Annotated in this window: 55 protein-coding genes and 1 riboswitch (2 of these 56 cut by a window edge); of the genes, 34 read left to right on the top strand and 21 right to left on the bottom strand. The window is 73.0% G+C overall.

The genetic code is table 11. The features are described 5' to 3' along the window. The 9 genes from AB0O36_RS19755 to AB0O36_RS19715 form a co-directional block, all read left to right on the top strand. Positions 1-1,555, top strand: the 3' portion of a protein-coding gene (locus AB0O36_RS19755) for a mannose-1-phosphate guanyltransferase (protein WP_365111814.1). The gene continues 941 nt to the left of window position 1, outside the view; 1,555 of the gene's 2,496 nt are visible here — the last part of the coding sequence; its start codon lies off the left edge, out of view; its stop codon occupies positions 1,553-1,555. 71 nt (positions 1,556-1,626) lie between these two features. After that, entirely contained in the window at positions 1,627-2,541 is a 915-nt protein-coding gene (locus AB0O36_RS19750; protein WP_365111811.1) for a DUF881 domain-containing protein, read from the top strand. Beyond that, the gene (locus tag AB0O36_RS19745; RefSeq protein WP_281207173.1) at positions 2,538-2,870 is read left to right on the top strand and encodes a small basic family protein; all 333 of its coding nucleotides are present in this window, start codon (positions 2,538-2,540) and stop codon (positions 2,868-2,870) included. The genes AB0O36_RS19750 and AB0O36_RS19745 overlap by 4 nt, the downstream gene beginning before the upstream one ends. 10 nt (positions 2,871-2,880) lie before the next feature. Beyond that, positions 2,881-3,777, top strand: coding sequence for a DUF881 domain-containing protein (locus AB0O36_RS19740; protein WP_365111808.1), 897 nt, complete (start codon positions 2,881-2,883; stop codon positions 3,775-3,777). 189 nt (positions 3,778-3,966) lie between these two features. After that, entirely contained in the window at positions 3,967-4,779 is an 813-nt protein-coding gene (locus AB0O36_RS19735; protein WP_365111805.1) for an FHA domain-containing protein, read from the top strand. A gap of 47 nt (positions 4,780-4,826) precedes the next feature. Next, entirely contained in the window at positions 4,827-5,558 is a 732-nt protein-coding gene (locus AB0O36_RS19730) for a MerR family transcriptional regulator (protein ID WP_365111802.1), read from the top strand. 53 nt (positions 5,559-5,611) lie between these two features. Then, the gene (locus AB0O36_RS19725; RefSeq protein WP_365111800.1) at positions 5,612-6,085 is read left to right on the top strand and encodes a bifunctional nuclease family protein; all 474 of its coding nucleotides are present in this window, start codon (positions 5,612-5,614) and stop codon (positions 6,083-6,085) included. Positions 6,086-6,268: 183 nt separating this feature from the next. Next, the gene (locus tag AB0O36_RS19720) at positions 6,269-6,919 is read left to right on the top strand and encodes a MerR family transcriptional regulator (protein ID WP_365111797.1); all 651 of its coding nucleotides are present in this window, start codon (positions 6,269-6,271) and stop codon (positions 6,917-6,919) included. A 44-nt stretch (positions 6,920-6,963) separates the two neighbouring features. Beyond that, complete coding sequence (locus AB0O36_RS19715) at positions 6,964-8,427, top strand: DNA polymerase IV (RefSeq protein ID WP_365111795.1); 1,464 nt, start codon at positions 6,964-6,966, stop codon at positions 8,425-8,427. A gap of 108 nt (positions 8,428-8,535) precedes the next feature. Here AB0O36_RS19715 and AB0O36_RS19710 read toward each other — a convergent pair whose 3' ends face one another. Beyond that, positions 8,536-8,913, bottom strand: a complete 378-nt coding sequence (locus tag AB0O36_RS19710; protein ID WP_365111792.1) for a PRC-barrel domain-containing protein — start codon at positions 8,911-8,913, stop codon at positions 8,536-8,538. Positions 8,914-9,045: 132 nt separating this feature from the next. Continuing rightward, positions 9,046-9,145: riboswitch (glycine riboswitch) on the top strand. A gap of 199 nt (positions 9,146-9,344) precedes the next feature. Here AB0O36_RS19710 and gcvP point away from each other — a divergent pair. Next, entirely contained in the window at positions 9,345-12,230 is a 2,886-nt protein-coding gene (gene gcvP, locus AB0O36_RS19705) for an aminomethyl-transferring glycine dehydrogenase (protein ID WP_365111789.1), read from the top strand. A 161-nt stretch (positions 12,231-12,391) separates the two neighbouring features. Here gcvP and AB0O36_RS19700 read toward each other — a convergent pair whose 3' ends face one another. After that, the gene (locus AB0O36_RS19700) at positions 12,392-12,598 is read right to left on the bottom strand and encodes a DUF5999 family protein (protein ID WP_365111786.1); all 207 of its coding nucleotides are present in this window, start codon (positions 12,596-12,598) and stop codon (positions 12,392-12,394) included. A 253-nt stretch (positions 12,599-12,851) separates the two neighbouring features. Then, the gene (locus AB0O36_RS19695; protein ID WP_365111783.1) at positions 12,852-13,451 is read right to left on the bottom strand and encodes a hypothetical protein; all 600 of its coding nucleotides are present in this window, start codon (positions 13,449-13,451) and stop codon (positions 12,852-12,854) included. A 515-nt stretch (positions 13,452-13,966) separates the two neighbouring features. Here AB0O36_RS19695 and AB0O36_RS19690 point away from each other — a divergent pair. Continuing rightward, a complete protein-coding gene (locus AB0O36_RS19690) occupies positions 13,967-15,475 on the top strand; it encodes a glutamate-cysteine ligase family protein (RefSeq protein WP_365111780.1) in 1,509 nt (502 codons plus the stop codon). Positions 15,476-15,710: 235 nt separating this feature from the next. Beyond that, positions 15,711-16,448: a CPBP family intramembrane glutamic endopeptidase gene (locus AB0O36_RS19685; RefSeq protein WP_365111833.1), complete on the top strand. Its 738-nt coding sequence runs from the start codon at positions 15,711-15,713 to the stop codon at positions 16,446-16,448. A gap of 126 nt (positions 16,449-16,574) precedes the next feature. Here AB0O36_RS19685 and AB0O36_RS19680 read toward each other — a convergent pair whose 3' ends face one another. Beyond that, entirely contained in the window at positions 16,575-17,399 is an 825-nt protein-coding gene (locus AB0O36_RS19680) for a PhzF family phenazine biosynthesis protein (protein WP_365111777.1), read from the bottom strand. 158 nt (positions 17,400-17,557) lie between these two features. On the opposite strand from AB0O36_RS19680, the gene AB0O36_RS19675 reads away from it, so the two are divergent. Continuing rightward, a complete protein-coding gene (locus AB0O36_RS19675) occupies positions 17,558-18,211 on the top strand; it encodes a PadR family transcriptional regulator (RefSeq protein WP_365111774.1) in 654 nt (217 codons plus the stop codon). Between the two features lie 150 nt (positions 18,212-18,361). Here the strand turns inward: AB0O36_RS19675 and AB0O36_RS19670 are convergent, their stop codons facing one another. Then, positions 18,362-18,790: an SRPBCC family protein gene (locus AB0O36_RS19670; protein ID WP_365111771.1), complete on the bottom strand. Its 429-nt coding sequence runs from the start codon at positions 18,788-18,790 to the stop codon at positions 18,362-18,364. Positions 18,791-18,950: 160 nt separating this feature from the next. Between AB0O36_RS19670 and AB0O36_RS19665 the strand changes: the two genes are divergently transcribed. Continuing rightward, positions 18,951-20,024, top strand: a complete 1,074-nt coding sequence (locus AB0O36_RS19665) for an EamA family transporter (RefSeq protein ID WP_365111768.1) — start codon at positions 18,951-18,953, stop codon at positions 20,022-20,024. Positions 20,025-20,192: 168 nt separating this feature from the next. After that, positions 20,193-21,251: a DMT family transporter gene (locus AB0O36_RS19660; RefSeq protein ID WP_365111765.1), complete on the top strand. Its 1,059-nt coding sequence runs from the start codon at positions 20,193-20,195 to the stop codon at positions 21,249-21,251. Here the strand turns inward: AB0O36_RS19660 and AB0O36_RS19655 are convergent. Next, positions 21,233-21,931 carry a pyridoxamine 5'-phosphate oxidase family protein gene (locus tag AB0O36_RS19655; RefSeq protein WP_365111762.1) on the bottom strand — a complete coding sequence of 233 codons (699 nt, stop codon included), beginning with the start codon at positions 21,929-21,931 and terminating at the stop codon, positions 21,233-21,235. The two genes, AB0O36_RS19660 and AB0O36_RS19655, sit on opposite strands and share 19 nt — an antisense overlap. Before the next feature lie 37 nt (positions 21,932-21,968). On the opposite strand from AB0O36_RS19655, the gene AB0O36_RS19650 reads away from it, so the two are divergent. Next, positions 21,969-23,303 (top strand): aminotransferase class I/II-fold pyridoxal phosphate-dependent enzyme, encoded by a 1,335-nt coding sequence (locus tag AB0O36_RS19650; protein ID WP_365111759.1) that lies wholly within the window; start codon positions 21,969-21,971, stop codon positions 23,301-23,303. An 85-nt stretch (positions 23,304-23,388) separates the two neighbouring features. Here AB0O36_RS19650 and AB0O36_RS19645 read toward each other — a convergent pair whose 3' ends face one another. Beyond that, positions 23,389-23,652, bottom strand: coding sequence for a hypothetical protein (locus tag AB0O36_RS19645; RefSeq protein ID WP_365111756.1), 264 nt, complete (start codon positions 23,650-23,652; stop codon positions 23,389-23,391). A gap of 88 nt (positions 23,653-23,740) precedes the next feature. Beyond that, the gene (locus tag AB0O36_RS19640; RefSeq protein WP_365111753.1) at positions 23,741-24,730 is read right to left on the bottom strand and encodes a DMT family transporter; all 990 of its coding nucleotides are present in this window, start codon (positions 24,728-24,730) and stop codon (positions 23,741-23,743) included. A 74-nt stretch (positions 24,731-24,804) separates the two neighbouring features. On the opposite strand from AB0O36_RS19640, the gene AB0O36_RS19635 reads away from it, so the two are divergent. Then, positions 24,805-25,731: a LysR family transcriptional regulator gene (locus AB0O36_RS19635; RefSeq protein ID WP_365111750.1), complete on the top strand. Its 927-nt coding sequence runs from the start codon at positions 24,805-24,807 to the stop codon at positions 25,729-25,731. Between the two features lie 25 nt (positions 25,732-25,756). Here the strand turns inward: AB0O36_RS19635 and AB0O36_RS19630 are convergent, their stop codons facing one another. Then, entirely contained in the window at positions 25,757-26,215 is a 459-nt protein-coding gene (locus AB0O36_RS19630) for a pyridoxamine 5'-phosphate oxidase family protein (RefSeq protein WP_365111747.1), read from the bottom strand. 75 nt (positions 26,216-26,290) lie between these two features. On the opposite strand from AB0O36_RS19630, the gene AB0O36_RS19625 reads away from it, so the two are divergent. The 8 genes from AB0O36_RS19625 (at position 26,291) to AB0O36_RS19590 (ending at position 32,970) form a co-directional block, all read left to right on the top strand. Continuing rightward, a complete protein-coding gene (locus AB0O36_RS19625) occupies positions 26,291-26,896 on the top strand; it encodes a cysteine hydrolase (RefSeq protein ID WP_365111744.1) in 606 nt (201 codons plus the stop codon). A gap of 20 nt (positions 26,897-26,916) precedes the next feature. Continuing rightward, positions 26,917-27,771, top strand: coding sequence for a HipA family kinase (locus AB0O36_RS19620; protein ID WP_365111741.1), 855 nt, complete (start codon positions 26,917-26,919; stop codon positions 27,769-27,771). After that, positions 27,768-28,151, top strand: coding sequence for a DUF3037 domain-containing protein (locus tag AB0O36_RS19615; RefSeq protein WP_365111738.1), 384 nt, complete (start codon positions 27,768-27,770; stop codon positions 28,149-28,151). Before AB0O36_RS19620 ends, AB0O36_RS19615 begins: the two co-directional genes overlap by 4 nt. A gap of 141 nt (positions 28,152-28,292) precedes the next feature. Next, a complete protein-coding gene (gene fabG, locus AB0O36_RS19610; RefSeq protein ID WP_365111735.1) occupies positions 28,293-29,054 on the top strand; it encodes a 3-oxoacyl-ACP reductase FabG in 762 nt (253 codons plus the stop codon). Between the two features lie 19 nt (positions 29,055-29,073). Continuing rightward, positions 29,074-29,835 (top strand): SDR family oxidoreductase, encoded by a 762-nt coding sequence (locus AB0O36_RS19605; protein WP_365111732.1) that lies wholly within the window; start codon positions 29,074-29,076, stop codon positions 29,833-29,835. A gap of 153 nt (positions 29,836-29,988) precedes the next feature. Continuing rightward, complete coding sequence (locus tag AB0O36_RS19600; protein WP_365111729.1) at positions 29,989-31,572, top strand: ABC transporter substrate-binding protein; 1,584 nt, start codon at positions 29,989-29,991, stop codon at positions 31,570-31,572. Positions 31,573-31,684: 112 nt separating this feature from the next. Then, positions 31,685-32,353, top strand: a complete 669-nt coding sequence (locus AB0O36_RS19595) for a uracil-DNA glycosylase (RefSeq protein ID WP_365111830.1) — start codon at positions 31,685-31,687, stop codon at positions 32,351-32,353. Positions 32,354-32,451: 98 nt separating this feature from the next. Next, on the top strand, positions 32,452-32,970 hold the full coding sequence (locus AB0O36_RS19590; RefSeq protein ID WP_365111726.1) for a hypothetical protein: 519 nt from the start codon (positions 32,452-32,454) through the stop codon (positions 32,968-32,970). 91 nt (positions 32,971-33,061) lie between these two features. On the opposite strand, the gene AB0O36_RS19585 is transcribed toward AB0O36_RS19590, so the two are convergent. Next, positions 33,062-33,658: a hypothetical protein gene (locus tag AB0O36_RS19585; protein WP_365111723.1), complete on the bottom strand. Its 597-nt coding sequence runs from the start codon at positions 33,656-33,658 to the stop codon at positions 33,062-33,064. A 72-nt stretch (positions 33,659-33,730) separates the two neighbouring features. Then, positions 33,731-34,252 carry a DinB family protein gene (locus tag AB0O36_RS19580; protein ID WP_365111720.1) on the bottom strand — a complete coding sequence of 174 codons (522 nt, stop codon included), beginning with the start codon at positions 34,250-34,252 and terminating at the stop codon, positions 33,731-33,733. A gap of 172 nt (positions 34,253-34,424) precedes the next feature. Between AB0O36_RS19580 and AB0O36_RS19575 the strand changes: the two genes are divergently transcribed. Then, positions 34,425-35,330, top strand: coding sequence for a Gfo/Idh/MocA family oxidoreductase (locus AB0O36_RS19575; RefSeq protein WP_365111717.1), 906 nt, complete (start codon positions 34,425-34,427; stop codon positions 35,328-35,330). Here AB0O36_RS19575 and lnt read toward each other — a convergent pair. The 5 genes from lnt to AB0O36_RS19550 all read right to left on the bottom strand — a co-directional run bounded on the left by lnt (position 35,275) and on the right by AB0O36_RS19550 (position 39,462). Then, positions 35,275-36,816 (bottom strand): apolipoprotein N-acyltransferase, encoded by a 1,542-nt coding sequence (lnt, locus tag AB0O36_RS19570; RefSeq protein ID WP_365111715.1) that lies wholly within the window; start codon positions 36,814-36,816, stop codon positions 35,275-35,277. The two genes, AB0O36_RS19575 and lnt, sit on opposite strands and share 56 nt — an antisense overlap. 133 nt (positions 36,817-36,949) lie before the next feature. After that, positions 36,950-37,429 (bottom strand): nuclear transport factor 2 family protein, encoded by a 480-nt coding sequence (locus AB0O36_RS19565; RefSeq protein ID WP_365111712.1) that lies wholly within the window; start codon positions 37,427-37,429, stop codon positions 36,950-36,952. Positions 37,430-37,497: 68 nt separating this feature from the next. Then, positions 37,498-37,674 (bottom strand): hypothetical protein, encoded by a 177-nt coding sequence (locus tag AB0O36_RS19560; RefSeq protein ID WP_365111709.1) that lies wholly within the window; start codon positions 37,672-37,674, stop codon positions 37,498-37,500. Between the two features lie 139 nt (positions 37,675-37,813). After that, on the bottom strand, positions 37,814-38,689 hold the full coding sequence (locus tag AB0O36_RS19555; RefSeq protein ID WP_365111706.1) for an undecaprenyl-diphosphate phosphatase: 876 nt from the start codon (positions 38,687-38,689) through the stop codon (positions 37,814-37,816). A 47-nt stretch (positions 38,690-38,736) separates the two neighbouring features. After that, the gene (locus AB0O36_RS19550) at positions 38,737-39,462 is read right to left on the bottom strand and encodes a VTT domain-containing protein (protein WP_365111703.1); all 726 of its coding nucleotides are present in this window, start codon (positions 39,460-39,462) and stop codon (positions 38,737-38,739) included. Positions 39,463-39,676: 214 nt separating this feature from the next. Here AB0O36_RS19550 and AB0O36_RS19545 point away from each other — a divergent pair, with 214 nt between their 5' ends. Beyond that, positions 39,677-40,585: a patatin-like phospholipase family protein gene (locus AB0O36_RS19545; protein WP_365111700.1), complete on the top strand. Its 909-nt coding sequence runs from the start codon at positions 39,677-39,679 to the stop codon at positions 40,583-40,585. A gap of 90 nt (positions 40,586-40,675) precedes the next feature. Continuing rightward, on the top strand, positions 40,676-41,467 hold the full coding sequence (locus AB0O36_RS19540) for a fused MFS/spermidine synthase (protein ID WP_365111827.1): 792 nt from the start codon (positions 40,676-40,678) through the stop codon (positions 41,465-41,467). A 222-nt stretch (positions 41,468-41,689) separates the two neighbouring features. Here AB0O36_RS19540 and AB0O36_RS19535 read toward each other — a convergent pair whose 3' ends face one another. Both AB0O36_RS19535 and AB0O36_RS19530 read right to left on the bottom strand, forming a co-directional pair. Further along, entirely contained in the window at positions 41,690-43,009 is a 1,320-nt protein-coding gene (locus tag AB0O36_RS19535) for an MFS transporter (protein ID WP_365111697.1), read from the bottom strand. A gap of 85 nt (positions 43,010-43,094) precedes the next feature. Next, entirely contained in the window at positions 43,095-44,162 is a 1,068-nt protein-coding gene (locus tag AB0O36_RS19530; RefSeq protein ID WP_365111695.1) for a hypothetical protein, read from the bottom strand. A gap of 96 nt (positions 44,163-44,258) precedes the next feature. Between AB0O36_RS19530 and AB0O36_RS19525 the strand changes: the two genes are divergently transcribed. Together AB0O36_RS19525 and AB0O36_RS19520 are read left to right on the top strand one after the other, a co-directional pair. Beyond that, entirely contained in the window at positions 44,259-44,714 is a 456-nt protein-coding gene (locus AB0O36_RS19525) for a DUF4442 domain-containing protein (RefSeq protein ID WP_365111692.1), read from the top strand. Positions 44,715-44,817: 103 nt separating this feature from the next. Then, the gene (locus AB0O36_RS19520; RefSeq protein WP_365111690.1) at positions 44,818-45,522 is read left to right on the top strand and encodes a peptidylprolyl isomerase; all 705 of its coding nucleotides are present in this window, start codon (positions 44,818-44,820) and stop codon (positions 45,520-45,522) included. A gap of 63 nt (positions 45,523-45,585) precedes the next feature. Here the strand turns inward: AB0O36_RS19520 and AB0O36_RS19515 are convergent, their stop codons facing one another. Further along, entirely contained in the window at positions 45,586-47,094 is a 1,509-nt protein-coding gene (locus tag AB0O36_RS19515) for a DUF2079 domain-containing protein (RefSeq protein ID WP_365111687.1), read from the bottom strand. Positions 47,095-47,381: 287 nt separating this feature from the next. Here AB0O36_RS19515 and AB0O36_RS19510 point away from each other — a divergent pair, with 287 nt between their 5' ends. Both AB0O36_RS19510 and AB0O36_RS19505 read left to right on the top strand, forming a co-directional pair. Continuing rightward, complete coding sequence (locus AB0O36_RS19510; protein ID WP_365111685.1) at positions 47,382-50,000, top strand: glycoside hydrolase family 3 C-terminal domain-containing protein; 2,619 nt, start codon at positions 47,382-47,384, stop codon at positions 49,998-50,000. A 197-nt stretch (positions 50,001-50,197) separates the two neighbouring features. Further along, complete coding sequence (locus AB0O36_RS19505; protein ID WP_365111825.1) at positions 50,198-50,869, top strand: DedA family protein; 672 nt, start codon at positions 50,198-50,200, stop codon at positions 50,867-50,869. A gap of 260 nt (positions 50,870-51,129) precedes the next feature. On the opposite strand, the gene AB0O36_RS19500 is transcribed toward AB0O36_RS19505, so the two are convergent. After that, positions 51,130-51,684 carry a gamma carbonic anhydrase family protein gene (locus AB0O36_RS19500; protein WP_365111682.1) on the bottom strand — a complete coding sequence of 185 codons (555 nt, stop codon included), beginning with the start codon at positions 51,682-51,684 and terminating at the stop codon, positions 51,130-51,132. A 115-nt stretch (positions 51,685-51,799) separates the two neighbouring features. Between AB0O36_RS19500 and AB0O36_RS19495 the strand changes: the two genes are divergently transcribed. Beyond that, positions 51,800-52,621, top strand: coding sequence for a DapH/DapD/GlmU-related protein (locus AB0O36_RS19495; RefSeq protein ID WP_365111679.1), 822 nt, complete (start codon positions 51,800-51,802; stop codon positions 52,619-52,621). Between the two features lie 254 nt (positions 52,622-52,875). Continuing rightward, positions 52,876-54,753 carry a serine/threonine-protein kinase gene (locus tag AB0O36_RS19490; protein WP_365111676.1) on the top strand — a complete coding sequence of 626 codons (1,878 nt, stop codon included), beginning with the start codon at positions 52,876-52,878 and terminating at the stop codon, positions 54,751-54,753. A 43-nt stretch (positions 54,754-54,796) separates the two neighbouring features. On the opposite strand, the gene AB0O36_RS19485 is transcribed toward AB0O36_RS19490, so the two are convergent. Continuing rightward, positions 54,797-55,651, bottom strand: the 3' portion of a protein-coding gene (locus AB0O36_RS19485; protein ID WP_365111673.1) for a DMT family transporter. The gene runs 12 nt beyond the window's last position; 855 of the gene's 867 nt are visible here — the last part of the coding sequence; its start codon lies off the right edge, out of view — the gene reads right to left on this strand; it ends in the stop codon at positions 54,797-54,799.

Genomic DNA, 55,651 nt, shown 5'->3' with positions numbered 1-55,651 from the left:
CAGCAACCTGCGCGGCTGCGTCATCGGCAAGAACACCGACATCATGCGGGCCGCGCGGATCGAGGACGGCGCGGTCATCGGCGACGAGTGCCTGGTCGGTGAGGAATCGATCGTGCAGGGCAACGTGCGGGTCTACCCGTTCAAGACGATCGAGGCCGGCGCCTTCGTCAACACCTCGGTCATCTGGGAGTCCCGCGGCCAGGCGCACCTCTTCGGCGCGCGCGGCGTGACCGGGATCCTGAACGTGGAGATCACCCCCGAGCTCGCGGTCCGGCTCGCCGGCGCGTACGCCACCACCCTGAAGAAGGGCTCGACCGTCACCACCGCCCGTGACCACTCCCGCGGTGCGCGGGCGCTGAAACGGGCCGTGATCTCCGCGCTGCAGGCCAGCGCCATCGACGTACGGGACCTGGAGAACGTACCGCTGCCGGTGGCCCGGCAGCAGACCGCGCGGGGCAGCGCCGGCGGCATCATGATCCGGACCTCGCCCGGTGTGCCGGACTCCGTGGACATCATGTTCCTCGACGAGCGCGGGGCCGACCTCTCCCAGGCCCAGCAGCGCAAGCTGGACCGGGTGTACGCGCGCCAGGAGTACCGGCGGGCGTTCCCCGGTGAGATCGGCGACCTGCAGTTCCCGTCCAGCGTCTTCGACTCGTACACGGGGTCGCTGCTGCGGCGGGTCGACACCACCGGGATCGCCGAGTCCGGGCTGAAGGTGGTCGTGGACGCCACCAACGGAAGCGCCGGCCTGGTGCTGCCGAGCCTGCTCGGCCGGCTCGGGGTGGACGCGCTCACCATCAACCCGGGTCTGGACGAGACGCGGCCCACGGAGACGGCGGAGTCGCGGCGGTCCGGGCTGGTGCGGCTCGGCGAGATCGTCGCCTCGGCGCGGGCCGCTTTCGGCGTGCGCTTCGACCCGGTGGGCGAGCGGATCTCGCTGGTCGACGAGCGCGGGCGGATCATCGAGGACGACCGGGCACTGCTGGTGCTGCTGGACCTGGTCGCGGCCGAGCGGCGCAGCGGCCGGGTGGCGCTGCCGGTGACCACCACGCGGATCGCCGAGCAGGTCGCGGCGTACCACGGCACCCAGGTGGAGTGGACGACGACCTCGCCGGACGACCTGACCAGGGTCGGCCGGGCCGAGGACACGATCTTCGGCGGGGACGGCCGGGGCGGGTTCATCGTGCCGGAGTTCAGCAGCGTGTTCGACGGCTCGGCCGCCTTCGTCCGTCTCATCGGCCTGGTCGCGCGGACCCAGCTCACGCTGAGCCAGATCGATGCGCGGATACCGCGTGCGCACGTGCTCAAGCGGGACGTGCCGACGCCGTGGGCGGTCAAGGGCCTGGTCATGCGGCGGGTGGTCGAAGCGGCCGGGGACCGGCACGTGGACACCACCGACGGTGTGCGGGTGGTCGAGGCTGACGGGCGGTGGGCCCTGGTGCTGCCCGACCCGGCGGAGGCGGTGACCCACCTGTGGGCGGAGGGGCCGGACGACGCGTCCGCGCAGGCCCTGCTGGAGGAATGGGCCGGCGTGGTGGACGGCGCCGGACACTGACCCGCCAGGGCGCTCCCGGACAGCGGTCCGGGAGCGCCCTCATTCGGTGATGGGCCCGCCGACGTGCGACGATGTGCGGCATGTCGCAGCCGTCCCAGAACCGGAGCCCCAGGCCGCCCGCGCGTCCGGACGCCTCCATGTCGCTGCTGACGCACGTGATGGACAACAGCCTGGACGAGGGGTACGCGGAAGCCGCGGCCCGGCGTGAGGCGGCCGGAGCGGCCGGGCTGCCGCGGACGTTGAAGGCGAAGCTGGCCCTCGCCGCGGGTCTGGTCCTGGCAGCCGCGATCGTCACACTGGGTGCCGCCGAGACGCGGCTCAGTGCGCCGGTGCTGGCCAAGGAGCGCCAGGAGCTGATCCACCGCGTCGAGCGGGCCGACCGCAAGGCCGACGTCCTGGAGAAGGACGTCGACACCCTGCGCGAGGACGTCGCGGCACGGCAGCGGGCGGCCCTCAAGCAGCACGGCGGGGACCAGGCGGAACTCGTGGCCCTGCTCTCCGGCGCCACGGAAGTCCACGGCCCGGGGATCAAACTGGTCGTTGACGATGCCAAGGGTTCCTCGGCGGAGGGCGGCGGGCCGCGCGAGAACACGGGTTTCTCCGACACAGGCCGGCTGCGGGACCGGGACATGCAGCGGATCGTGAACGGGCTGTGGCAGTCGGGCGCCGAGGCGGTGTCCATCAACGGGCAGCGGCTGACCTCGCTCTCGGCGATCCGGGCCGCGGGTGACGCGATACTGGTCGACAACCGGCCGCTGGTGCCGCCGTACGAGGTGCTCGCGGTCGGGGACAAGGGGAAGCTGGGCCCCGCGTTCCAGGACAGCGCCGACGGCCAGTACCTGCACGTGCTGCAGGAGAACTACGGCATCCGCTACTCCCTGTCCGCCGAGGACGAGGTACGGCTGCCCGCCGCGTCGAGCCTGACCGTACGTACAGCCACAGCAGCAGAGCCGAAGGCAGCAGAGCCGAAGAAGGGTGCATCGTGATCGCGGTACTGGGCCTGGTGGCCGGAGTGGTGGTCGGGCTTCTGGTCCGGCCCGAAGTGCCGGCCGTCGTGGAGCCTTATCTGCCCATCGCCGTCGTCGCGGCGCTGGACGCGGTGTTCGGCGGTCTTCGCGCGATGCTGGACGGCATCTTCGTGGACAAGGTCTTCGTGGTGTCCTTCCTGTCCAACGTCGTGGTGGCGGCGCTGATCGTCTTCCTCGGCGACAAGCTGGGCGTCGGCGCGCAGCTGTCCACCGGTGTGGTCGTCGTCCTCGGCATCCGCATCTTCTCCAACGCCGCGGCCATCCGCAGGCACGTGTTCCGGGCGTGAGGGCGGTCCGATGAGTACGCATGACATTCCCCCGGAGGGCACTCACGAGCCGGAGCGGCACGAGCCGGAGCGGCACGAGCCGGAGCGGTCCGAGCCGAAGCGGCCCGAGCCGGAGCAGCGCGGACCGGAACCGGAACCGCAGGCGGAGGACGCGGCCCCGGCGGGTTCCGGGACGGACGGGCCCGAGGAGACCGGCCGGCAGCGGCTGAAGGCCGGCCTGTGGCCGCCGAAGTTCAGCCGGGCCCAACTGATCGTGGCGCTGCTGCTGTTCGTGCTCGGCCTCGGCCTGGCCATCCAGGTGCGCTCCCACACCGAGTCCAGCGCCCTGCGCGGAGCCCGCCAGGAGGACCTGGTCCGCATCCTCGACGAGCTCGACGGCCGGACCCAGCGCCTGGAGGACGAGAAGCAGCGGCTGGACGAGCAGCGCCGTGAACTGGAGAGCAGCTCGAACCAGGCCGAAGAGGCACGCAGGCAAACCGTGGAGAAGGAGCGCCAACTGGGCATCCTGGCGGGTACGGTGGCAGCCCAGGGTCCGGGTATCACGCTCAAGGTCTCCGATTCCCAGGGTCTGGTGCAGTCCGACATGCTGCTGGACGCCATCCAGGAGCTGCGGGCCGCCGGTGCCGAGGCCATCCAGGTCAACGGGGTGCGCGTGGTGGCTGACACGTACTTCTCGGACGAGGACGGCGGTGTCGGCATCGACGGCAGGAAGATCGCACAGCCTTACGAGTTCAAGGTCATCGGCAAGCCGCAGGATCTGGAACCGGCACTGAACATTCCCGGCGGTGTCATCCAGACGCTGGAGAAGGATCAGGCCACGGCCACTGTCGTACGCTCACCCAAGATCGTTGTGGACGCCTTGCGGCAGGTGAAGCAGCCTGACTACGCTCGGTCGTCATCGTCATGAGGCGGGACGGATGGCGCGGGGTTCGACGTGGGCGGAAGCCTGCGGGGGGTCGACGCACGGAAGTCGCGTTGTGTGGTGGAAACTGTCTGGTGGTTACGGACGTTGTGAGAATGTCCGGGTCGGCAGGTGTGTCATTCGGAGTTCGTCCTGCCCCACGGGCGGGTCTGTTTCGGTCAAGGGGAATCGCCCGTGAAGTTGTTTGAGAAGTTGTTCGGCAAGAAGAAGCGTGAGGAAAGCGGTGCGGCCCAGCACCGCGGGGGCCAGGGGGATGGGCAGGGCGACCGGCCCCTCTTCCGGGACGAGGTCGCCGGCCAGGGTGACGTTCCCGGAGGCCACGGCGCGTCGGCAGCCGGCCCCGCCGGTACCGCACGCATAGGTTTCGGTGACCCGGCGGCCCCGGGTGCGGGTGGCGGGCCGGAATCCGACCCGTACGCCACCCATGTGGGACAGCCGGGCGCGGCCGCTTCCTCCGAGCAGGTGTGCGGCCGGTGCGGTCACCAGGCCCGGGCGAGCAGCCGTTTCTGCTCGAACTGCGGTGCGCCGCTGCGGGCGGGGCTGACCCCGGAGCGGGCCTCGGAGACCACGTCCACCATCTCGATCTCGGGCCTGGAGGCCTACGAGGCCGAGGTGACCGGGCAGCACCCGTCGCCCTCGCTGTCCCCCGAGGCCCAGGCCGCGGTGGAGGCGCTCCCGCCGGGCTCCGCGCTGCTCATCGTGCGCCGCGGTCCCAACTCGGGCAGCCGTTTCCTGCTGGACGGCGAGCTGACCACGGCGGGCCGGCACCCGCAGAGCGACATCTTCCTGGACGACGTCACCGTCTCCCGGCGGCATGTCGAGTTCCGCAGGAGCCAGGACGGCGGCTTCACCGTCGCCGACGTCGGCAGCCTCAACGGCACGTACGTCAACCGGAACCCGATCGAATCCGTCGCCCTGAACAGCGGCGACGAGGTGCAGATCGGCAAGTACCGGCTGGTGTTCTACGTGAGCCAGCGAGGCATCTGACTCTGATTCCCCCCGGGCTTCCGCCCGGGGCATCCCAGGGAAGGTCCATGCTGCGTACACCGACGGGCGGTGCCGGGAACGGCGCCGCCGGCTCGGCGGAGCGGCTGGTGAGCATCGGTACGGTGCTCGCCACGCTCCGCGACGAGTTCCCCGAAGTCACGATTTCGAAGATCCGTTTCCTGGAAGCGGAAGGGCTCGTGGAGCCCCGCCGCACCCCGTCCGGCTATCGCAAGTTCAGTGCCGACGACGTCGAGCGGCTGGCTCGGATCCTGCGGCTGCAGCGTGACCACTACCTCCCGCTCAAGGTCATCCGCGAGCAGCTCGACGGGAGCGCGCCGGGCGAGCCGGTACGGATCCCGGGCCCGTCGGGGCACGCCGAGGGGCCCGGTGAGGCCGCCGAGCGGGCCACGGTCGGCAAGGTGGGCCGGGCTGAGCTGCTCGCCGCCGCCGAGGTGGACGAGGCCCAGCTCGCCGAATGGGAGTCCTACGGCCTGCTCGCGGAGACCCCGGAGGGCGGATTCGAGGCCCAGGCGGTCGTCGTGGCCAAGCTGGTGGCCGATCTCGGCCGGTTCGGGCTGGAACCGAGGCACCTGAGGGCCATGAAGGCGGCCGCGGACCGTGAGGCCGGGCTGGTGGAGCAGGTGGTGGCACCCCTGCGCCGGCACCGCAACCCGCAGACCAGGGCGCACGCCGAAGCGACCATGAAAGAGCTCGCCGGACTGTCGGTACGGCTGCACGAGGCCCTGGTGCAGACGGCCCTCGGAGTGCGTCTGAACTGAGTGGGTGCCGCCCCGACTACCCAAACCCGCACGGCAGGTCCTAGGGTTGCTGTGTGAACGAGCTCGACGTTGTGGGTGTCCGGGTGGAAATGCCCTCCAACCAACCGATCGTGCTCCTGCGTGAAGTGGGAGGCGACCGGTACCTCCCCATCTGGATCGGTCCAGGGGAAGCGACCGCGATCGCCTTCGCCCAGCAGGGCATGGCGCCTGCCCGGCCGCTGACGCACGACCTGTTCAAGGACGTGCTGGACGCGCTCGGTGAGGAACTGACCGAGGTCCGGATCACGGATCTGCGGGAGGGCGTCTTCTATGCGGAGCTGGTCTTCGCCAGCGGGGTGGAGGTCTCTGCGAGGCCGTCCGACGCCATAGCGCTGGCGTTGCGCACGGGTACGCCGATCTACGGCAGTGACGTGGTGCTGGACGACGCGGGGATCGCGATCCCGGACGAGCAGGAGGACGAGGTGGAGAAGTTCCGCGAGTTCCTCGACCAGATCTCGCCCGAGGACTTCGGGACCGGCAACCAGTGACGCGCCCGCTGTCGGTCCATGGCGGCGGGTGTTCCACCCCATTCGAGTAGCCTTTCCCCGATTCAGGGCACGGGAAACCACTCTCAGGGTGATTATCACTCGGCGTGCCGAGTGTGGCGATCGTTGACGCTGCCCTGGTGACTGCCTACCGTCGAGATGGCAGGTCAAGGACGGAGGGTCGGCGTGAGAGTCACGGGCGACGGTACGACCGGGGGCGTCCCCGCGCGGGGTGAGAGCGGGCCGTACCCGCTGCACGGGAGTGCGGTGGGCTCTGCGCGCCGGTCGCCGGAATGCGCGGCCGTGGCGGCGGTCGGGCCGGCCGGTGACGAGGGGCCGACCCGCGAGCAGATCGGATACCGCGGGCCGACGGCGTGTGCCGCGGCCGGGATCACGTACCGGCAGCTCGACTACTGGGCCCGGACCGGACTGGTCGAGCCCAGCGTGCGCCCGGCGTACGGCTCGGGCACCCAGCGGCTGTACAGCTTCCGTGACGTGGTCGTCCTGAAGATCGTCAAGCGCTTCCTGGACACCGGGGTCGCGCTGCAGAACATCCGTACGGCCGTGCAGCACCTGCGCGAGCGGGGTTTCGCGGACCTGGACCGGCTGACCCTGATGTGCGACGGCGCCACCGTGTACGAGTGCACCTCCCCGGACCAGGTCGTCGACCTGCTGCAGGGCGGACAGGGCATCTTCGGCATCGCGGTGGGCGTGGTCTGGCGGGACGTGGAGAACGCGCTCTCGCAGCTGCACGGGGAACGCGTGGACACGGGGGAGACCCTGGTCGGCCACAACCCGGCCGACGAGCTCGCGGCCCGCCGGAACCGGGCCGTGTGACACGTGTGACCCCGCTGTCAGTGGGGTGAGGCAGCATCGGTGGTGTGAGAGCCGCGCCGACCATCCTGCACCTGGACATGGACGCCTTCTACGCCTCTGCCGAGCAGGCGGCGAAGCCCAGCCTGCGCGGAAAGCCGGTGATCGTGGGCGGGCTCGGGCCGCGCGGGGTGGTGGCCACCGCCTCGTACGAGGCGCGGCGCTTCGGGGTGCACTCCGCGATGCCGATGGGCCAGGCTCGGCGGCTCTGCCCCAACGGCGCCTACCTCTTCCCCCGCTTCACCCTCTACCGGTCGGTCAGCGACCGGGTCATGGAGCTGCTGCGCGCCCTGTCGCCGCTGGTGGAGCCGCTCAGCCTGGACGAGGCCTTCGTGGACCTGGAGGCGGGCGGGGTCGCCTTCGACTCCGCCTCGGCGCGGGCCGTCGGCGAGCGGCTGCGGGCGGAGATCCGGGCGGCGACCGGGCTCAGCGGATCGGTGGGCCTGGCCGGGTCCAAGATGCTCGCCAAAGTGGCCTCCGAGGAGGCCAAACCCGACGGGCTGATGCTGATCGAGCCCGGTACGGAGCGGGCGCTGCTCGCGCCGATGCCGGTCCGGACCCTGCCCGGGGTGGGGCCCGCGACCGGGGAACACCTGCGCCGGGCCGGGATCACCACGGTGGGGGACCTGGCCGAGGCGGGCGAGGACGAGCTGGTGCGGATGCTAGGGCGCTCGCACGGGGTGGCGCTCCACCGGATGGCGCTGGGGCTGGACGACCGGGCGGTGGTGGCCGAGCGGGACGCCAAATCGGTCTCGGTGGAGGACACCTTCGACGTGGACCTGCACGACCGGGTCCGGATCCGGTTCGAGGTGCAGCGGCTGGCGGACCGGTGCGTGGGGCGCCTCCGGGCCTCCGGCCACTCCGGCCGCACCATCGTGCTCAAGGTGCGCCGGTACGACTTCTCGACGCTGACCCGGTCGGAGACCCTGCGCGGGCCCACCGACGACCCGGCGGTGGTCCGGGAGGCGGCCGGGCGGCTGCTCGACGGGGTGGACACCACCGGCGGGGTGCGGCTGCTCGGCGTAGGGGTGTCCGGGCTCGCGGACTACACCCAGGAGGACCTCTTCGCCCAGACACTGGCGGCTGAGCAGCCGCCGGCGGCGGAGCCGGGTGGGTCGGGAGGCGCCCCTGGGGCTTCCGGGTCGCCCGGGGCTTCCGAGGTTCCCGGTTTTCTCGGTCTTCCCGGTGTTCCCGGGATCTTCGGGGTCTCCGGGGCGCCCGTGGCGGCCGAGCCGGTTCAGGAGGCCGAGTCCCCGGCCGAGCGGCGCTGGCCGGCCGGGAGTGACGTGCGGCACGCCCTCTACGGACCCGGCTGGGTCCAGGGCAGCGGGATCGGCCGGGTCACGGTCCGCTTCGAGCAGCCCTGGTCGCCCCCGGGCCGGGTGCGCACCTTCCTGGTCGACGACCCCGAGCTGGAGCCGTCGGACCCACTGCCGCTGATCGAGCCGCCGCAGCCGGGCGACGTGGCGTAGCCGGGCGACGCGGCGTAGGCGGGTCGGCGCGGGTGTGCGGGCCGGTGTCCGGGCCGCCGCTCCAGGATCGGGGCGGACCCGCCCGGCCTTCTTCGCGCCGGACAGGCCTTAGCCCTCGTCGCCCGCCAGCCGGCCGAAGTCCTTGTCCATGCCGTTCCGGAAGTCGCCGGGCAGGGACACGTCCAGGCCGTAGTGGTGGTAGAGCTGGAGCTCCTGTTCGGGGGAGAGGTGACGGCCGACCCCGAAGTCCGGTGCCTCCTTGATCAAGGCCCGTTCGAACGGGACCCGGAGGGTGTCGTTCACCAGCTCGCTGGGTTCCAGCGGGACGAACGCGTCCCGGCTGAACAGGCCCGTGCGGACGGCCGCCCACTCCGGGACGCCGGTCGCGTCGTCGAGGTAGACCTCGTCGACGGTGCCGATCTTGACGCCGTTGCGGTCGAACGCCTTGCGGCCGATCAGGCTGCGCGGATCGATGTCGGTCTGCACGGTCCCTCCATATGGTCGCAACTCCTCCGTAAGGACAACGAAAGGGCATATTCCGGGAGGGGGCCACTCGGGGCCGCGGGAGGGAGCCACGGCACGCCCGGGAACGGCGCTGGTAGGGTGGGTGACGGCTGTCGACCCCGTGCGGGAGAGTCCTCCGACCGAGCCGGGACGGAGGCGCCGAAGGAGCAAATCCTCCCCGGAATCTCTCAGGCAGACGTACCGCATGGACGAGGCCACTCTGGAAAGAAGGGTGTGCGTCGGGACCGCAGTGCCGACACCCACCCTCACCGACGGTGAAAGCCGGCCTCCCGGGCGACCCCCGGAAGCCGGTGAAGCTCTCAGGTTGAGATGACAGAGGGGGAGGCCGTCCGGGTGCCCGCCGTGGTACCCCTCGCAGGTCGCGCAGACCAGCAACCAGGAGGCCTCCGTACATGACCGCCAACCGCATTCCGCTCTCCCAGCTGGAGCGAGGCATCCCCTTCGAAGAGCGCCACATCGGCCCCGACGCCGAGGCCCAGGCGAAGATGCTCGCCCAGGTCGGCTACGGCTCCCTCGATGAGCTGACGGCCGCCGCGGTACCGGATGTGATCAAGAGCGCGGGCGCCCTGAACCTGCCTTCCGCGCGTACCGAGGCCGAGGTCCTTGCCGAGCTCCGCACCCTCGCCGACAGCAACCAGGTGCTGCGTCCGATGATCGGTCTCGGCTACTACGGGACCTTCACCCCGCCCGTGATCCTGCGCAACGTGATGGAAAACCCCGCCTGGTACACGGCGTACACGCCGTACCAGCCGGAGATCTCGCAGGGCCGTCTGGAGGCGCTGCTCAACTTCCAGACCGTGGTCGCCGAGCTGACCGGTCTGCCCACCTCCGGCGCCTCCCTCCTCGACGAGGGCACCGCCGCCGCCGAGGCGATGACGCTCGCCCGCCGGGTCGGCAAGGTCAAGGGCGGGGTCTTCCTCGTCGACGCCGACACCCTGCCGCAGACCATCGCCGTGATCGAGACCCGCGCCGAGCCGCTCGGCATCGAGGTCGTCGTCGCCGACCTGACGGACGGCATCCCGGCGGAGATCGCCGAGCGCGGCGTCTTCGGCGTAGTCCTCCAGTACCCGGGTGCCTCCGGTGCCGTCCGCGAGATCAAGGCCGTCATCGACCAGGCCCACGGGCTCGGCGCGATCGTCACCGTCGCCGCCGACCTGCTGGCCCTGACCCTGCTGACCTCCCCGGGCGCCCTGGGCGCGGACATCGCGGTCGGCACCACCCAGCGCTTCGGCGTCCCGATGGGCTTCGGCGGCCCGCACGCCGGCTACATGGCCGTCCAGGACAAGCACGCCCGCTCGCTGCCCGGCCGCCTGGTCGGTGTCTCCGTCGACGCCGACGGGAACCGCGCGTACCGCCTGGCCCTGCAGACCCGCGAGCAGCACATCCGCCGCGAGAAGGCCACCAGCAACATCTGCACCGCGCAGGTGCTGCTTGCCGTCATGGCCGGCATGTACGCCGTCTACCACGGCCCGGACGGCCTGAAGACCATCGCCCGCCGCACCCACCGGTACGCCGCCCTGCTCGCGGCCGGCCTCACCGCCGGCGGGGTCGAGCTGGTCCACGGCTCGTTCTTCGACACGATCACCGCGCACGTCCCGGGCAAGGCCGACGAGGTCGTCGCCGCCGCCCGTGAGGCCGGCGTCAACCTGTACCGCGTCGACGCCGACCGCGTCTCCGTCTCCTGTGACGAGACCACGCTGCGCGCCGACATCGAGGCAGTCTGGGGCGCCTTCGGCGTCACCGCCGACATCGAGGCGCTCGACGGCACCGCCGCCGACGCGCTGCCCGAGGGCCTGCTGCGCTCGGACGCGTACCTGACCCACCCGGTCTTCCACCAGCACCACTCCGAGACCGCGATGCTGCGCTACCTGCGCAAGCTCTCGGACAAGGACTACGCGCTGGACCGCGGCATGATCCCGCTGGGCTCCTGCACCATGAAGCTCAACGCGACCACCGAGATGGAGTCGGTGACCTGGCCCGAGTTCGGCCAGCTGCACCCCTTCGCGCCGATCGACCAGGCCCAGGGCTACGCCACGCTCATCCGCGAGCTGGAGGAACGTCTCTGCGAGGTCACCGGCTACGACGCCGTCTCGATCCAGCCGAACGCCGGCTCCCAGGGTGAGCTGGCCGGCCTGCTCGCCGTCCGCGCCTACCACCGCGCCAACGGTGACGAGCAGCGCACCGTCTGCCTGATCCCGTCCTCCGCGCACGGCACCAACGCCGCCAGCGCCGTGATGGCCGGCATGAAGGTGGTCGTGGTCAAGACCGCCGAGGACGGCGAGGTCGACGTCGAGGACCTGCGCGCCAGGATCGAGCAGCACCGCGACGAGCTCGCCGTGCTGATGATCACCTACCCGTCCACCCACGGCGTGTTCGAGGAGCACGTTGCGGACATCTGTGCCCTGGTCCACGAGGCCGGCGGCCAGGTGTACGTGGACGGTGCCAACCTCAACGCCCTGGTCGGCCTGGCCAAGCCCGGTCACTTCGGCGGCGACGTCTCGCACCTGAACCTGCACAAGACCTTCTGCATCCCGCACGGCGGCGGCGGTCCGGGCGTCGGCCCGGTCGGTGTCCGCGCGCACCTCGCGCCGTACCTGCCGAACCACCCGCTGCAGCCGACCGCGGGTCCGGAGACCGGCGTCGGCCCGATCTCGGCCGCCCCGTGGGGTTCGGCCGGCATCCTGCCGATCTCCTGGTCGTACGTCCGCCTGATGGGCGGCGAGGGGCTCAAGCGCGCCACCCAGGTCGCGGTGCTCGGCGCGAACTACATCGCCAAGCGCCTGGAGCCGCACTACCCCGTGCTGTACACCGGTCCGGGCGGGCTGGTCGCGCACGAGTGCATCATCGACCTGCGCCCGCTGTCGAAGTCGACCGGCGTCTCGGTGGACGACATCGCCAAGCGCCTGATCGACTACGGCTTCCACGCGCCGACGATGTCCTTCCCGGTGGCCGGCACGCTGATGATCGAGCCCACCGAGTCCGAGGACCTCGCCGAGATCGACCGGTTCTGCGACGCGATGATCGCGATCCGCGCCGAGATCGAGAAGGTCGCCTCCGGTGTGTGGCCGGCCGGGGACAACCCGCTCGCCAACGCCCCGCACACGGCGGCCGCGCTGGGTGGCGAGTGGAACCACTCGTACACCCGTGACGAGGCGGTCTTCCCGGGCGGGGTCGTCGCGTCCGAGAAGTACTGGCCGCCGGTGCGCCGCATCGACGGTGCCTTCGGTGACCGGAACCTGGTCTGCTCCTGCCCGCCTCTGGACGAGTACGACAACTGAGGCCATTTCAGGTCCTGTGAACGTCCTCTGAATGACCGGCTTCGAATGACCGGCTTTTGAGCGACCGGCTTTGAGCGAACGGCTTCGAATGACCGAGGGGCCGGTCCGGGAGTGATCCCGGGCCGGCCCCTCGGCCGTTGCGTCGTCCTGGTGCGGAGCCGTCAGGCGGCCTTCACCACGTGCGCCGCCGCGAGCGGGCGGTGCGGGGCGATGATCTGGCCGTCCGGCAGCAGCTCACCGGTGTCCTCGAAGAGCAGGACCCCGTTGCACAGCAGGCTCCACCCCTGCTCCGGGTGGTTGGCCACGGGCCGCGCGGCCTCCCGGTCGGCAGAGTCGGCTGTTGGGCAGGCAGGCTGGTGCTGGCACATGGATGCGTTCTTTCGCTGCGGTGACGTCTGTGTGCTGCGGCTCGATGCGTTGTTCATGGCCGCCCCCCGTATCGATCGCGGTTGGTCAGGATCCCAGTGTTGCCCCACGGGCTCGGCTCCGCAGGGATTTCCCGGTAGCTGTCCTCTGCGATTGATGACGCATCACTCGTGCGGGCGGTTCAGCCCAACTCCCCTGCCAATTCGGATGGTTATGGCCTGGCCCTGGGGGACTAGGCCGAATGGGGCAACCGGGTCAGGCGGCGGCCTCACCTGCCAGCGCGGGCGGGGTGAGCCGGTGCGTCATCACCGGGAGCAGCTCCGCGAACGGATGCGGCCGGTACGCGGCGATCCCGGGCGGGGCCGGAGCCAGTGGCACCAACAGGTCCGCGGCGTCCGGGAGGCCGGCGGCCGGATCGGCGCCGGGCGCCCCGTGCAGCCACAGGGTCAGCATGTACAGCTCCGGTACGGACAGCAGCCGGGGCTGGTAGGAGACGCCCAGCGCGCTCAGGGATTCGGCCTGGCGCAGCGCCCGTTCGGTGGCCGCGACGTACGGCCCCTCGAAGAAATGGGAGAAGGCCCAGCCGTCCGGGGTGAGCCGGGTGTCCGCCGCCGCCACGAAGCGGTCGCCGCTGCGGATCAGGAACCGCCAGCCGGCGAGGCGGGTTCGGGGAGGCCGGTCGCCGGCGATCACCCGGTCCAGGACGTGGACGGGCAGCGGGAGTTCGGCTGTCACCGGTCCCTGCAGGGTGCGCAGGGCCGGGGTGTGGTCGTCGCGGACGGCGGTGGGGGAACCGAGTGCCGCGAGAACGCTGCGCAGGGCGGGCGCGGGGGCCGGTGGGACATGCAGCGGCATGTGGGTCGCCTCTCACTTGGGAGACCGGTGGGAAGAACGGTGCGTGCGGAGAGCGCTGTCGCATTCTGGGGCCAGAGGGGGGTTGTGGGGCAATGGCCGCGTGCCAACTCTGTGCCCAGTCTGCGGAGTTTATACGACATGTGTTCACACGGTGTTTCGGCTAGCCGTCCCGTCAATTGCCGACAAGGCGCATACCGGTCCCGCTGTCCTGGAATTCATGCCGGGAGCGCGCAAAGGACTCGCGCTGACCTCGGAGGTTACAGGAAGGGTGCTCGGCTGGAAAGCATCGGTATTGCGTTCGCGTGAACTTCGGCATGTCCGGCGGGCAATGTGCATCCGGCAAGGTGCCGGGTGAATGTGCCAGGGCGCGGGAGGTGCGCCGGTCCGGACGAACCGGCGTACGCTCCCGGCCGTCGCGACCCCTCCGCGTTAGGGATCGCGCCCCCGGGGCATCATCGACCGTAACGCGCGCGCCCGGGTGGCCGGGTGGGGACCGCTCGAGGAGGGACGCTTCGATGGGGGAGAAGGTCGTGGCAGGCGGATTCGACCTGTCCGATCGGCAACGGTATCGGAGGAAGCTCCACGAGTGCCTGGAGGGACTGGAGCAGCTCCTGTCCGAGAAGAGGTTCGATCGCCCCAGGAATCTCATGGGTCTTGAGATCGAATTGAATCTGGCGGGTTCCGACGGTCTGCCGAGAATGGTGAACGCCCAGGTTCTGGAGCGGATAGCGAGTCCGGATTTCCAGACCGAACTGGGAATGTTCAACCTGGAGCTCAACATACTTCCGCACCGGCTCGGCGGGAGGGTTTTCGACCAGCTCACCGAGGAACTCAGTGCCGGGCTCGGCTATGCCCACCGGCAGGCCGCCGAGGTCGACGCCGGGGTGGTGATGATCGGCATCCTGCCGACGATCTCGCAGGCCGACCTGGTGGCCGCGAACCTCTCCGCGGTGGACCGGTACTCGCTGCTCAACGAGCAGATCCTGATGCTCCGCGGAGAGGACTTCCACCTGGACATCGACGGGGTGGAACGGGTCAGGTGGACCGCCGGGTCCATCGTGCCGGAGGCGGCCTGCACCTCCGTGCAGCTGCACCTCCAGGTCACCCCCGGCCGGTTCTCCGACGTCTGGAACGCCGCCCAGTGCGTGACGGCGGTGCAGATCGCGGTGGGCGCGAACTCGCCCTTCCTGTTCGGCCGGGAGCTGTGGCGCGAATCGCGGCCGCCGCTGTTCCAGCAGGCCACCGATACCCGCCCGCCGGAGCTCCAGGCCCAGGGGGTGCGGCCGCGGACCTGGTTCGGCGAGCGCTGGGTGGACTCGGTGTACGAGCTGTTCGCCGAGAACGTCCGCTACTTCCCCTCGCTGCTCCCGATCTGCGACGAGGAGGAGCCGCTGCGGGTGCTCGCCGAGGGCGGGGTGCCCAGCCTTCAGGAACTCGTCCTGCACAACGGCACGGTGTACCGCTGGAACCGGCCCGTGTACGGGGTGGCCGACGGGATGCCGCACCTGCGGGTGGAGAACCGGGTGCTGCCCGCCGGTCCGACCGTGACCGACGTCGTCGCCAACGCGGCCTTCTACTACGGGCTCGTCCGCACCCTCGCCGACGAGAAGAGCCCGGTCTGGAGCCGGCTGCCCTTCGCGGAGGCCGAGGCCAACTTCGACGCCGCCTGCCGCTACGGGATCGACGCCCGGCTGCGCTGGCCCCGGCGGGGCCGGTCCGGCGGGCTGGCGAGCGTACCGGCGGTCCGGCTGGTCCTGGACGAGCTGCTGCCGATGGCCGCGGCGGGGCTGGACGCGTGGGGCATCGAACCGGCGGACCGGGACCACTATCTGGGCATCATCGAGGAGCGGTGCCGGCGGCGGGTGAACGGCGCCACCTGGCAGGTGGACACCTACCACCGGGGGCTGGCCGGAGGGCTGGACCGGGACGCGGCCCTGGCCGCGACCACCCGGCGCTACAGCGAGCTGATGCACAAGGGCGATCCCGTGCACACCTGGCCGGTGGGGCTGCCCGACCCGTCCTAGCTCCCGCGCCGTCCCGACGGTCGCGCCGTCCTGGCTCCGCGCCGTCCCGACCGTCGCGCCGTCCCGGCTTCCGTGCCGTTCCGACTTCCGCGCCCCTCCGGTCCCCCCTTCCGCCGTCGGCCAGGCAGTATGGGGAGATCGGAACGGGATCACGGGACGGGAGCGGGGCGTGCGGGCGGAACCGGTGCTGGAGGAGCTGCGCGAGGACGGGCGGCGCAGCCTGCTGCGCACCGAGATGCTGCTGGTGCTCGCCCTGTCTCTGGGTGCGAGCAGCGTCTCCTCCCTGATCAGCTTCATCGGCTCGCTGACCCGGCCCGGCGGGCTCAAGGACCAGGCGGCCACGCTCAACGGTTCGTACGCCCCCGGCCGGCCCTGGCTGGACCTGGCCTGGCAGCTGTTCGGGATCACCACCGCCCTGGTCCCGGTCCTGCTGGTGGCGCACCTGCTGACCCGGGAGGGCGCCGGGGGGCTGCGCGTCCTCGGCTTCGACCGCAGCCGCCCCGGCTCGGACCTGGGGCGGGGCGCGCTGGTCGCCGCGGGCATCGGCAGTGCCGGGCTGGCCTTCTACCTGGGGGCACGGACCTCCGGTTTCAACCTCACGGTGGTGCCGGAGGCGCTGCCGGACGTGTGGTGGAAGTTCCCGGTGCTGCTCCTCTCCGCCGTGCAGAACGCGGTGGTGGAGGAGGTCATCGTGCTGGCGTACCTGCTGCGCAGGCTGGACCGGCTGGGCTGGTCGCCGCGGGGATCGCTGCTGTGCAGTTCGCTGATGCGCGGCTCGTACCACCTCTACCAGGGCATCGGCGGGTTCATCGGGAACGCGGTGATGGGCGCCGTCTTCGTCCTGCTCTACCGGCGGTGGGGCCGGGTGGGCCCGCTGGTGGTCGCGCATTCGCTGCTCGACATCGTGGCCTTCGGCGGGTACGCGCTGCTCGCCGGCAAGGTGGGATGGCTGCCCACCCCGGCCGGCCGTTAGGAGACGGTGCGGGCAGGACCGGAAGGACGGCCGGCAAGGTCCCGCCGGACCGCAGGTCCTGACAGGCCCCGATCCGCAGGTCCTGACCGGCCCCGGACCGGAGGTCCTGCCGGGCCGCCGGGGCGGCTACCGGGGGTGCGCCAGCAGTTCGCCGTCGATCACGGTGACGGCCCGGCCGGTGAGCAGGGTGCGGTCGCCGGCCAGGGTGACCTTGACCAGCCCGCGGCGGGCACCGCCCTGGAGGCCGGTCAGCTCGCCGCGCCCGAGGCGGGCGGCCCAGAAGGGGGCGAGTGCCGTGTGGGCGCTCCCGGTGACCGGGTCCTCGTCGATCCCCACGAGGGGGAAGAAGCCGCGGGACACGAAGTCGTAGCCGCGGGAGGGGTCCTCGGCGGGGGCCGTCACGATCACCCCGCGCTGCGCGAAGGCGCGCAGGGCCGCGTGGTCGGGGCGGAGGTCGTGGACGGTCCGTTCGTCGGCGAGCTCGACGACCAGGTCACCGATGTGGTCGGAGGTGTCGTGGACCGAGCGGATCTCCACGTCGCCCAGGGCGGCGGCGATCTCGGCCGGCGGGTCCCACGGGGTCAGCGAGGACGTCGGGAAGTCCATGGTGACGGTGCCGTCCGCGGCGGCCTCGGTGGTGAGCACGCCGCAGCGGGCCGAGAACCGGATCGGGCCCCGGGCCAGTCCCGCCTCCGCCAGGACGTGTGCGGTGGCCAGGGTGGCGTGGCCGCACATGTCGACCTCGGCGGCGGGGGTGAACCAGCGCAGCGCCCAGTCGGCCTCCCCGCCCGGGGGCAGCGGGTGGGCGAACGCGGTTTCGGAGAGGTTGACCTCGGCGGCCACCTGCCGGAGCCAGTCGTCCGCGGGGAAGACGTCGTCCAGCAGCAGGACGCCGGCGGGGTTTCCGCCGAAGGGGCGCTCGGTGAAGGCGTCGACGATTCGGATTCGCATGGCACGACCGTAGGGCGGGCCGCTCGGCGTGATCCAAGGCCAATCCGGGATGACTGGCCTTGTCGACCGAACACTCCCGATATATCGTTGACGCATCGCGATCGAACAGCGATGCTCGTTGTAATGACGGAATCGGATATGACGAAAGGAGCGCGGTCATGCGTTCACATGGACACGGACATGAACACGGACACGATCACGGTCATGGACACGACCACGGACGTGGTGGCGGGTTCGGGCACTGCGGGCCCGACCGTCAGGGAGAGCGCGAAGGGCGCCGGCGTGCCTTCGGGCCGTTCGGGCCCGGATTCGGCCCCGGATTCGGGGGCGGCCCCTTCGGTGGCCGCGGCGGACGCGGCGGCCCGCACCGGCGGGCGCGGCGGGGCGACGTACGCGCGTCGATCCTGGCGCTGCTCTCCGACCGCCCGATGCACGGCTACGAGATGATCCAGGAGATCGGCGAGCGCAGCGGCGGGGCGTGGAAGCCCAGCCCCGGCTCGGTCTACCCCACCCTCCAGCTGCTGGAGGACGAGGGGCTGATCAGCAGTGCGAGCGAGGGCGGCAAGAAGCTGTTCACGCTCACCGACGCCGGCCGCACCGAGGCGGAGGCCGGCCCGGCCGCCCCCTGGGAGGAGGCCGGGCGCGGCGTCGACTGGGAGAGCATGAACGAGGTCCGGACCGCCGGCTTCGGCCTGATGGAGGCGTTCGGGCAGGTCTGGAAGACCGGCACGCCCGAGCAGCGGCAGAAGGCCGTCGGGGTCATCAACGAGGCCCGCAAGAAGCTCTACCTGATCCTCGCCGACGAGCACTGATCCTCGCCGACGGGCACTGATCCTCGCCGACGGGCACTGGCCGTCGGCGACGAGCGCTGACCGCCGGCGGACGTGACGGCAGCGCCCCGCGACCCGAGGTCGCGGGGCGCTGCCGTCGTTCGCGCAGGCGTGTCGTGGGTGCCCGGGGGCTCAGGCCACCAGCCCGGCCAGCTTGCGCAGCGATTCGTTCAGCGCCGCGGTGGCGGAGTCCTTGAGCTTGCCGGCCATCAGTGACACGGCCGCGCCGGTGAACTCGCCGTCGATCCGGACCGTGGTCGCCTCCCCGTCGGGGACCAGGGTGTACCGGGTGCCCACCACGACGCCCATCGGTCCCTTGCCCCTGATCGCGAAGACCCGCTCGGCCTCCAGCTCCTCGATGGTCCAGGTCACCTCGGCCGGAAAGCCCATCATCTTCATGTTCTCCTCGAAGGTGGCCCCCACCGCCAGGGTCTGCGGACCGCCCTTCGGGAAACCGGTGTGGGTCATGCTCCACTGGCCGTACGCGCCCCAGTCCGTCAGCTGGGACCAGACCTTCGCGGCGGACGCCTCGATGCGTGATTCCGCGCTGACTTCGGCCATGCGACCACCCCTTCTCGTCGGGTACGCGTCCGGTTCGTGTGGCGGAACGTAATCCCGGCGGCCCCAATATTCAATACTGATGACATGTCAGAAAACCGGGGCCCGTCTCAACAGGCGTCACCGGCGTGACGCTCCTGTCGGCTGGTGTCATGATGGCCGGATGAAAGCGTCAGGCAAGAACTCCGGGCTGGGCATCGCGCTCGTCTCGGCGGCCGCGTTCGGCGGCTCGGGAGTGGCGGCGAAGCCGCTGATCGAGGCGGGTCTCGACCCGCTGCACATGGTGTGGCTGCGGGTGGCGGGCGCCGCCCTGGTGCTGTCGCCGCTCGCCTGGCGCCATCGTGACCTGGTACGCCGCAAGCCCGCGCTGCTCGCGGGCTTCGGGCTGATAGCCGTCGCCGGTGTGCAGGCCTTCTACTTCGCCTCCCTGTCCCGGATCCCGGTCGGCGTCGCCCTGCTGCTGGAGTACCTGGGCCCGGCGCTGCTCCTGGGCTACATCCGGTTCGTCCAGCGGAAGCCCGTGACCCGGGCCGCCGCCGTCGGTGCCGCGGTGGCCGTGGCCGGCCTGGCCTGCGTGGTGGAGATCTGGGCCGGACTGAGCCTGGACCCGCTGGGCGTCGCCCTCGGCCTGGCCGCCGCCTGCTGCCAGGCGTGCTACTTCATCTTCGCGGACCAGGGCGCGGACGCCGAGGACGTCCCGGACCCGCTCGGCGTCGCCGCGTACGGGCTGATCGTCGGCACCCTGGTGATGACCGTGATCGCCCGCCCCTGGCAGATCGACTGGACGGTGCTCGGCGGACCGGCGGAGATCGGCGGGACCGAGGTGCCGGCGCTGGTGCTGCTCGGCTGGGTCGTGCTGATCGCGACCGTGCTCGCGTACCTGACCGGCGTGGTCTCCGTCCGAAAGCTGTCGCCGCAGGTGGCCGGTGTGGTCGCGTTCCTGGAGGCCGTGGTCGCCACCGTGCTCGCCTGGGTGCTGCTCGGCGAGCACCTCTCGCTGCCGCAGGTCATGGGCGGTGCGCTGGTGCTCGGCGGGGCCTTCATCGCGCAGTCCTCGCGACCGCCGCAGGAGGCGGCCGGGGGGCCGGCTGGCACGTCGGCTGACACGTCGGCTCACGGACCGGCTCACGGACCGGTGCGCGGATCGGTCGACGGATCGGCTGACGGATCCGCCGGCCACCCGGGTTCCGTGGGTGCGGAAACGGGCGAACTGGACCGCGAGACCGCCTCCGCTTAGGGTGACGACCATGTATTCGACCGTGCTTTCGCCGCCCGCCGCCTAGTCGCGGGCGGCCGACGCCGCTGGTGATCCGGCCCGGGGCTCCCGGGCCGGCCCGTGCTGCCCGCGAAGCGATGACGCACCCCTTTCATCCTTCATGCATGCGCGGAGAACGCGGAGAACCACGTGTCGAACACCTCGCCCGCCGGGCGCAGTCTGCTGTACCTCGTCGTCGCCGGAGTCGCCTGGGGCACTGCCGGGGCGGCCGCCTCGCTCCTCTTCACCGCCAGTGGCCTCGGGCCGCTCTCGCTCACCTTCTGGCGGTGTGCGGGCGGCCTGCTGGTCCTGCTGGCGGTCCTCGCCGTACGCCGCCCGCGCCGGGCGGCCCCGGCTTCCACTTCCTCCAAGCCCTCTACGCCCTCCACGTCCTCCTCGCCTTTTCCGGCTTCCTCGCCGTCCGCCCGGTCCCTGGTTGTGACCGGACTGTTCTTCACCGTCTTCCAGGCCGCCTACTTCCGGTCCGTCCAGGAGACCGGTCTGGCCGTCGGCACGGTCGTGACCCTCGGGGCCGGCCCGGTGCTGATCGCGCTCGGCGCCCGCTACGGGATGGGCGAGCGGCTGGGACGCGGCGGGGTCGCCGCCGTCGCCGGTGCCCTGGCCGGACTGGTGGTCCTGGTGCTGGGCGGCGGTGGCGGAGGGGGCGGCGAGGTACGGCCGCTGGGGGTCGGCTGGGCCCTGCTGTCGGCCGCCGGGTACGCGGGGATGACCCTGCGCACGCGGCGGGCGGGGCAGCGCGGGCGGGCCGGGGACCCGCTGGTGACCACGGCGTGGTCGGCGGGCGTGGGAACGGTCTGCCTGTTCCCGCTCGCGCTCGCCGAGGGCCTGCTGCCGCACACCGCCGACCTCGGGCGGGTGGTCTGGCTGATGGCGTACGTCGCGGTGGTGCCGACCGCGCTGGCGTACGCGCTCTACTTCACCGGTGCGGCTGCGGTACGGGCCGCCACGGTGTCCGTGATCATGCTGATCGAGCCGGTGAGCGCGGCCCTGATCGCGGTGCTGCTGCTGGGCGAGGAGCTGACCGTGCCGGTGGTGCTCGGTACCGGGCTGCTGCTGACGGCGGTCCTCGCGCTGATCGTCGCGGAGGCCCGCCGTCCGGCGGAGCAAGGGCGGCAGCGGCAGCCGGCCGGTCCGCAGGCCGACCGGCCGGGTGACCAGGTGCCTCCGCTTCAGAGCGCAGCCAGGTAGTCCGGGGTCGCGGTGCCCGCGGCAAGCCCCTCGGCCGGAACCGGGGCGCCGTAGCCGCGGGCCACCGGGACCACCCCGGACCAGTACGGCAGCGCCAGGTCCTCGGCCTCGTCGTTGGGGCCGCCGGTGCGGACCTTCGCCGAGACTTCGGCCAGGTCCACGCGTATGACGGCCGTGGCCGCCAGCTCCTTGGCGTTCGCCGGCCGGGAGTCGGCGGCGCGGCCCGGCACCACCTGGTCCACGAGCGCGTCGAGGGCGAGGCGCTGCTCCTCCTCGTCGGTGACGTCGTACGCGGTGCCGTGCACCACCACCGACCGGTAGTTGATGGAGTGGTGGAAGGCCGACTTGGCCAGCACCAGGCCGTCGACGTGGGTCACGGTGACGCAGACCGGGAGGCCGGGGTCGGCGGTCGCCGCGCCGCGCAGCGGGCGGGAGCCCGTGGAGCCGTGGATGTAGAGGCTCTCGCCCACCCTGGCGTACAGGGTCGGCAGCACCACGGGCGCGCCGTCGCGGACGAAGCCGAGGTGGCAGAGGTAGGCGTCGTCCAGGATCGCGTGCACCGTCTCGCGGTCGTAGCGCGCCTTGTGCCGCCCGCGGGTGGGCACGGTGCGTCCGGTGGGCTCGTACGCGGCTTCTTCGGTGGCGGCGGTGGCGGCGGTGGCGGCAGTGACGGCGGTCATGGTGCGCACTCCATTGCACTAGTGCATAATTGGCTTTGTGCTAGGAGATTACATGATCGAGGGGCGGCGCGCCTCCGAAATCGCTGCCAGTGTGGAAACGGGGGTGGGCCGGGGAGAGCTCCCGCCCGGCACCCTGCTGCCGCCGATGCGCGAACTGGCGGCCCGGCTCGGGGTGAACCCGAACACCGTGGCCGCGGCGTACCGGACGCTGCGCGAGCGCGGGGTCATCGAGACGGACGGGCGGCGCGGCAGCCGGGTGCGGTCCCGTCCGGCGAGCGCGCCGCGGGAGGCGCGCGCGGTCGCGGTGCCGCCGGGCACCCGGAACCTGTCCAACGGCAACCCGGACGTCGCGCTGCTGCCGTCCCTGGAGGGGCCCCTCGCCGCGGCCTCCCGCCGTTACGCGCAGACGCCCACCCTGTACGGGCAGGACCCGGTGGTGCCCGAACTGGCGCGGCTCGCCCGCGAGGGCCTGGCAGCGGACGGGGTGCACGCCACCGGTCCGCTCGCCCTGACCTCCGGCGCGCTGGACGGCATCGAACGGGTGCTGGCGGCCCACCTCAAACCCGGCGACGCGGTGGCGGTGGAGGACCCCGGGTGGGGGAGCGTCCTGGACCTCGTCCCGGCGCTGGGGCTGCGGCCCCTGCCGGTCGAGGTCGACGACGACGGCCCGGTCCCCTCGGCGGTGGCCCGGGCGCTGGCGGCGGGGGCGCGGGCCCTCGTGATCACCGCCCGGGCGCAGAACCCCACGGGTGCGGCGGTCGGGGCGGCCCGGGCGGCCGAGCTCGGGCAGCTGCTCGCCGCGCACCCGGAGGTGCTGCTCATCGAGGACGACCACGGCCACGGCATCGTGGACCTGCCGCTGCACCCGCTGGGCGGGGTGACCCGGCACTGGGCGCTGATCCGCTCCACGTCCAAGGCGTACGGCCCCGACCTGCGGCTCGCGGTGGTCGTCGGTGACGAGGTCACGCTGGACCGGATCCGGGGACGGCAGCGGCTGGGCCCCGGCTGGGTGAGCCGCCTGCTCCAGTACGCCGTCGCGGAGCTGTGGGGCTCGGGCGCGGTGGACACGGCGGTGGTGGCGCGCGCGTACGGGGAGCGGCGTGACGCGCTGGTCGCGGCGCTGGCCGAGCGGGGCGTACGGGCGTACGGGCGCAGCGGGATGAACGCCTGGATCCCCGTCGCGGACGAGACGGCCACGGTCACCCGGATGCTGGCCGCGGGATGGGCGGTCGCGCCGGGCGCCCGGTTCCGCATGGAGACCGGCCCGGCGGTCCGCATCACCGTCTCGACCCTGACGCCGTCGGAGATCCCCGCCCTGGCCGACGCGGTGGCCGCGGCGGTCCGCCCTGCGGCGGGCGTCCGCTGGGACTAGGTGTGTCGTTCGGATCAGGCCGGATCCGGAAGGCGCGGCCGGGGACGTGTTTCCGGGTCGTGCCGGGCCCGGAGCGGGGCTCGGCTCAGGTCGTGGTCGCGATGGCCGGGGACGCGAGCAGCAGGACCGCGCCCGCGGCGCTCAGGACGGCGCCCACGGTTCGGAAGAAGACGGCAGACGCGACCCGGTCCGGAGGGTCCAGGCGGCCCTGGGCGTGGGCACGCAGCTCCGCGTTGCGCGCGGCGTACTGCTCCAGTGAACGGGCGGCGCCACGGATGCTCAGCGCGACCCAGCCGCCGCAGACGAACCCGACGGCGCCCAGCGGCAGCAGCAAGGTCAGAACGCTCATGGAAAATCCCCCCGGACGTGGTGGTGAACGCCCGGAGGGCAGCAGCGGCCCGGCGGGGGAGGAGCGCCGGGCCGGTGCCGTCGGCCGGTCAGGTGCGCGGTCGGGACTGGGTGCGCGGTCGGGACTGGGTGAGTGCGGCGCCGGCGAGGACGATGGCGGCGCCGACCGGGGTGTTCCAGTGCAGCTGCTCGCCCAGGACCAGGACGCCCGCGGTGGTGGCGATCACCGGGATGAAGTACGTGACCATCTGCGCGGTGGTCGGGCCGACCTCGGCGACCAGGCCGTACTGCATCTGCAGGGCCATGCCCGTGCCCAGGGCGCCCAGCGCGATCACCGAGAGGGTGGGCCACAGCGGGAACCCGGCCGGGGCGGAGGTGAACAGGGCGCTGACCGCGGTCAGCTGGAGGGTGGAGACCATCAGCTGGGCGCCGGTCAGGGCCACCGGGGAGCCGGGGGTGCCGGCCAGCGTGCGGCGGACGTAGATCCAGCCGATCGGGTAGCAGAGCGAGGCCAGCAGCGCGAGCGCGGTCCCCTTGGCGTCCACGCCGGCGAAGCCCTGCCAGGCGCCGAGCACGATCAGTACGCCGAGGAAGCCGAGGCCGAGTCCGGCGACGCGGCGGCGGGTCGGACGGTCCTCGGAGAGCGCGACCATGGAGAGGACCATGCCCCAGAGCGGGGACGTCGCGTTGCAGATCCCGGCCAGGCTGGAGGGGATGCTCAGCTCCGCGTACGCGAACAGGGAGAACGGGGCGGTGTTCAGCAGCAGGGCGGCGACCGTGAGGTGGCCCCAGGTGCGCAGGCCGCGCGGCAGCGGCTCCCGGCGCACCAGCAGGACGGCGAGCAGGGCGAGGGCGCCGAAGAGCACCCGGCCGAGGGCGACCTGGAACGGTGCGTACGCCTGGGTGCCCACCTTGATCAGCAGGAAGCTGAAGCCCCAGACGACGGAGAGCAGAGCGAACCGGACGCGCCAGTCCAGAGCGGCGCGGCGCGTGGCGGTGGCGGTGGCGCCGGCGGCGGCGGGGGCGGCGACGGAGGCGGATGGGGCGGGGACGGCCGGGGAGGTGGTGGGTGCGCTCATGCCATTCAGAGTGCGACGCTCAACATCGTAGGACAAGCGAGATTTCTTTGGAATGAAGGCGTAGCATCGCTTACATGTTGAACCTGGAGCGCCTCCGTACCCTCGACGCCCTCGCCCGGCACGGCTCGGTCAGCGGTGCCGCCGAAGGACTGCACGTCACCACCTCCGCGGTCTCCCAGCAGATGGCCAAGCTGGAGCGCGAGGTCGGCCAGCCGCTGCTGTCCAAGCACGGCCGGGGCGTCCGGCTCACCGACGCGGGGCGGCTGCTCGCCGACCACGCGGCACGGATCATCTCCCAGGTCGAGCTGGCCCAGGCCGACGTCGAGGCCCAGCGCGGCTGCGCGGTGGGAGAGCTGCGGATCGGGGCCTTCCCCACCGCAATGAGGGGTCTGCTTCCGGCCACGCTCACCTCGCTGCGCGCCGGGCATCCGGAGCTGCGCGTCCGGGTCCGCGAGATGGAGCCCGAGGAGAGCATGGCGGCGGTGGTGCGCGGGGACCTCGACCTCGCGCTGGCCATCGACTGGCACAACAAGCGGATGCCGGTCCCGGCCGAGCTGGTGCGCGCGCACCTGCTGGACGACGCGGCGGACGTGGCCGTGCCGGCCGGTCATCCGCTGGCCGGGCGCACCGAGGTCGTCTCCCTCCGCGAGTTCGCCGCCGACGAGTGGATCTCCTGGAACGAGGGCCAGTTCTGCCACGAGTGGCTCGTCTTCACCCTCCGCGGCACCGGGATCGAGCCGCGCATCACCCACATCGCCGAGGAGCACCACACCCAGCTCGCCTTCGTGGAGGCCGGACTCGGCGTGTGCGTGACCCCCAGGCTGGGCCGCGGGCCGGTGCCGCACGGGGTCCGGCTGCTGCCGGTGTGCGACACCGTCCGGCGGCACGTCTACGTCGTCTGGCGGGCGGACGCCGACCGCCGGCCGTCGATCCGGGCGGCCGTGGCCGCGCTGCAGGCCACCGCGTCGGCCATCGAGAGCGGTGACGGCGCCGCGGCATAGCCGTCCCCGCCCGGGAGCCTTTCGTTCAGATCTTGCGGAAGTCCCAGGAGACGATCCGGTCCGGGGTCAGCCGGAGCCATGCGTGGCGGCCGTCGTGCGGCATCTCGGCGATCCCGAAATTCTTGGCCGGAAAGAGACGTTCGACCTCCTCCAGTTCGGGGCAGGGCTCGCCGGTGCGCGGGGCCTCGCCCACCGGCACCGCACTGCCCGACAGCTCCACCCCGTGCAGTTCGTCGTAGGACTCGCCCGCGTCGACCACCACCGAGATCCGCGGGTCCTTGCGCAGATCGGCCCAGCGGCGGCTGCGGGTGATCGAGTACAGCCAGAGCGAGGTGCCGTCCCAGGCGAACCACAGCGCGCCGACGTGCGGGCCGCCGTCCGGGGAGACGGTGGCCACCCGGCAGGTGCGCTGTTCCGCCAGGAACGCGTCCACCTCCGCCGGGGTCATCATGATGCGCCGGCCGCGCCGCTGAGAGTCGTCCATGGTCCTGCACCCCTTCACATCTGACTGTGTGTCAGGAATCATCGGGGCTCTTCCGCCGCCACACCAGGGGGAGTCATGCTCGAGCTCGATCCCGCGACCACCGCCCTGCTCACCATCGAGTGCCAGAACGGCGTGGTCGGCGACGACAGCGCCCTGCCCCAGCTGGCCGAGGAGGCCCGGACCTCGGGGATGCTGGCCCGGGTCGCCGCCCTGGTCGCGGCCGCCCACCGGGCGGAGGTGCAGGTCCTCCACGCGGTGGCCGAGCGCCGGCCGGACGGCCGGGGCGCCAACTCCAACGCCCGGCTGTTCCGTGCGGCGGCGAGGCTCCCGGTGCGGCAGCTGTCCGGCACGCACGCCGTCCGGGTCGCCCCGCCGATCGAGACCGCCGAAGAGGACCTGATCGTCCGGCGCCTGCACGGCCTCTCGCCGATGGCCGGCACCGACCTCGACCCGCTGCTGCGCAACCTCGGCTGCCGGACCCTGGTCGTCACCGGGGTCTCCGCCAACGTGGCCGTGCCCAACACCGTGTTCGACGCCGTCAACCTCGGCTACCGGGTCGTGGTCCCGGGGGACGCGATCGCCGGAGTGCCGGCCTCGTACACCGCCGAGGTGCTCCGCAACTCCCTGTCGCTCGTCGCCACGATCACCACCACGGAAGAAATCCTCAAGGCGTGGGTGTAGACCCCTTGTAACCTGGAGCGATGCTGTCCGAAGTGATCGCGACCCGTTACGTCACGCCCCTGCGTGAGGGCGGCTCGCTCCCGGGGATCGTCGAGGCCGACGACCTCGGGACCTACGTCATGAAATTCACCGGGGCCGGCCAGGGCCGCAAGACCCTGGTCGCCGAGGTCATCTGCGGCCGCCTGGCCCAGCGGCTGGGGCTGCGGGTCCCGGAACTGGTCGGGATCCAGCTGGACCCCGTCATCGGGCTCGGCGAACCCGACCAGGAGGTGCAGGAGCTGCTCAAGGCCAGCGGCGGGCTGAACCTCGGCATGGACTACCTGCCCGGCTCCATCGGCTTCGACCCGCTGGCCTACCGGGTGGACCCCGTCGAAGCCGGCCGGGTGGTCTGGTTCGACGCGCTGGTCAACAACGTGGACCGGTCCTGGCGGAACCCCAACATGCTGGTCTGGCACGGGGACCTGTGGCTGATCGACCACGGCGCCACCATGATCTGGCACCACAACTGGCCCACCGCGCAGGCCGCGGCGGCCAGGCCGTACAACGCCTCCGACCACGTACTGGCGCCGGCCGGGCCGGACATCGCCGCGGCGGCGGCCGAACTGGCCCCGCTCGTCACGCGCGAGCTGCTGCACGAGGTCGCCGCCGACGTCCCCGACGAGTGGCTGGCCGACGAGCCCGGCTTCGCCTCCCCGGACGAACTGCGCGCCGCCTACGTGGACGCCCTGCTGCCGCGCGCGGCCACGATCCACGAGCGCATCTCCATGGAGTCCGAGGCCAAGGCGCCGTCCCGGCCCCCGGGCTGGCTCACCGACCACCTCGCCGAATGGCCCCACAAGAACGTCAAGACCCAGAAGAAGAGCGACAGCCGGTGATCAAGCGGGACGTGTTCGAGTACGCCCTGGTGCGCGTGGTGCCCCGGATGGAGCGCGGTGAGTGCTTCAACGCCGGAGTGATCGTCTACTGCCGGGCGCACGGTTTCGTGGCCGCCCGCACCCATCTGGACGAGGCCAAGCTCCTCGCCCTGGACCCCGCCGCCGACGTGACCGGCGTACGGGCCGCGCTGCGCGCCGTGGAGGGCGTCTGCGCCGGCGGCGAGCAGGCCGGCCAGGCCGCCGGGGACGACCCCGGACGGCGCTTCCGCTGGCTGATCGCGCCCCGCAGCACGGTGGTGCAGCCCGGCCCGGTGCACACCGGGCTGACCGCCGACCCGGCCGCGGAAGTGGAACGCCTGCTCGACCTCCTGGTGCGCTGAACCCGCCGGAAGCCGCGGCGCCGTTGACACCCGGTGCCCGGCCTCCTAGCGTCCTCCCCAGCTGAAGCTACTAAGCGGTTGCTCAGCGCATCTGTACGGGCAGCCGCATCCCGAGCATCCCAAGGGCGAGGAGAACCCAGCATGTCCACCACCGAGCAGCGCGTCGCCATCGTGACCGGCGCGGCCAGGGGAATCGGCGCCGCCACCGCGATCCGGCTGGCCGCCGAGGGCCGGGCCGTCGCCGTTCTCGACCTCGACGAGACCGCCTGCAAGGACACCGTGGAGTCGATCACGGCGGCCGGCGGCACGGCCCTCGCGGTCGGCTGCGACGTGTCCGACGCCGGACAGGTGGAGGCGGCCGTCGAGCGGGTGGCGAACACCCTGGGCGCCCCCGTGATCCTGGTCAACAACGCCGGAGTGCTCCGCGACAACCTGCTCTTCAAGATGGGCGAGAGCGACTGGGACACCGTCATGAACGTGCACCTGCGCGGTGCGTTCCTGATGTCCAGGGCCTGTCAGAAGCACATGGTCGACGCGCAGTTCGGCCGGATCGTCAACCTGTCCAGCTCCTCCGCGCTGGGTAACCGGGGCCAGGCCAACTACTCCACCGCCAAGGCGGGCCTGCAGGGCTTCACCAAGACCCTCGCCATCGAGCTCGGCAAGTTCGGCGTCACCGCGAACGCCGTCGCCCCCGGCTTCATCGCCACCGACATGACCGCGGCCACCGCCGCCCGCGTCGGCATGGGCTTCGAGGACTTCCAGGCCGCCGCCGCCACCCAGATCCCGGTCCAGCGGGTCGGCCGCCCCGACGACGTCGCCAACGCCATCGCCTTCTTCACCGGCGAAGCGGCCGGCTTCGTCTCCGGCCAGGTCCTGTACGTGGCCGGCGGCCCGCTCAACTAGCACGAGAGGGGCGCAGGTCATGGCGTACAACGGCACGGACAGCGGGCAGGTCGCACTGATCACCGGGGCGAGCCGCGGCATCGGCTACGGCATCGCCGAGGCGCTCGTCGCCCGCGGCGACCGGGTGTGCATCACCGGCCGCAACGAGGACACCCTGAAGGAGGCCGTCGAGCGGCTCGGGGCCGACCGGGTCATCGGCGTGGCCGGAAAGGCGCACGACGAGGCCCACCAGGCCGCCGCCGTGGAGCGGGTCATGGAGGCATTCGGCCGGGTCGACTTCCTGATCAACAACGCCGGCACCAATCCGGTCTTCGGTCCCATCGCGGACCTCGACCTCGGGGTCGCGCGCAAGGTCTTCGAGACCAACGTGATCTCCGCGCTCGGCTTCGCCCAGCGCACCTGGCACGCCTGGCAGAAGGACCACGGCGGGGCGATCGTGAACATCGCCTCCATCGCCGGCGTCTCCGCCTCGCCCTTCATCGGCGCGTACGGGATGAGCAAGGCCGCCATGGTCAACCTCACCCTGCAGCTCGCCCACGAGATGGCGCCGGGGGTGCGGGTGAACGCGATCGCGCCGGCCGTGGTCAAGACCAGGTTCGCGCAGGCGCTCTACGAGGGCCGGGAGGCGGAGGCGGCCGCCGCCTACCCGCTCGGCCGGCTCGGAGTCCCGTCGGACATCGGCGGGGCGGCGGCCTTCCTGACCTCCGCGCAGGCGGATTGGGTAACGGGTCAGACACTCGTCGTGGATGGAGGAATGTTCCTCAATGCCGGAGTTCACTGAGCGATAACCGGACACATTCACTCTTTTTAGAGTGGTAGATGTTGTCGCCAATGTGTACGGAACCGGTCAAGTGCCCCACGAAACCTGGCCCATCGGATTCGTGGGGTCCTGGGGTATGGTCTGCCGCACCCAGGCCGATCGAGGAGCGTGCACGTGTTCAACCGGACCAGATGCCTGCAGATCACTGCGGCCCTTGCGTCCATATCCCTGCTCGCGGGTTGCGGGCTCATCTCGGGTGACGAAGGCGAGGGCGACCAGCGCCTCGTCGTCGGCACGATGAGCGCGCCCAGCACCCTCGATCCGGCGGCCGCCTGGGACGGTTCCTGGGAGCTCTACCGGAACGTCTACCAGACCCTGCTGGCCTTCCCGACCGGCAGCACCAAGCCGCAGCCGGACGCCGCGCAGTCCTGCGAGTTCACCGACTCCGCCAACCAGGCCTACCGGTGCACGCTCCGCAAGGGCCTGAAGTTCTCCAACGGCGAGCCGCTGGACTCCAAGGCGGTCAAGTACTCCTTCGACCGTATCAAGAAGATCAACTCCCCGGTCGGCCCGAAGGACCTCTTCGGCAGCCTCGACCGGGTCGAGACCCCGGACCCGCAGACCGTCGTCTTCCAGCTGAACACCTCCGACGCGACCTTCCCCTTCGTCCTCGGCTCCCCGGCCGCCTCGCTGGTCGCGCCGAAGGACTACCCGGCCGACAAGGTCCGCGAGGGCAGCAAGGTCACCGGCTCGGGCCCCTACGTGCTCGACGCCTACGTCGAGAAGGAGCGGGCCGAGCTCTCCCGCTACGGCGACTACCAGGGCTTCGCCCAGATCAAGAACGCCGGCGTGACCATCCGGTACTTCGACGACTCCGGCAAGATGGTGGCCTCCCTCAAGGACAAGGACATCGACGCCACCTACCGCGGCCTGACCGCCGCGGAGGTCAAGGAGCTCCAGACCGACGGCGGCAGCGAGTTCGGCATCCAGGTGGTCGCCAACGTCGGCTCCGAGATCCGGTACCTGGTCTTCAACCCCAAGGACCCGGCCGCCCGGCAGCTCCCCGTACGCCAGGCCGTCGCCCAGGTCATCGACCGCGGCGCGCTCGTCTCGAAGGTCTACCAGGGCACCGCGGAGCCGCTCTACTCCATGGTCCCCAAGGGCGTGGTCAGCCACCGGACGCCGTTCTTCGACAAGTACGCGCACCCCGACGTCCCCAAGGCCCGGAAGTACCTCAAGGACGCCAACGTCCAGACCCCGGTCGAACTCAGCTTCTGGTACACCACCGACCGCTACGGCTCCTCCACGGCCGAGGAGTTCAAGGAGATCCAGCGGCAGCTGGAGGACAGCGGCCTGTTCAAGGTCACCGTCCAGGGCAAGCCCTGGAAGGAGTTCCAGCAGGGCTACAAGTCGGGTCAGTACCCGGTCTTCGGCCGAGGATGGTTCCCCGACTTCCCGGACCCGGACAACTTCATCGCGCCGTTCGTCGGCAAGGACAACGCGGTCGGCACCCCCTACGAGCAGCAGACCATCCTGCACGACCTGATTCCGAAGTCGCGCCGCTCCAGCGACCGCTCCGCCGTCTCCCGGCAGTTCGAGGAAGCCCAGAAGATCTTCGCAGACGACGTCCGGCTGCTGCCGCTGTGGCAGGGCAAGCTGTACGTCGCCGCCGGCGAGGACGTCGGCGGTGCCGAGCGCGCGCTGGACCCGCAGACCGCCATGCAGATGTGGGAGCTCTACCGCAAGCAGAGCTGGTAGCGGCCGCCGGCCCGTCGTGGAACGGGCAGCGGGTGCGGGCGGTGTCAGTGGTCGCCGGTAAGTTCTGTGATCAGTTGCAGAACGATTGTCGGAGGTTGTCGACGTGACCCAGATGCTGCCCGAGTCCTGGCTGCCCGTGCTCGGCGAGGAACTGGAGAAGCCCTACTTCCGGGAACTCCAGGAGTTCGTCGAGAAGGAGCGCGCCCAGGGGCCGGTCTACCCGCCGAGCGAGCACGTCTTCGCCGCGCTGGAGGCCACGCCCTTCGACCGGGTCAAGGTCCTGGTGCTCGGCCAGGACCCGTACCACGGCGCCGGCCAGGGCCACGGACTGTCCTTCTCGGTCCGTCCGGGAGTGAAGACCCCGCCCTCGCTGCGCAACATCTACAAGGAGATGCACGCCGAGCTGGGCACGCCCATCCCGGACAACGGCTATCTGATGCCGTGGGCCGAGCAGGGCGTGCTGCTGCTCAACGCGGTGCTCACGGTCCGCGAGGCCGAGCCCAACTCGCACAAGGGCAAGGGCTGGGAGAAGTTCACCGACGCGGTGATCCGCGCGGTGGCCGGCCGCCCCGACCCGGCGGTCTTCGTGCTGTGGGGCGCGTACGCGCAGAAGAAGCTCCCGCTGATCGACGAGACCCGCCACGTGGTGGTCAAGGGCGCGCACCCGTCCCCGCTGTCCGCGAAGAAGTTCTTCGGCTCCCGGCCCTTCACCCAGATCAACGAGGGCGTGGCCGCGCAGGGTCATGAGCCGATCGACTGGCGGATCCCGGACCTCGGCTGACGGCCCACCGCGCCTTGCGCGGCAATGTCGGTGCCTCCGGCTAGCGTCTTGATGATCAGACCATACGGGTCTGGCTGGACCAACCGCCGGAGGCCGCGTTGACCGAGCAGCAGGAGGCGTCGGAGGACGCCGTCATGACCCGGATCGGCCAGGCGATCATCCTGCTGCACGCCGGGGACCGGGAGGAGGCCCGCAACCGGCTCGGCGGGATCTGGTCGGAGATCGGCGAGGAGGGCGACCCCCTGCACCGCTGCACGCTGGCCCACTACATGGCCGACGCGCAGGACGACCCCGATGACGAGCTCGCCTGGGACCTGCGGGCCCTGTCCGCCGCCGAGGCGCTGGGCGACGACCGGCTCGCCCGGCACGAGCCGCACCTGGCGGTCCGTGCGTTCTACCCCTCCCTGCACCTCAACCTCGCCGCCGACTACGTCAAGCTCGGACGGCCGGAGGCCGCACGGGTCCACCTGGGGCGGGCCCGCGCGGCCACGGGCGCGCTCGCGGACGACGGGTACGGCAACGGGGTCCGGGCGGCCATCGCCCGGCTGGCCGAACGGCTGGCGGGGGAGCCGGGGGACCTGCCGGGGCCGGGCTCCGTGCCCGGCCAGCACTCGTAACCCGGACGCAGCCGGCCGGCCGGACAGTCGGCCGGTCGGGTGGCGGGTCACAGGGGCAGGGGGCGGCCAGGAGGCCGGCCGGGAACCCCGGTCAGCCGGTCTGGACGCCGTCGCAGATGCGGGCCTCGGGACTGTCCGGCTGGAGGTGACCGTGCTTGCGGCCCAGCGCGCACACATCGGCCGGCCGCATCGGAAGGTGCTTCATGACCTCCCGTTCCACCTCCCGGGCCCGCGGCCCGTTCTTCCCGTCCCGGCCCTGCTCCCGGCCCTCCCCGTGCCGGCCCTTGCCGTCCCGTCCGCCGTTCCTCCCGGCCCCCGTCCCGTCCGCGGAGGTCCGCGGCTCCGGGATGTCCGGGACCGGCGGAACGGGCTCGGCGGGGCCCTCCGGGGCGGTTTCCCGGCCCCCGCCGCCCTCTCCGGCGGCCGGAGCCGGAGCGGCGGCGTCCGAGCCGCCTCCGGACCCCTCCGGAGCTGCCTTCAGCGCCTCCAGCGCGGGAGCCTGCACCACCACCGGCGCGCTCCCCGTCCCGCCGCGCGTCTCGTGCCGCGGCGGCACGCCCGCGGCGGGAGCGGCGGCGGGCTGCAGCGGGGCGCCCGCCTCCGGGGTCACGCTCACACAGCCGGAGACGGCCGAGACGGCAGCGGCGACTCCGAGGACCAGGGTTGTCGTGGTTCGGGTTGGATGCACTCGCGCAACTCTGCTCTGTGCGGACCCGGTTGCGAAAATCCGCGGGCGGTTTTGACCCCGCACGAGTGACGGCTACGCGCCGGTTGCCCCGTCGATCTGCTCCCGGAGCAGGTCCGCGTGCCCGTTGTGCCGCGCGTACTCCTCGATCATGTGCGTGTACACCCAGCGCAGGTTGTACCGCAGCTTCCGGCGCGGGTGCTCGCCCACCGACAGCTCGTCCAGCGAGCGCCCGGCCACCGCCTCGCGGGCCAGCTCGATCTCCGTGCGCCACTGCTTCTCCGCCTCGGCGAAGGTGTCCTGCGGGCCGAAGTGGAAGTCGCCGTCCACGTCCTCCTCCGTGGAGTACAGCTCGGGCAGGTCCAGGCCCAGGGTGATCTCCCGGAACCACCACCGCTCCACCTCGGCCATATGGCGTACGAGGCCCAGCAGGGTCAGTTCGGAGGGCGTCAGCGGGGCGCGGCGGAGCTGCTCCTCGTCCAGGCCCCGGCACTTCATCGCGAGGGTGACCCGGTGGTGGTCGAGCCAGCCCTCCAGCATCTCCCGCTCGCCGGCGGTGGTGGACGGGTCGGGACGCTGGTCAATATCGAAAGTCATGCCCACATCCTGGGACAACGCCGCCTCACGCACCAGGGATTAAGCTGCCGGGACGGGCCGGCCGCGGTGGCCGGCCGCCACGGGCCACGCCGCAGCGCGCCGGACCACGCGGACCGCGCCGGACCACGGCGGACCGTTCCGGCCACGGCAGACGACATCAGGAGGACCCCCGGTGAAGGTCGCATGCATCGGACTGGGCGACATCGCCCGGAAGGCGTACCTGCCGGTCCTCACGGCCCGCCCCGGCACCGAACTGCACCTGCACACCCGCACCCCCGCCACGCTGGAGCTCGTCGGCGACCGGTACGCCGTCCCGGCCGCCCGCCGCCACACCGGCCTCGACTCCCTGCTCGACCAGGGCCTGGACGCGGCCTTCGTCCACGCCGCCACCGCCGCCCACCCGGAGATCACCGAGCGGCTGCTCCTGGCCGGCGTACCCACCTACGTCGACAAGCCCCTGGCCTACGAGTACGCCGAAGCGCAGCGGCTGGTGGAACTCGCCGAACGGCGCGGGGTGTCCCTCGCCGTCGGGTTCAACCGGCGGTTCGCCCCCGGCTACGTCCAGTGCGCCGACCACCCGCGCGACCTGATCGTGATGCAGAAGAACCGCGTCGGGCTGCCCGAGGACCCGCGCACCCTGGTGCTCGACGACTTCATCCACGTCGTGGACACCCTGCGCTTCCTGCTGCCGGGCGAAGCCGACCACATCGACGTACGGGCCCGGATCCGGGACGGCCTGATGCACCACGTGGTGCTGCAGATGTCCGGCGAGGGCTTCACCGCCCTGGGCATCATGAACCGGCTGTCCGGCTCCGCCGAGGAGGTCCTGGAGGTCTCCGGCCAGGACACCAAGCGGCAGGTGCTCAACCTCGCCGAGATCGTCGACCACAAGGGCCAGCCGACCGTCCGGCGGCGCGGCGACTGGGTCCCGGTGGCCCGCCAGCGCGGCATCGAACAGGCCGTGGACGCCTTCCTGGAAGTCGTCGCGGCCGGGAAGGTGCTCAGCGCCCGGGACGCCCTGCTCACCCACGAACTGTGTGAACGGGTGGTCCTGGCGGCACTGGAGCAGGCCGCCTGACCCGGCGAACCACGAGGAACGCGGCGTACCCGGCGAGGGCGGCCAGGGCGGCCCGCACAGCCCAGTCACCGGAACGGACGTACAGGGTGCGGCCCTGCGCGAGCGGGACGTCGTAGACCACGGCCGCCGACGCCGAGGTGCCCAGCCGCTGCCCGACGGGCTGCCCGGACGGGCCGTACACCGAGCTGATCCCGGTGAGCGTGGCGTGCACCACCGGGCGGCCGTTCTCGGCGGCCCGCAGCGCGGCGAGGGAGGCGTGCTGGGCGGGCGCCCAGCTGTGCTGGAAGGTGGACGTCGCCGACTGGGCGACCAGCAGCGCCGCCCCCTCGCGGGTCAGGTGCCGGCTCATGTCGGGGAACGCCGACTCGAAGCAGACCAGCGGCCCGATCCGGACCCCGGGCCGGCCCGGCAGCGCCATCAGCACCGGGGTGGTGCCCCGCCGCCGGTCCTCCCCGGCCGCCTTGCCCACCGAGGTCACCCAGCCCAGCAGCGAACGGAACGGGACGTACTCGCCGAACGGCACCAGCCGCATCTTGTCGTACCGTTCCCCGGTCGGGCCCGCCGGGCCGATCAGCACCGAGGACTTGTAGATGCCCGGCCGGTCGGACCGGCGCGCGTCCACGTTCACCAGGAGCGGAGCGCCCACCACGTCCGACAGGGCGGTCAGCCGCCGGGTCAGGTCCGGCCGGGCCGCCAGGTCGGCGCCGACACTGCTCTCGCCCCACACCACCAGGTCGGGCCGGTGCCCGGCTAGCTCCCGGGTCAGCCGCTCCTCGACGTCGAACCGCTGCTCCACGCTGTCCGTACCGCCCACCACCCCCGGCTGGACGACCGCCACGCGCAGCACCCCCGAGGCCTGCGGCCGGGGCGCCCACAGCCACACCGCCCCCGCCAGCACCGCCAGGGCGGTCACCGAGGCGACGGCCACGGCGCGGGCGGCCGGCGCCACGGCGAGCAGCACGAGCGCGCAGTTCACGGCGACCACCAGCAGGCTCACCAGCCAGACCCCGCCCACCGAGGCCAGCCGCAGCGCCGCCGGCACCTGCCACTGGCTGGCCCCCAGCAGCCCCCACGGCCCGCCCAGCCCCTGCCACGACCGGACCAGCTCCGACAACAGCCAGCCCGCCGGTACGAGGACCAGCGCGGCCGCCGCCCGGCCCGGGGACGGGGTGCCGCCGAGCAGCGCCCGGACCAGCAGGGCCCACGGGATCCACAGCAGGCCGACCAGCGCGGCCACCGGCAGCAGGAACACGTGCAGGCTGGGCAGCAGCCAGTGGTGCACGGCCACGATGAAGCCGGCCCCGCCCAGCCAGCCCTCCAGGGCCGCGCGCCGCGGGCTCGGCGCGGTGCGCAGCAGCAGCATCCACGGCACCAGGGCGGCGTACGCCCACCACCACCGGGCGGGCGCGGGGAACGCGAACACGGGCAGCGCGCCGGCCGCCACCGCGGCCGCCGCCCGCCACCACCGGGACCCGCCGGTCAGCATGAGGCGCCTCCCCCTCCAGTCTGGCCCCGGCCGGGGCCGATCTCATCCCGGCAGGTGCCGCTCACCCCGACGGGTGCTGCTCGTGGGGGCAGGTGCTGCCCAAGCGCGCAGGGCCCGTGCGGGCAGGTGCCGCTCATTGCGGCAGGTGCCGCCACTTCTCGTGCACGGTGACCCGGCCGATCCGCCAGCCGTCCGCCGTACGGGCCAGTACGAAGGTGTAGCGGCCCGCCGCGACGAAGTTGGGCGCGGTGGAGCCGGGCGCCGGCTCCGCCCCGGCGGCGGGGGCCTCCAGCCGCATCGGGTTCACGAAGTCGGCCCGGACCTCCGACCGGTCACCGGGGGCGCCGTCCACCCGCTCCAGCAGCACCCTGCGGTTGACGATCAGGTGCTGGCGGACCGGGAAGAGCGTCATGGTCCCGGCCAGCCACTCCGCCACCTCCCCGGCCGGGCCCTCGATGCCGCCCGCGGAGCGGTAGTCCGCCCGCCCGTACGGCGCGAAGAGCGCCCGGTAGGCCGCCCAGTCCCCGTCGTCCACGGCGACCGCGTACCCCGTGATCACGTCGTCCACGGCGAGCCGGTCCATCACGGTCGCCAGGTCCACACGCTGCGTCATCGGGACAGTGTGGGGGAGCGGGGGCCCGAGGCCAAGGGTCGTGCGGACATCACCCGGAAGCCGGCCCCTCAGGGGCCCGAGCGCGGATCCCGCTGCCGCACCACGACCAGGAAGGCGTCGGTGGCCAGGTCCATCACCACCTCGGCCGGCACCCCCTCACGCATCCGCTCCGCCGCGTACTCCTCGGCGGGCCAGCTTCCCCTCGGACTTCCCGCAGGAAATCGCTCCAGCACCACACGGCCCATGGGACACCCCCAGCGCGTTGCCTTTCCTTTTCTCACAGGGACAACGACGCGGGGGCCGCCCGGGAACGTTCCCGGGCGGCCCCCCACATCGGTGTCCGCGTCGTCGCGCCCGTCTCCGCGCGCCGCCTTCCGCGTCCGGCTACTGGCCCGACTCGCCCGCGTGCGGGCTCAGCACGTCCGTGCCGACCAGCACGAACAGTGCGATGCCGAGCAGGATCCGGTAGATCACGAAGGGCATGAAGCTCTTCGTCGAAATGAACTTCATGAACCATGCGATGACCGCGTACCCGACGACGAAGGCGAGGACCGTCGCGAAGATGGTCGGCCCCCAGGCCACGTGGCCCTCCTGGAGCGCGTCCTTCAACTCGTAGCCGCCGGAGGCGACCACGGCCGGAATGGCCAGCAGGAAGGAGTAACGGGCCGCCGCCTCACGGGTGTAGCCCATCAGCAGACCGCCGGAAACGGTCGCGCCCGACCGGGAGACGCCCGGGATCAGCGCCATCGCCTGGCAGATGCCGAAGATCAGGCCGTCCTTGATGTTCAGGTCCCGCAGCGTCTTGCGCTCCCGGAGGGCCCGGTGCCGGCCGCCGGCCTCGTCACGGGCCGCCATCCGGTCGGCCACGCCCAGCACGATGCCCATCACGATCAGCGTGGTCGCGGTCAGCCGCAGGTCCCGGAACGGGCCCTCGATCTGGTCCTTCAGCGTCACACCGAGCACACCGATCGGGATCGAGCCCACGATCACCAGCCAGCCCATCTGGGCGTCGTGGTCGGAACGCATCGCCTTGTCGGTCAGCGACCGGCACCAGGCGGAGATGATCCGCATGATGTCCTTGCGGAAGTAGATCAGCACCGCGGTCTCGGTGCCGATCTGGGTGATGGCGGTGAAGGCCGCACCCGGGTCCTCCCAGCCGGCGAAAGCCGCGGTCAGCCGCAGGTGCGCGCTGGAAGAGATCGGGAGGAACTCCGTAAGCCCCTGGACGAGACCGAGGATTAGGGATTCGAACCAGCTCATGACGGGGTGCGCTCGTCCTTGTGATCGTCGGGCAGATGGGGACGATGCTAGGGCCCGTGGGTTGCGCCGGTGACCACAGGGGTGGGCTGCGGGGGGATTCCGGCCGCGGGGACGGCCGGAGCGGCCGTCAGCCGGTGCCTCTTCCGCCAGGCCACGGCCCCGGCGAGCAGACCGGAGACGCCGATGAAGCCGAAGGAGACGAGGAAGGCCGGGGAGGTGGGCGAGGCGGCGCTGCCGCCCGCGATCACGTACGCCGCGGTGTTGGGGACGGTCCCGATCGCGGTCGCCGCCAGGAAGGGCAGCCAGCCGCAGCGGGACACCGCCGCGATGTAGTTGGCGGCCGCGAACGGCACCCCCGGGAAGATCCGCACCGCGAGCACCGAGCGGAACCCGTGCCGGCTCAGCTGGCCGTCGGCCGCCTTCAGCCAGCGGCCGCGCAGCAGCGGGCGCAGCGCGTCCTGTCCCATCCCCCGGCCCAGGCCGAAGGCGATCCCGGCCCCGAGCACCGTGCCGGCCACCGCCGCGGCCAGACCGAACTGCGCCCCGAACACCGCCCCCGCGCCCAGGTTCAGCAGCGGGCGGGGCACGAACGCCGCCGTGCACAGGCCGTACGCCACTGCGAACAGCAGCACCGCACCGCCCACCGGGAGTCCCGGCGGCCAGCCCTCCGAGAGCAGTCGCTGGGGCTCGTACAGCACCACGCAGACGCCTGCCGAGACCAGCAGGACGACCAGCAGTGACAGCCGGGTCCACGGCGCGAGGAGGAGGGACATCCCGGGAGGTTAACCGACGGGAACGGCCGGCCGCCGTAATCTGCGCCTCAGGCGGCCGAACGCCCGGGGGCGGGAGCGGGTGGGCTTCGGTGGGCGGGCGGTGGCCGGAAGCCGGCCTGCGTGCGGTCGTCGCCCGGCCCCGGCCTGGTGATGGCGGGAGGGCACTGCGAGACTGCCGCCACCACGGTCACGGCATTCCTGGAAGGCGGCACCGATGACGGGGACGGAGACGGGAACGGGCACGGGATCGGGAACGGGGGCCGGACCGGGCGGCACCGGGACGGCGCTGGTGCTCGGCGGCGGCGGGCTGACCGGAGTCGGCTGGGAGTGCGGCATGCTGCACGGCCTGGCCGAAGCGGGCCTCGACCTCTTCGGCGCGGACCGGGTGGACCTGGTCGTGGGGACCTCCGCCGGATCGCTCGTCGGCGCCCAGGTCGTGTCCGGGCTGGTGGGCCCGCGGGAGCTGTACGAGCGCCAGCTCGGGGACCCCTCCGGCGAGCCGGTGGCCCGGCTCGGCGGTTCGGTCTTCGCCCAGTTCGCGCTGGCCATGCTGCGGTCCCGTACACCGCAGGCGTACCGGCAGCGGGTGGGCACCCTCGCGCTCGGCGCCGAAACCGAGCCCGAGGAGTCCCGCCGGGCGGTGCTCGCGGAGCGGCTGCTCACCCACGAGTGGCCGGACCGGCGACTCCTGGTCAGCGCCGTGGACGCGCTCACCGGGGAGCTGCGCGCCTTCGACCGCGACAGCGGCGCCGGGCTGGTCGACGCGGTCTCGGCGAGCTGCGCGGTGCCGCTGGTCTGGCCGCCGGTGACCATCGGCGGCCGGCGCTACATCGACGGCGGGATCCGCTCCTCCGCCAACGCCGACCTCGCGGCCGGGTACCGGCGGGTGATCGTCATCGCCCCGGTGGCACTGGGTTCGCACCTGGTGCCCTCGCCCCGGACCCAGGCGGCCGCCCTGCGGGAGGCCGGCGCGGAGGTGGTGGTGATCCACCCGTCCCGGGAGGCCCGCAGGGCCTTCGGCCGCAACGTGCTCGACCCGGCCCGCCGGGCACCGGCCGCCCTGGCGGGCCGCGAGCAGGCCGCCGCGCACGCGGCCGATGTGGAGCGGGTCCTGGCCGCCTGAGGCGCCCGCGGTGCGCTGCCGGAGAATGGTGCGGTGAGCGACGAACGGATCCCGGTGCTGCGGGACACGGTGCAGGGCACCGCCAAGCTGATGCCGGACGTGGACCGGGACGGGGGCTGGCTGCTGACGGTCGACGGGGCCCCGCAGTCGTACGTGGACCTCGACGACCCCGGCCACCTGGAGTTCGAGTACGTCCGCCGGCTGGCGCACGTACTGGACTGCGCGGCGGATCCGGGCGAGCCGCTGGACCTGGTCCACCTGGGCGGCGGCGCGCTGACCCTGCCGCGGTACGCCGCCGCCGGACGGCCGGGGTCGCGGCAGCAGGTGGTCGAGTTCGACGCGGACCTGGTGGAACTGGTCTCCGGACACCTCCCGGTGCCGGCCGGGTCCGGCATCACGCTGCACACGGCGGACGCGCGCGCCTGGCTGGAGCAGGCTCCGGCGGCGAGCGCCGACGTGGTGGTCGGGGACGTGTTCGGCGGTTCCCGGGTGCCCGCGCAGCTGGCCTCGGCCGAGTACGCGCGGGAGGTGGCGCGGGTGCTGCGGCCGGGCGGGCTCTACGCGGCGAACCTGGCGGACGGGGCGCCGTTCGGCTTCCTGCGCGCCCAGCTGGCCAACTTCCGCGAGGCGTTCGACGGGCTCGCGCTGATCGCGGAACCGGCGGTGCTCCGAGGCCGCCGCTTCGGCAACGCGGTGCTGCTCGCCTCGGACGCCGAACTGCCGCTGGCGGCGCTCTCCCGCCGGTGCGCGGGCGACGCGTTCCCCGCACGGGTGGAGTCGGGCCCGGCGCTGGCCCGCCTCATCGGCTCCGCCACCCCGGTCGCGGACCGCGACGCGGCGCCGTCCCCGCCGCCGCCCTCCGGGGCCTTCACGCTGACCTGACCCCGCCCGGGGCGGCCGGCCGAGTCCGCCCCGCCGTGCGTGTCCCCCGGGCCGGCAGGCCCGTCGGAGAGGCCCCCGTGCCGGTGCGGCCGCACCACGTGCGTGCAAGCCGCACCGGTGTCTGAGGTGTTACGGGAAGGGACGGGGTGGGGTCATCCCCCGCAGGGCACGCCTGCGTGCTCACGAGCTCACGAGCCCGCGCGGCCGCTGCCGGGAGCGGCATCAGCGCGCCGCCGGCTCCGGGGCCACGGCGCCCGCCGCTGCGATCGCCTCAGGGCCGGAGGCGACCTCCTTCGCGGACCGCCGCCGGAGCCGCCGTACGTCCGGCACCAGCAGCACCAGCGCCGTCGCCGCGACGACCAGCGCCGTGCACCCCCACAGCGCCTGGGTCCGCCCGAACGCGGACTCGGCCGGCCCGGCCAGCGCCGTCGCCAGCGGCAGCATCGACACCGAGCCGAACCAGTCGTAGGCGGACACGCGCGAGAACTTGTCCTCGGGGATCTCCTGGTGCAGCGTCGACATCCAGTTGACGCCGAAGACCTCGATCGCCGCCCCGCTGACGAACATGGTCACGCACAGCCCCCAGGCCGGGAGCGGCACCGCCAGCCCCGCCGAGGGCAGCGCGAACGGGAACACGCACAGCGTGCCGACCAGCAGCATCCGGCGCGGCTTCCAGGCCATCATCAGCACGGCGCCCGTGATCGTGCCCACCCCGAAGAAGGCCAGGGCGATGCCCCACGGTGCGGGCCCGCCGAGGTGCTCGCGCGCGACCAGCGGCCCGTAGACCGATTCGGCCGCGCCGACGACGCCCACCACCACGGAGAACTGGAGCACGATGCCCCACAGCCAGGGGCGGGTGCGCACTTCGGCCCAGCCCTCGCGGAGATCGGCCAGCAGGCCGCTGCTCTTCTCGGGCCCGCTCTTGACGCCGACGTCCAGGAAGGCGCGCAGCAGACCCGCCACCGCGAAGGCGGCGGCGTCCACGGCGAGGACCCAGCCGGGCCCCATTCCGGCGATCATCGCGCCGCCCAGTGCGGCACCGCCGATGCCGGCCCCGTTGACGGCCATCCGGAACAGGGCGAAGGCGCGGTTGGCGTGTTCGCCGGAGACGGTCGCGAACAGCATGCCCTCGGCCGCCGGGTTGAAGAAGGCCTGGCCGGTGCCGCAGAGCGCGCTGAACAGCATCATCTGCCACAGCTGCGCATGGCCGAGGAGCACCACGGCGGCGAACGCGCCCTGGGAGACGCAGTTGACGGCGTTGGCGGCGACCATCACCCGGTGCCGCGGCAGCCGGTCGGCGACGGCCCCGCCGACCAGCAGGAAGAGGACGAGGGGCAGGGTCCGGGCGGCGGCCACCAGACCGACGTCACCACCCGAGCCACCGGCCTCCAGCACCGCGAACGCCGACGCGACCAGCGCTCCGTGCGCACCGAGGTTGGTGATGACGGCGGCGCTGGTCAGCAGGGTGTAGTTCCGGCCCGCCCACGCGGGGCGTTGCCGGCCGGAAGGGGGTGCGGCGGAGGGGGCGGCGGGAGAGCTCACCCCCGGACTATCCCCGTTCGGGGCCGTTCTGCCAATCGGAATAACGGTGGGAAATCATCCGGGGGCGGGCCGGAACAGGACGCAATCAGTCGGACGTGAGCCGGACCGTGCTGAGGACCTTCTCATAGACCTCCGGCTTGACCTCGTCCTTCACGCCGGCCGCGCCGTAGAGCACCCAGCTGGCGAAGTCGCCCTTGGCGTTCTTGAAACCGAAGCCGATGGCCTTGCCGTCGGTGGCGCACTTGTGGGGCTTCTTCACGCCCGTGGCGGTGGAGGTGACCATGTGGCCCTTGAGGCCGGAGGCGGTCGTGTACTCCTTGGGCTCGGAGACCTTGACCGTGCCCTTCGGCTCCTTCTGGGCGTAACCGGCCCAGACCCAGCTGCCGGTGTTGTTGCGGGCGGCCTCCGCCGTGTCCTTGGCGCCGTTGGCACCCTTCACGCCGGTCCCGGCCAGGGAGTAGTCCTCGACGTCACCGTCCTTGTCGGAGTCGACCTTGCACCACTCCTCCTTGAGGTACGCGGGCGCAGACATGCTGATGGCGGGGGTGATGCCGTCGTTCTTGGTCTCGTCGAGGAAGCCCGAGCTGACGCCGGAACCCAGCACCTTCCACTCCGGCGGTACGTCGAAGGCGACGCCGTACTTCGGGTTGACGACCACCTTCCAGCCGGGGACGGTCGGCTGGACGGAGCCGCCGGCCCGCGGGTTGCTGCTGGGCGTGGCGGGTGCGGCCGGGCTCATGGCGGCCGAGGGCGGTGCGGATGCCGTGTTCTGCGGCTTGTCGTTGGCCTGCGGCTTCTTGTCGTCGTCCTTGGTCAGGACGAACGCTCCGGTGACGGCCGCGGCGACGGCCACCGCCGCCGCGGCGACGATCGCGATGGTCTTCGTCGAGTTGCCCGATCCGGAGCCGCCGCCCTGCGGGGGCTGCGGCGGTGCCTGCTGGGGCCACGGCTGGGTGGCCGGCTGCTGCTGGCCGTACCCCTGCTGCGGGTACCCGTAGCCCGGCTGCTGTTGGCCGTACCCGGGCTGCGGCTGTCCGTACCCCGGCTGCTGGTACGGGTTCGGCTGCCCCGGCCCCGGCTGCTGGTACGGGTTCTGGTTGGCGTTCTGCGGGTTCTGCTCGCCCCCGGGCGACGGCTGCTGTCCTGGCCACATGGCCGGTAACGATAGTGGGAGGGGGTGACAGGGGCTACGTCCGCCCCTCCCCGGGGGCTGGTCAAGCCCATCTACTCATGGGTAACATCCGGTTCCATGAGCGCAGATCAGATGAACATGGGCGAACTGCTCGCCGCCACGGTGCCGATGGTCCGCACCCTCAACCTCGAATGCGTGGAGACCACGCCCGAGCGCGCCGTCTTCCGCCTGCCGGACCAGCCGGACTACCACAACCACATCCAGGGCCCGCACGCCGGCGCCATGTTCACCCTCGCGGAGTCCGCGAGCGGCGCGATCGTGCTCGCCGCCTTCCAGGAGCAGCTCTCCCGCGCCGTCCCGCTCGCGGTCAGCGCGCAGATCGGCTACAAGAAGGTCGCCAAGGGCCCGGTCACCGCGACCGCCACCCTGGGCCGCCCCGCGGCCGAGGTCATCGCGGAACTCGACGCCGGCGGCCGCCCCGAATTCCCGGTGGCCATCACCATCCAGCGCGACTCCGACGAGGCCGTGACGGGCGAGATGACCGTGGTCTGGACGCTCCGCCCGAACGCGTAGCCCCGGGGCGGGGGAGTGTACGGCGTGTGGTGACCGGGCCGTGGTGCGGTACTGGATACGCTCGCCGCGTCGTACACGCCCGCTCATGGAATCCGAGGCACGTATGAGTCTGACCGGCGGAAAAAGGTTCGGCGCGGGGCGGTCGGGGCGTACGGCGGCCACCGTGGTCGCGGCGGTCGCGGCGTGCTCCGGGATCGGCTGGACGGCGGTCGCCCTCACCAGCAGCTCCACCGCTGCCAGACCACCGGTCACCTGTGCCTACACACCGACCGGGGCCGGGCCGCGGACCGTCGGCGTACCGTCCTTCGACGCGGATTCCGCAGGCCGGCCGCTGACGTTCCGGCTGACCACCGGTGAGGGGACGGTCACCGTCAAGGCGCTGACCGAGGACGCCCCGTGCGCCACGAACTCCTTCTCCTACCTCGCGGGGAAGAAGTACTTCGACGGCAGCAAGTGCCACCGCCTCACCACCAAGGGGATCTTCGTCCTCGAATGCGGCGATCCCGCCGGGGTCGGCAACTCCGACCCCGGGTACTCCTATCCGGACGAGAACCTGGCCGGTGCCGTCTACCCGGCGGGCACGGTGGCCGTGTCCAAGGCCCAGCCCGGGCGCAACGGCGGCCAGTTCTTCATCAGTTACGGCGACCCCGCGTTCCGTCTCAACCCCGACTGGACGCCCTTCGGGAAGGTCGTCGAGGGACTGGACGTGGTGAAGAGGATCGCGGCGAAGGGGACGGCGAGCGGAGAGCCGGACGGGGCGCCGAAGGAGCCCGTCGTCCTCACTGCGGTCACCGTCCAGCGCCCCTGAGGGGAGCGGAGGCCGGGGGCGCGCTTCCCGCGCTGCCCGGCCTCCGCTGCCCGTCGGCGGGCCTCAGCCCGTGCGGCTGAGGAGGAGGAAGCCGTCCCTCTCCGAGACCGTGCGGTACCCCTGGGCGCGGGCATCGGAGATGGCCCGGCTTTCCCGCAGTGCCGACAGGGGGAAGCGGAGCGCGGGCGCCACCCGGGTGTCGACCATGATCCACTCGGGATGGGGGCGGCTGTCCCCCCAGCCGTGGAGGCTGACGCTGGTGCGGTCGGCGAGGTGCGGCACCAGGTAGCTCGACGCCTGGACCGTGGCACCCTCCGGGATCTCGGCCATCATGCTGTGGGCCACCGCGGTACGGGGGTGGTTGCGCCAGGTCTCCGGCTCCACCAGCTGCCACAGGGCGAAGTGCGGCAGCAGCATGAGGGTGACGGCCGCCGAGCCCGCCAGGTACCGGTACAGGCTCGTGCCGCTCGTGCCCCGCCGGTGCAGGGCGTCGGCGAAGGCGACGAACACGATCGGCATGACCAGCAGCGAGTAGTGGAAGCCGGTGCCCCAGTGGTCCGGGTAGCCCGAGACCAGGCGCCACAGCACGGACGGCACCGCGATCAGCACCAGCGGCGAGCGCAGGGCCAGGAACAGGGTCGGGGCCAGGATCAGGATCATGGTCATGACCTTCACCTGCGGGGTCACCAGCCCGAGCGTCAGTTTGAAGAGGAGGCCCGCCAGGCCGTCCTGCGGCGCGTCCGCCAGCTCCGGCGGGAGCATGCCCGGGGGCAGGGCCGGGTTGTGGGAGGCGAAGTAGCCGTCGAACCCGCCCGGGTGGAGGGAACCCAGCACCAGCACGGCCACACCGGCCGCCACCACGCCGAACGCGGCCGTGGCCAGCCCGGGCCGGCGCCCGCCCGGGCCGCCCCGCCACGCGATGACCAGGCCGATCACGGCCACCGTGAGGCCGAGGTCCTCCTTCACCAGGACGAGCGGCAGCGCCCAGTACGCGGCGGCACGCAGCCGGCCGTCGGCGAGGGCCGTGAGGGACAGCACCAGCAGGGGCAGGGCGAACGCCCACTCGTGGAAGTCACTGGTGACCCCGCTCGCGATGCCCCACGAGAGGCCGTAGCAGGCGCCGATGACGGCGGCGGCCGCGGAGCCGAGCGTCCGGCGGACCCAGAAGGTCAGGGCCAGTACGCTGCCCGCCGCGAGCGCGGCCTGCGCCACCAGCAGCATCTTGACCGAGGGCCACAGCCAGTACAGCGGCGCCAGCAGGGCCAGAACGGGCGAGAAGTGGTCGCCCAGGATCGGGAAGTCCGGTCCCTTGACCTCGGAGACGGGCAGGTGCCCCTCCGCGTACGAACGCACGGCCTGGACGAAGATCCCCAGGTCGAAGGCGCGCGTGAGCAGGCGCTCGTGGAGGGACAGGGACAGGACCGAGTAGCCGAAGAACAGCGCCCCCGCCATGCTCCAGATCCACCACGTGTTCTCGGGACGGTCCTTCGCCGGGGGCTTGGGACGGGGCCGGACCGCGTTGCCTGTCTGTTGCGGTGGGAGCGTGGCGGCGTCGCCGGTGGGTGCGTGCATGGCTCCTCACATTGCCAGCAACGCGGATGAGCGGGGCAGGAGTTGCCCGCCGCCCCGGCAGATTCCGCCGAATGGCGCACGTCATGCGAGCACCGGGGGCGAGTGCAACGCGGATGCGCGCACCGGACGTACCGCGGGGACCGGGGCCCGGAGGCTGCGTCCCAACAGCTGAACGCCCCCGCCCCCGGCAGCGCGTCTGCGCGGGGCCGGGGGCGTCGGGGGCCCAGAGTGGTCGGGGCGGTCCGCGCGACCGCCGCCCGCGCCGAGTACCGCCGCAGGGAGGGCCCATGTCCGAGGCCGTGTCCGGAGACGAGGCCGTCACCGCGTCCGCGTCCGGGGGAGAGGTCCCGCCCGCGGCAGGGGCGGTCTCCGGGGGCGAGGTGCCGTCCGGGGTCCTGTCCAGACGCTCCGCACTGCGGCTGCTCGGGGCGGCGGGTGCCGCGCTCGGTGCCGTCGGTGCCGCCGGGTGCGTCGCGGACCTGCCGCCCGGTACGCCACCCCGCAGTACGGCGGGCACGCCGGGCGGCGCCGCCGCGGGGCCCGCCCGGCCGGGCCGGGCCGTCCGGGTCGACGCCCTGCTGGAACACCTCACCCTGGACGAGAAGACGACCCTGCTGCACGGCACCCGCGACCCCGCCCCGCTCGGGCAGGCGGCGTACGTCCCCGGGGTGCCGCGCCTGGACGTACCCGTGCTGCGCATCGCCCACGGGCCGAACGGCGTCCAGGCCTCCAGGCCGGCCACCGCGCTGCCCGCCCCCGTGATGCTCGCCTCCGCCTTCGACCCGGCGCTCGCCCGGGAGTACGGGCGGGTGCTCGGCCGGGAGGGCCGGGCGCTCGGCCAGGACGTGCTGCTGGCCCCCGTCGCCAACCTGATCCGCACCCCCTACGGCGGCCGCAATGCAGAGGCCCTCGCCGAAGACCCGCGGCTCACCGCCGACCTGGTCGCCGAACTGGTCCGCGGCATCCAGGACGAGGGCCTCATCGCCGCCGTCGGCGGCTTCGCCCTCGACAACCAGCAGCGCGGCCGCGGTGTGATGGACGTGACCGTCGACGAACAGACCCTCCAGGAAACGGAACTGCGCGGCTTCGAGTCCGCCGTCGCGGCCGGAGCCGGCGCCCTCGTCGGCGCGTACAACAAGGTCAACGGCGTCCACGCGGGCGAGAACCGGCCGCTCCTGGACGAACTGCTGCGCGGCCGCTGGGGATTCGACGGATGGGTGGTGTCCGGCTGGAACGCCACCCACAGCACCGTCGCCGCCATCACCTCCGGACTCGACATGGAGCTCCCCGCCGGCACCCACTTCGGCGCCCCGCTGCGCCAGGCGGTACGGGCCGGGACGGTGTCCGAACCGGCCGTGGACCAGGCCGTCCGGCGGGTGCTCGGCACCATGGACCGCTTCGGACTCCTCGACGGCCGGGCACCCCGCAGGCCCCCGCGCGACCCGGCGGCCGGAGCCCGCGTCGCCCGGCGCGTCGCCGCCGCCGGCGCGGTCCTGCTGCGCAACGAGCGCGGCACCCTCCCGCTGGCCGGCCCCGCCGCCCGCTCGCTCGCCGTGATCGGCCCCTCCGGCGGGGTCCCCGTCGTCACCGGCGGCGGTGCCGCGCGCGTGCTGCCCGACCGGGCCGCCGCCCCGCTCGCCGCCATCCGGCAGCGGGCCGGACGGAGCGCCACCGTGCGCTACGCCCTCGGCGAGGACGTGTACGGCCGCCCGCTGCCCGCCGCGCTGCTCACCCCGCCCGTCGCCTTCGAGGAGCAGCGCGTCGACTCCGGCGGCACCCGCAGCTGGGAAGCCGCCTTCACGCTTCCCGAGGACGACGAGTGGACCCTGCTGGTCCACCACTCCGGGCCGCGCCCCGAGGTCCGGATCGACGGCGAGGAGGTCTTCGCCGTCCGCCCGGGCACAGGCGACCCCTCGAACGGGGCCTTCCTCGGCACCGCCCCCGACGGGCTCGCGATCGGCCGCCGCACCCTGCCCCTGAAGGCCGGTCCGCACCAGCTGGCCGTCACCGCCCGCGGCGGCACCACCGGACAGCGCTTCCGGCTCCGCCACACCACCCGGGCCACCCGGGCCGCCGACCTCGCCGAGGCGGTGAAGACCGCCAGGGCGGCCCACAGCGTGGTGCTCTTCGCCCACGAGGACGCCGCCCCCGGCGCCGACCGCACCACCCTCGCCCTGCCCGGCGGCCAGCAGGCGCTGATCGAGGCGGTCACCGCGGCCAACCCGCGCACCACCGTCGTCCTCAACACCTCCTCCGCCACCGTCATGCCGTGGCTGGACCGGACCGGAGCCGTCCTCCAGATGTACTACCCCGGGCAGGAGGGGGCGGCGGCCACCGCGGACGTGCTCTTCGGCGACGCCGACCCGGGCGGCCGGCTCACCCAGACCTTCCCGGCCGACGAGCGGGCCCACCCGGTCGGCGGGGACCTGCTGCGCTACCCCGGGGTCGGCGGACGGCAGGAGTACGGCGAGGGCGTTCACGTGGGACACCGCTGGTACGACGCGCAGCACGTGGCCCCGCTGTTCCCCTTCGGGCACGGGCTGTCGTACACGACCTGGCACTACGAACAGCCCGACGTGAGGTCCGAGGACGGCGCGCTGCGGGTGGAGTTCACCGTCCGCAACACCGGTCGCCGCAAGGGCACCGAGGTGGCCCAGGTCTACGTCGGGCCCTCGCCGGACCTCAAGCTGGAGCAGCCGGTCCGGGCGCTGGCCGGCTACCGGCGGATCGCCCTCGGCCCCGGGCAGGCGCAGCGGATCACGGTGACCCTCGACCGGCGCGCGCTCTCCTCCTGGGACCCGGCCCGGCACGCGTGGGTGCTGGGCACCGGCCGCAGGGAGGTCTTCGTGGGGCGCTCCTCCCGGGAACTGCCGCTGCGGGCAAAGGCGGTGGTCCGCGGCCGGTAGTGCGCGGGCTCGGTCCGCGGCCGGTGCGTCGCAGCGGGTAGGCTGCCCGGTCGGTGCACGGTGCGCCGATGGGGGCGCGCCGTGGTTCGATGCGGCCACGCGTTTGCACGGCCGTGCGGTTCATGCGGCCCTCGTGGTGGTGCGGCCGTGCGGTGATGTGGCCCTGCGGCCGTGTGGCTATCTGGGAGGACGTACCGGTGCACATCCAGGAGTGGCTGGAGACCGTTCCGGCGGTGAGTGTCTATCTGCTGGTGGGGCTGGTCATCGGGCTGGAGAGCCTCGGCATCCCGCTGCCGGGCGAGATCATCCTGGTCAGCTCGGCCCTGCTGGCCTCCCAGCACGGGGAGATCGACCCGCTGGTGCTGGGCATCTGCGCCACCGCGGGCGCGATCGTCGGCGACTCCATCGGCTACGCGATCGGGCGGCGCGGCGGCAAGCCGCTGCTGGAACGCCTGGGCAGGCGGTTCCCGAAGCACTTCGGCGCGGCGCAGATCGGCATGGCCGAGCGGTCCTTCGAGAAGTGGGGCATGTGGGCGGTCTTCTTCGGCCGGTTCGTGGCCCTGCTGAGGATCTTCGCCGGGCCGCTGGCGGGCGTGCTGCACATGCCGTACTGGAAGTTCCTGATCGCCAACGTCCTCGGCGGCATCCTGTGGGCCGGCGGCACCACCGCCGTCATCTACTACGTCGGCATCGTCGCGGAGGCGTGGCTGAAGCGGTTCTCCTGGCTGGGGCTGGTGCTCGCCGTGCTGATCGGGCTGACGTCGATGCTGGTGCTGAAGCGGAGGGCGGCGAAGGCGGGTGCCTCCGGCGGGGGCGGGGTGGAGTCGGCTGCGGAGCCGGAGCGCGCCATGGCTTCCGAGCGGGGCTGAGCCTTTCCCTTGGCGGGGGCGGAGCGTTCCCCGGGCGGGGCTGAACCTTCCCCTGGCGGGGCCGGGGCGTTCCCTGCGGGGCTGTTCCCCACCCCGCCCCTTCCCGAAACCGGGGGCCGGCCCCCGGACCCCCGGACCCCCTGTCCGGGGCCCGACGGGCGGGGCGGGTCTGCGGCGCCGTTGGGGCTGGTCGCGCAGTTCCCCGCGCCCCTGGCAGCGAAGCCCGTGGTCGCGGTGTTCCCCGCGCCCCCCGGCCGTGGTTACTCGGCGGGGGTCACCGAGGCTCGGTGCTGCTTCGCGAGTTCCGTGTACATCGCGGCGTTGAGGCGGATGCCTTCCTTCTCCTCCTCGGTCAGCTCGCGCCGGACCTTCGCCGGGACCCCGGCCACCAGCGAGCCCGGCGGGACCACCATGCCCTGGGGGACGAGGGCCTGGGCGGCCACCAGGGAACCGGCGCCGATCACCGCGCCGTTGAGGACCGTCGCCCCCATGCCGATCAGGCAGTCGTCCTCGACCGTGCAGCCGTGCACCACCGCGTTGTGGCCCACCGAGACCCGCTCGCCGATGGACACCGGGAAACCGGGATCGGTGTGCACCGTGCAGTTGTCCTGGACGTTGCTGTCCGCGCCCATCGTGATCGGGGCGCAGTCGGCGCGCAGCACCGCCGAGTACCAGATGCTCGTGCCCGCGGCCATGGTCACGTCGCCGACGACCACCGAGGTCGGGGCGGTGAACGCCTCCGGGTCGACCTGCGGGTTCTTGCCGGCCACGCCCGCCACCAGGGCCCCGGCCGGTCCGCCCGTTCGATACGTCATGTCTGGTCTCTTCCCTCTGTTCCCGATGCCGCGCTCCGCAGCACCGTAGACGATGGGGTGAAGATCACAGCAGCCCGGCCCGGCCGCCCGCCGCCCGGCCCACTACCGTGGCCGGGTGCCGAAGAACAGAAACACGTTCTCATCCGTCGCCCCCGCGCTGGCGGCCTGGCGCCGCCGCGCGGCCGGCCGCGCCGTCCACGCCGGCTGGCGCTGGATGCAGCAGGCCGGCGCGGTCACCGCGCAGACCCCGGGCCCGCACCGGTTCGGCGCCATCGGCACCGGCACCCGGCTCGCGTTCCCGCAGGGGACCGTCTTCGGCGCGCCCTGGATCCGGCTCGGCGAGCACTGCATCATCGGCGAGCAGGTGACCCTGACCGCCGGGATGATGCCCGACCTCGACCTCGGCCCCGAGCCCGTGCTGGTCCTCGGCAACGGGGTGGTCCTCGGCCGCGGCAGCCATGTCATCGCCGACACCCGGATCAGCATCGGCGACGACACCTTCTGCGGTCCCGGCGTCTACATCACCTCCACCAACCACAGCTACGACGACCCGCACGAGCCGGTCGGCAGGCAGTGGCCGCGCAGCGAGCCGGTCGAGATCGGCCCCGGCTGCTGGCTGGGCACCGGCTCGGTGATCCTTCCGGGGGCCCGGCTCGGCCGGAACGTCGTGGTCGCCGCCGGGGCCGTCGTACGGGGCGAGGTGCCCGACCACGCCGTGGTGGCGGGGGCGCCGGCGCGGATCGTACGTCGCTGGGAGCCGGAGACGGGCTGGCAGCCGCCGCTGCGGACGCCGGCCCCGCGGCCGATCCCGGACGGGGTCACCCCCGGGCAGCTCCGCGCGCTGGCCGAGATGGCCGAAGCGGAGTCGGCCCAGGCGGAGCGGGTCGAAGCGGCGCGGGTCGAAGCGGAGCGCGTCGAAGTGGACGAGAAGGGCTGAGGGCGGGCGGGTCGGCCGGAGCCGTCGGAGGGTTTTGTCCGGGCCGCGAGAAGCGGCGCCGGTAGTTCCGGTTGGCGTGTATGTTTCGCCCTGGCAAGGGCCCGGCGGGGCCGGGCGCGGCCTGCCGGGGCGGGGAGACCGTACGCCGGCCGCGGACGGCCGGAATCCGCCGCGCGGAGCGTCCGGGCGCTGCCATGATGACGGCACTACGGCGGGCCGTGGCCCTCCTTCGGCCGGCCCGGGAGGGGGGCGGCGTGAAGCGCGAACCGGAGGCACTGCGGGCCGGTGATCCCACACAGGTCGGCCCGTACCGGATCACCGGCCGGCTGGGCGGCGGCGGCATGGGCACCGTCTACCTCGGACGGTCCCGCGGCGGCCGTGCCGTCGCGGTCAAGGTGGTCCGACCGGAGCTGGCGGAGGACGCGGAGTTCCGCCGCCGGTTCGTCCGCGAGGTCACCGCGGCACGGCAGGTCAACGGCGTCTTCACGGCCGGCCTCATCGACGCCGACCCGGACGGGACCCCGCCCTGGCTGGCCACGGCGTACGTGTCCGGCCCCTCCCTGAACGACGCGGTCCGCGCCCACGGCCCCTGGCCCGAGCAGTCGGTGCTGGCGCTGGCCGCCGGCGTGGCCGAGGCCCTGGAGGCCATCCACGGGCAGGAGGTCGTCCACCGGGACCTCAAGCCGTCCAACGTGCTGCTCTCGCCCGACGGGCCGCGCGTCATCGACTTCGGCATCTCTGTGGTCTCCGACGGCGCGACGGAACTGACCCGCACCGGATTCATGGTGGGCACGCCCGGGTTCATGGCTCCCGAGCAGCTCACCGGGGAACCCGTCACCGCGGCCACCGACGTGTTCGCGCTGGGCGCGCTGCTGACGTTCACCGCCACCGGCACGGGGCCGTTCGGCGGCGGGACCGTCTCGCAGCTGATGTACCGGGTGGTGCACGAAGAGCCGGACATCGCCGGGCTGCCCCCGAGACTGCGCGACGTGGTCGGCCGCTGTCTGGCCAAGGACCCCGCGGCCCGCCCCACGGTGTCCGGGCTGCTGGAGGAGCTGTCCGGCGACACCGAGGCCACGGCGGGGGTGCGGTGGCTGCCCTCGGCGCTGGCCGCGCTGCTGTTCAGCGGTGACGCCGGCGGTGCCGGTGACGCCGCCGGCGGTGCCGGGGGAGCGGCCGCGGGCGGGCTCCGTACCGACGGGACGGCGCCGACCAAGGTCGATCCGCGGACGCCGACGGCCCTGGACCCGCGCACCCCGGCTCGGCCCGGAGCCGATCCGGCTGCCCCGACGGCCACCACACCGGCCCACCACGAGCAGCCCCGGCAGCCGCAGCAGCCGCCCCGGCCGCCCCAGCCCCGGCAGGCGCCGACTCCGGCGCCGACTCCGGTGCCGGCCCCGAACGGCCCCGGTGGCTTCGGGCCGCCGCAGCACCAGGACGTCCTGCCACTGCCGCCCACCTTCCCCGAGTACCCGGTGGACGACCGGTTCCGGGACGGCCCGCGACCGGGCGGCGGCCGGACCGGACTCTACGTCGGCGCCGCCGCGGCCGCCGCGGTGGTGATCGGCCTGCTGGCGTGGCTGCTGCCGCGGGCCTGGGAGGAGACGGGCACGAGAACCGGGAACGGCCCGGTGTCGGGGCCGTCGCCGACGGCACCGTCCACTTCGGGGCCGTCCGTACCGGGGCCGTCCGCGTCGGCCTCCACCGATCCCGGACCGCCGCCGCTGGGTCCGCGGAGGTCCTCCGGCGTCACGCCGCCGGACCCCTCGCCGTCCGTGGACAGCGGACCCGGGGTGGTCGGCGTGTGGCGGGGCACCTACCGGTGCACCCAGGGCCTCACCCGGCTGGACCTCACCGTCAACAGCGCGGGCGGGAACGCCCTGCGGGCCGTGTTCGCCTTCTCCGCTCACCCGGACAACCCGGCCGTGCCGAACGGCTCGTTCACGATGATCGGGTTCTACGAGAACGGGCGGATGGTGCTGCGCGGAGACCAGTGGATCGTCCAGCCGCCGGGCTACCTGACCGTCGACCTGCAGGCGGTCGTGACGGGCAGCAGGCCCTCCGTGATCAACGGCGCCGTCGTCGCCGCGGGATCCGCCTGCTCCACCTTCGCCGTGGAACGCCAGGACTGACCCGCCCGCGAGCACCCTGGCGGCCGCCGGGCCGGAGCCCCTCCTAGCCGGCCGCCAGCAGGACCGTGCCGGCCAGGGCGAGGCCCGCCCCGGCCGCCTGGACCGTACGCAGCCGCTCCTTGAGGAGCGCGAACGCGGCCAGCGCGGTGATCACCGGGTACAGGGAGGAGAGGACCGCGGCCACCGTGACCGGCCCGCTCTGCGCGGCGAGCGAGTACGTGCCGTTGGCCGCGACGTCCGCCAGCCCGACGAAGGCCAGCGCGGGCACCAGCGGCCACAGGTCGCGGACCCCGGTGCCCTCCGGCAGCACCGGGCTGCCCCGGCGGGCGCCCAGCCACAGCGCGGTCCCGCCCGCGGCCACATTGGTCACCCGCTGCACGAACAGCGCCAGGAACAGCCCGGTCACCGTGGAGGACGCCTCCGCGATCAGCGCCATCACCGCGCCGAAACCGAAGGCCGCGACCAGGGTCAGCACGATCGCCTGGCGCTGTACGGGCGCGCCCCGCAGCTCCGGCCCGCCGGCCAGCACGATGCCGACCAGGGCCACCGCGATCCCGGCGACCTGCCCGAACCCGGGCCGCTCGCCGACCGCCAGCCCCACGCCGACCGGCACGACCACGCCCAGCGAGCCGAGCGGGGAGACCACGCCCATGGGCCCCAGGGCGAGCGCCTTGTAGAAGCTGAACATCGCAACCGGCCCGACCAGACCCGCGGCAACCGCGAACCACAGCTGCGGCCCGGCCTCCCGCCAGCCGCCCGTCGCCAGCACGATCGTCCCCAGCACCACCACGGCGATCACCTGCGAGGCCATCACCACGGTCAGGGCGGGCAGCCGCCGGGTCAGCAGGCCGCCGCCGAAGTCGGCGAACCCCCACAGCACGGCGGTGGCCAGGGCGAG

This window comes from Streptomyces sp. NPDC089799, assembly GCF_040684755.1.
Classification (GTDB): domain Bacteria; phylum Actinomycetota; class Actinomycetes; order Streptomycetales; family Streptomycetaceae; genus Streptomyces.
This window is presented reverse-complemented; position numbering and strand designations above follow the sequence as displayed.

Bases quoted from the DNA above. Each gene is read 5' to 3' on its own strand.
- AB0O36_RS19630 (WP_365111747.1), bottom strand. From the start codon at position 26,215: ATGGACGACTCTCAGCGGCGCGGCCGGCGCATCATGATGACCCCGGCG.
- AB0O36_RS19680 (WP_365111777.1), bottom strand. From the start codon at position 17,399: ATGCGAATCCGAATCGTCGACGCCTTCACCGAGCGCCCCTTCGGCGGA.
- AB0O36_RS19500 (WP_365111682.1), bottom strand. From the start codon at position 51,684: ATGACGTATCGAACGGGCGGACCGGCCGGGGCCCTGGTGGCGGGCGTG.
- AB0O36_RS19740 (WP_365111808.1), top strand. From the start codon at position 2,881: ATGAGTACGCATGACATTCCCCCGGAGGGCACTCACGAGCCGGAGCGG.
- lnt (WP_365111715.1), bottom strand. From the start codon at position 36,816: ATGCTGACCGGCGGGTCCCGGTGGTGGCGGGCGGCGGCCGCGGTGGCG.
- AB0O36_RS19670 (WP_365111771.1), bottom strand. From the start codon at position 18,790: ATGGCCGAAGTCAGCGCGGAATCACGCATCGAGGCGTCCGCCGCGAAG.
- AB0O36_RS19540 (WP_365111827.1), top strand. From the start codon at position 40,676: ATGCCGGACGTGGACCGGGACGGGGGCTGGCTGCTGACGGTCGACGGG.
- AB0O36_RS19665 (WP_365111768.1), top strand. From the start codon at position 18,951: ATGAAAGCGTCAGGCAAGAACTCCGGGCTGGGCATCGCGCTCGTCTCG.
- AB0O36_RS19655 (WP_365111762.1), bottom strand. From the start codon at position 21,931: ATGACCGCCGTCACTGCCGCCACCGCCGCCACCGCCGCCACCGAAGAA.
- AB0O36_RS19645 (WP_365111756.1), bottom strand. From the start codon at position 23,652: ATGAGCGTTCTGACCTTGCTGCTGCCGCTGGGCGCCGTCGGGTTCGTC.
- AB0O36_RS19515 (WP_365111687.1), bottom strand. From the start codon at position 47,094: ATGCACGCACCCACCGGCGACGCCGCCACGCTCCCACCGCAACAGACA.
- AB0O36_RS19550 (WP_365111703.1), bottom strand. From the start codon at position 39,462: ATGTCCCTCCTCCTCGCGCCGTGGACCCGGCTGTCACTGCTGGTCGTC.
- AB0O36_RS19675 (WP_365111774.1), top strand. From the start codon at position 17,558: ATGCGTTCACATGGACACGGACATGAACACGGACACGATCACGGTCAT.
- AB0O36_RS19525 (WP_365111692.1), top strand. From the start codon at position 44,259: ATGAGCGCAGATCAGATGAACATGGGCGAACTGCTCGCCGCCACGGTG.
- AB0O36_RS19635 (WP_365111750.1), top strand. From the start codon at position 24,805: ATGTTGAACCTGGAGCGCCTCCGTACCCTCGACGCCCTCGCCCGGCAC.
- AB0O36_RS19605 (WP_365111732.1), top strand. From the start codon at position 29,074: ATGGCGTACAACGGCACGGACAGCGGGCAGGTCGCACTGATCACCGGG.
- AB0O36_RS19685 (WP_365111833.1), top strand. From the start codon at position 15,711: ATGCTGCTGGTGCTCGCCCTGTCTCTGGGTGCGAGCAGCGTCTCCTCC.
- AB0O36_RS19545 (WP_365111700.1), top strand. From the start codon at position 39,677: ATGACGGGGACGGAGACGGGAACGGGCACGGGATCGGGAACGGGGGCC.
- AB0O36_RS19625 (WP_365111744.1), top strand. From the start codon at position 26,291: ATGCTCGAGCTCGATCCCGCGACCACCGCCCTGCTCACCATCGAGTGC.
- AB0O36_RS19520 (WP_365111690.1), top strand. From the start codon at position 44,818: ATGAGTCTGACCGGCGGAAAAAGGTTCGGCGCGGGGCGGTCGGGGCGT.
- AB0O36_RS19555 (WP_365111706.1), bottom strand. From the start codon at position 38,689: ATGAGCTGGTTCGAATCCCTAATCCTCGGTCTCGTCCAGGGGCTTACG.
- AB0O36_RS19690 (WP_365111780.1), top strand. From the start codon at position 13,967: ATGGGGGAGAAGGTCGTGGCAGGCGGATTCGACCTGTCCGATCGGCAA.
- AB0O36_RS19620 (WP_365111741.1), top strand. From the start codon at position 26,917: ATGCTGTCCGAAGTGATCGCGACCCGTTACGTCACGCCCCTGCGTGAG.
- AB0O36_RS19700 (WP_365111786.1), bottom strand. From the start codon at position 12,598: ATGTGCCAGCACCAGCCTGCCTGCCCAACAGCCGACTCTGCCGACCGG.
- AB0O36_RS19510 (WP_365111685.1), top strand. From the start codon at position 47,382: ATGTCCGAGGCCGTGTCCGGAGACGAGGCCGTCACCGCGTCCGCGTCC.
- gcvP (WP_365111789.1), top strand. From the start codon at position 9,345: ATGACCGCCAACCGCATTCCGCTCTCCCAGCTGGAGCGAGGCATCCCC.
- AB0O36_RS19565 (WP_365111712.1), bottom strand. From the start codon at position 37,429: ATGACGCAGCGTGTGGACCTGGCGACCGTGATGGACCGGCTCGCCGTG.
- AB0O36_RS19560 (WP_365111709.1), bottom strand. From the start codon at position 37,674: ATGGGCCGTGTGGTGCTGGAGCGATTTCCTGCGGGAAGTCCGAGGGGA.
- AB0O36_RS19730 (WP_365111802.1), top strand. From the start codon at position 4,827: ATGCTGCGTACACCGACGGGCGGTGCCGGGAACGGCGCCGCCGGCTCG.
- fabG (WP_365111735.1), top strand. From the start codon at position 28,293: ATGTCCACCACCGAGCAGCGCGTCGCCATCGTGACCGGCGCGGCCAGG.
- AB0O36_RS19750 (WP_365111811.1), top strand. From the start codon at position 1,627: ATGTGCGGCATGTCGCAGCCGTCCCAGAACCGGAGCCCCAGGCCGCCC.
- AB0O36_RS19695 (WP_365111783.1), bottom strand. From the start codon at position 13,451: ATGCCGCTGCATGTCCCACCGGCCCCCGCGCCCGCCCTGCGCAGCGTT.
- AB0O36_RS19595 (WP_365111830.1), top strand. From the start codon at position 31,685: ATGCTGCCCGAGTCCTGGCTGCCCGTGCTCGGCGAGGAACTGGAGAAG.
- AB0O36_RS19530 (WP_365111695.1), bottom strand. From the start codon at position 44,162: ATGTGGCCAGGACAGCAGCCGTCGCCCGGGGGCGAGCAGAACCCGCAG.
- AB0O36_RS19640 (WP_365111753.1), bottom strand. From the start codon at position 24,730: ATGAGCGCACCCACCACCTCCCCGGCCGTCCCCGCCCCATCCGCCTCC.
- AB0O36_RS19580 (WP_365111720.1), bottom strand. From the start codon at position 34,252: ATGACTTTCGATATTGACCAGCGTCCCGACCCGTCCACCACCGCCGGC.